The 57,671-nt window shown below is 33.6% G+C and carries 62 protein-coding genes, 1 pseudogene and 1 other annotated feature; of the genes and pseudogenes, 41 read left to right on the top strand and 22 right to left on the bottom strand.

Going from position 1 to position 57,671, the window contains the following annotated elements:
• Positions 1–115 precede the first annotated feature (115 nt).
• Both WAX78_RS15125 and WAX78_RS15120 read left to right on the top strand, forming a co-directional pair.
• On the top strand, positions 116–379 hold the full coding sequence (locus tag WAX78_RS15125; protein WP_336481157.1) for a hypothetical protein: 264 nt from the start codon (positions 116–118) through the stop codon (positions 377–379).
• 91 nt (positions 380–470) lie between these two features.
• Positions 471–1,151, top strand: coding sequence for a polysaccharide deacetylase family protein (locus WAX78_RS15120; protein WP_461781921.1), 681 nt, complete (start codon positions 471–473; stop codon positions 1,149–1,151).
• Between the two features lie 186 nt (positions 1,152–1,337).
• On the opposite strand, the gene sspO is transcribed toward WAX78_RS15120, so the two are convergent.
• On the bottom strand, positions 1,338–1,487 hold the full coding sequence (sspO, locus tag WAX78_RS15115) for a small acid-soluble spore protein O (protein ID WP_098307008.1): 150 nt from the start codon (positions 1,485–1,487) through the stop codon (positions 1,338–1,340).
• A gap of 321 nt (positions 1,488–1,808) precedes the next feature.
• On the opposite strand from sspO, the gene acnA reads away from it, so the two are divergent.
• Positions 1,809–4,532, top strand: a complete 2,724-nt coding sequence (gene acnA, locus WAX78_RS15110) for an aconitate hydratase AcnA (protein WP_336481156.1) — start codon at positions 1,809–1,811, stop codon at positions 4,530–4,532.
• Positions 4,533–5,156: 624 nt separating this feature from the next.
• On the opposite strand, the gene WAX78_RS15105 is transcribed toward acnA, so the two are convergent.
• The gene (locus WAX78_RS15105) at positions 5,157–5,513 is read right to left on the bottom strand and encodes a hypothetical protein (protein ID WP_336481155.1); all 357 of its coding nucleotides are present in this window, start codon (positions 5,511–5,513) and stop codon (positions 5,157–5,159) included.
• 459 nt (positions 5,514–5,972) lie between these two features.
• Here WAX78_RS15105 and WAX78_RS15100 point away from each other — a divergent pair, with 459 nt between their 5' ends.
• Positions 5,973–6,449, top strand: coding sequence for an SMI1/KNR4 family protein (locus WAX78_RS15100; protein ID WP_336481154.1), 477 nt, complete (start codon positions 5,973–5,975; stop codon positions 6,447–6,449).
• A gap of 30 nt (positions 6,450–6,479) precedes the next feature.
• Here WAX78_RS15100 and WAX78_RS15095 read toward each other — a convergent pair whose 3' ends face one another.
• Positions 6,480–6,839 (bottom strand): DUF7668 domain-containing protein, encoded by a 360-nt coding sequence (locus WAX78_RS15095; RefSeq protein WP_461781920.1) that lies wholly within the window; start codon positions 6,837–6,839, stop codon positions 6,480–6,482.
• A 279-nt stretch (positions 6,840–7,118) separates the two neighbouring features.
• Here WAX78_RS15095 and WAX78_RS15090 point away from each other — a divergent pair, with 279 nt between their 5' ends.
• The 5 genes from WAX78_RS15090 (at position 7,119) to WAX78_RS15070 (ending at position 10,059) form a co-directional block, all read left to right on the top strand.
• Positions 7,119–7,706, top strand: coding sequence for an SMI1/KNR4 family protein (locus WAX78_RS15090; RefSeq protein ID WP_336481152.1), 588 nt, complete (start codon positions 7,119–7,121; stop codon positions 7,704–7,706).
• Positions 7,707–7,866: 160 nt separating this feature from the next.
• Positions 7,867–8,265 (top strand): hypothetical protein, encoded by a 399-nt coding sequence (locus WAX78_RS15085; protein WP_336481151.1) that lies wholly within the window; start codon positions 7,867–7,869, stop codon positions 8,263–8,265.
• A 226-nt stretch (positions 8,266–8,491) separates the two neighbouring features.
• On the top strand, positions 8,492–9,118 hold the full coding sequence (locus WAX78_RS15080) for an SMI1/KNR4 family protein (protein ID WP_336481150.1): 627 nt from the start codon (positions 8,492–8,494) through the stop codon (positions 9,116–9,118).
• Positions 9,119–9,177: 59 nt separating this feature from the next.
• Positions 9,178–9,498: a hypothetical protein gene (locus WAX78_RS15075; RefSeq protein ID WP_336481149.1), complete on the top strand. Its 321-nt coding sequence runs from the start codon at positions 9,178–9,180 to the stop codon at positions 9,496–9,498.
• A gap of 48 nt (positions 9,499–9,546) precedes the next feature.
• Positions 9,547–10,059, top strand: a complete 513-nt coding sequence (locus WAX78_RS15070; RefSeq protein WP_336481148.1) for a HEAT repeat domain-containing protein — start codon at positions 9,547–9,549, stop codon at positions 10,057–10,059.
• 43 nt (positions 10,060–10,102) lie between these two features.
• Here WAX78_RS15070 and WAX78_RS15065 read toward each other — a convergent pair whose 3' ends face one another.
• Entirely contained in the window at positions 10,103–10,480 is a 378-nt protein-coding gene (locus WAX78_RS15065; protein WP_336481147.1) for a DUF6262 family protein, read from the bottom strand.
• Between the two features lie 226 nt (positions 10,481–10,706).
• Between WAX78_RS15065 and WAX78_RS15060 the strand changes: the two genes are divergently transcribed.
• The 5 genes from WAX78_RS15060 (at position 10,707) to WAX78_RS15040 (ending at position 14,281) form a co-directional block, all read left to right on the top strand.
• Positions 10,707–11,336, top strand: coding sequence for an immunity protein Imm33 domain-containing protein (locus tag WAX78_RS15060; RefSeq protein ID WP_336481146.1), 630 nt, complete (start codon positions 10,707–10,709; stop codon positions 11,334–11,336).
• A gap of 158 nt (positions 11,337–11,494) precedes the next feature.
• Positions 11,495–12,310 (top strand): Imm26 family immunity protein, encoded by an 816-nt coding sequence (locus WAX78_RS15055; RefSeq protein WP_336481145.1) that lies wholly within the window; start codon positions 11,495–11,497, stop codon positions 12,308–12,310.
• A 509-nt stretch (positions 12,311–12,819) separates the two neighbouring features.
• Positions 12,820–13,098 carry a hypothetical protein gene (locus tag WAX78_RS15050; protein ID WP_336481144.1) on the top strand — a complete coding sequence of 93 codons (279 nt, stop codon included), beginning with the start codon at positions 12,820–12,822 and terminating at the stop codon, positions 13,096–13,098.
• 114 nt (positions 13,099–13,212) lie between these two features.
• A complete protein-coding gene (locus tag WAX78_RS15045; RefSeq protein ID WP_336481143.1) occupies positions 13,213–14,049 on the top strand; it encodes a hypothetical protein in 837 nt (278 codons plus the stop codon).
• Between the two features lie 88 nt (positions 14,050–14,137).
• Entirely contained in the window at positions 14,138–14,281 is a 144-nt protein-coding gene (locus tag WAX78_RS15040; protein ID WP_336481142.1) for a hypothetical protein, read from the top strand.
• Here the strand turns inward: WAX78_RS15040 and WAX78_RS15035 are convergent.
• Positions 14,271–14,516: a hypothetical protein gene (locus tag WAX78_RS15035; RefSeq protein ID WP_413789157.1), complete on the bottom strand. Its 246-nt coding sequence runs from the start codon at positions 14,514–14,516 to the stop codon at positions 14,271–14,273. The two genes, WAX78_RS15040 and WAX78_RS15035, sit on opposite strands and share 11 nt — an antisense overlap.
• A gap of 518 nt (positions 14,517–15,034) precedes the next feature.
• Between WAX78_RS15035 and WAX78_RS15030 the strand changes: the two genes are divergently transcribed.
• Both WAX78_RS15030 and WAX78_RS15025 read left to right on the top strand, forming a co-directional pair.
• Complete coding sequence (locus WAX78_RS15030; protein WP_336481141.1) at positions 15,035–15,682, top strand: 2OG-Fe(II) oxygenase; 648 nt, start codon at positions 15,035–15,037, stop codon at positions 15,680–15,682.
• 468 nt (positions 15,683–16,150) lie between these two features.
• Positions 16,151–16,321, top strand: coding sequence for a hypothetical protein (locus tag WAX78_RS15025; RefSeq protein WP_336481140.1), 171 nt, complete (start codon positions 16,151–16,153; stop codon positions 16,319–16,321).
• Positions 16,322–17,261: 940 nt separating this feature from the next.
• Here WAX78_RS15025 and WAX78_RS15020 read toward each other — a convergent pair.
• A complete protein-coding gene (locus tag WAX78_RS15020) occupies positions 17,262–17,540 on the bottom strand; it encodes a hypothetical protein (protein WP_336481139.1) in 279 nt (92 codons plus the stop codon).
• Positions 17,541–18,004: 464 nt separating this feature from the next.
• Positions 18,005–18,258, top strand: a binding site (T-box leader).
• A gap of 87 nt (positions 18,259–18,345) precedes the next feature.
• Here WAX78_RS15020 and WAX78_RS15015 point away from each other — a divergent pair.
• Positions 18,346–18,906: a GNAT family N-acetyltransferase gene (locus WAX78_RS15015; RefSeq protein WP_336481369.1), complete on the top strand. Its 561-nt coding sequence runs from the start codon at positions 18,346–18,348 to the stop codon at positions 18,904–18,906.
• A 184-nt stretch (positions 18,907–19,090) separates the two neighbouring features.
• Positions 19,091–19,585 (top strand): GNAT family N-acetyltransferase, encoded by a 495-nt coding sequence (locus WAX78_RS15010; protein ID WP_336481138.1) that lies wholly within the window; start codon positions 19,091–19,093, stop codon positions 19,583–19,585.
• A gap of 134 nt (positions 19,586–19,719) precedes the next feature.
• On the opposite strand, the gene WAX78_RS15005 is transcribed toward WAX78_RS15010, so the two are convergent.
• On the bottom strand, positions 19,720–21,159 hold the full coding sequence (locus WAX78_RS15005; RefSeq protein ID WP_336481137.1) for an N-acetylmuramoyl-L-alanine amidase family protein: 1,440 nt from the start codon (positions 21,157–21,159) through the stop codon (positions 19,720–19,722).
• 650 nt (positions 21,160–21,809) lie between these two features.
• Here WAX78_RS15005 and pyrE point away from each other — a divergent pair.
• Together pyrE and WAX78_RS14995 are read left to right on the top strand one after the other, a co-directional pair.
• The gene (gene pyrE / locus WAX78_RS15000; RefSeq protein WP_336481136.1) at positions 21,810–22,340 is read left to right on the top strand and encodes an orotate phosphoribosyltransferase; all 531 of its coding nucleotides are present in this window, start codon (positions 21,810–21,812) and stop codon (positions 22,338–22,340) included.
• Between the two features lie 92 nt (positions 22,341–22,432).
• Positions 22,433–23,179, top strand: coding sequence for a class I SAM-dependent methyltransferase (locus WAX78_RS14995; RefSeq protein WP_336481135.1), 747 nt, complete (start codon positions 22,433–22,435; stop codon positions 23,177–23,179).
• 315 nt (positions 23,180–23,494) lie between these two features.
• On the opposite strand, the gene WAX78_RS14990 is transcribed toward WAX78_RS14995, so the two are convergent.
• Positions 23,495–24,829, bottom strand: coding sequence for an MFS transporter (locus tag WAX78_RS14990; RefSeq protein ID WP_336481134.1), 1,335 nt, complete (start codon positions 24,827–24,829; stop codon positions 23,495–23,497).
• Positions 24,830–25,510: 681 nt separating this feature from the next.
• Here WAX78_RS14990 and WAX78_RS14985 point away from each other — a divergent pair.
• Both WAX78_RS14985 and WAX78_RS14980 read left to right on the top strand, forming a co-directional pair.
• Positions 25,511–26,602, top strand: a complete 1,092-nt coding sequence (locus WAX78_RS14985) for a DUF3626 domain-containing protein (protein ID WP_336481133.1) — start codon at positions 25,511–25,513, stop codon at positions 26,600–26,602.
• 1,070 nt (positions 26,603–27,672) lie between these two features.
• Positions 27,673–28,356, top strand: a complete 684-nt coding sequence (locus WAX78_RS14980; protein ID WP_336481368.1) for an HAD family hydrolase — start codon at positions 27,673–27,675, stop codon at positions 28,354–28,356.
• 1,276 nt (positions 28,357–29,632) lie between these two features.
• On the opposite strand, the gene WAX78_RS14975 is transcribed toward WAX78_RS14980, so the two are convergent.
• The 3 genes from WAX78_RS14975 to WAX78_RS14965 all read right to left on the bottom strand — a co-directional run bounded on the left by WAX78_RS14975 (position 29,633) and on the right by WAX78_RS14965 (position 31,466).
• Positions 29,633–30,073 carry a DUF2269 family protein gene (locus tag WAX78_RS14975; protein WP_230577047.1) on the bottom strand — a complete coding sequence of 147 codons (441 nt, stop codon included), beginning with the start codon at positions 30,071–30,073 and terminating at the stop codon, positions 29,633–29,635.
• Between the two features lie 18 nt (positions 30,074–30,091).
• Entirely contained in the window at positions 30,092–30,442 is a 351-nt protein-coding gene (locus WAX78_RS14970) for an ASCH domain-containing protein (RefSeq protein ID WP_336481367.1), read from the bottom strand.
• A 532-nt stretch (positions 30,443–30,974) separates the two neighbouring features.
• Positions 30,975–31,466 (bottom strand): DinB family protein, encoded by a 492-nt coding sequence (locus WAX78_RS14965; protein WP_336481132.1) that lies wholly within the window; start codon positions 31,464–31,466, stop codon positions 30,975–30,977.
• Between the two features lie 612 nt (positions 31,467–32,078).
• On the opposite strand from WAX78_RS14965, the gene WAX78_RS14960 reads away from it, so the two are divergent.
• Entirely contained in the window at positions 32,079–32,852 is a 774-nt protein-coding gene (locus tag WAX78_RS14960; RefSeq protein ID WP_336481131.1) for a Cof-type HAD-IIB family hydrolase, read from the top strand.
• 45 nt (positions 32,853–32,897) lie between these two features.
• Here the strand turns inward: WAX78_RS14960 and WAX78_RS14955 are convergent, their stop codons facing one another.
• The 5 genes from WAX78_RS14955 to WAX78_RS14935 form a co-directional block, all read right to left on the bottom strand.
• Entirely contained in the window at positions 32,898–33,425 is a 528-nt protein-coding gene (locus tag WAX78_RS14955) for an HXXEE domain-containing protein (protein ID WP_336481130.1), read from the bottom strand.
• Between the two features lie 64 nt (positions 33,426–33,489).
• The gene (locus tag WAX78_RS14950) at positions 33,490–33,732 is read right to left on the bottom strand and encodes a hypothetical protein (protein ID WP_336481129.1); all 243 of its coding nucleotides are present in this window, start codon (positions 33,730–33,732) and stop codon (positions 33,490–33,492) included.
• A 190-nt stretch (positions 33,733–33,922) separates the two neighbouring features.
• A complete protein-coding gene (locus tag WAX78_RS14945; protein WP_336481128.1) occupies positions 33,923–34,747 on the bottom strand; it encodes a class I SAM-dependent methyltransferase in 825 nt (274 codons plus the stop codon).
• A 157-nt stretch (positions 34,748–34,904) separates the two neighbouring features.
• Positions 34,905–35,345 (bottom strand): MarR family winged helix-turn-helix transcriptional regulator, encoded by a 441-nt coding sequence (locus tag WAX78_RS14940; RefSeq protein ID WP_336481127.1) that lies wholly within the window; start codon positions 35,343–35,345, stop codon positions 34,905–34,907.
• A 746-nt stretch (positions 35,346–36,091) separates the two neighbouring features.
• The gene (locus WAX78_RS14935; protein ID WP_336481126.1) at positions 36,092–36,319 is read right to left on the bottom strand and encodes a hypothetical protein; all 228 of its coding nucleotides are present in this window, start codon (positions 36,317–36,319) and stop codon (positions 36,092–36,094) included.
• A 367-nt stretch (positions 36,320–36,686) separates the two neighbouring features.
• Here WAX78_RS14935 and WAX78_RS14930 point away from each other — a divergent pair, with 367 nt between their 5' ends.
• The 5 genes from WAX78_RS14930 (at position 36,687) to WAX78_RS14910 (ending at position 41,094) form a co-directional block, all read left to right on the top strand.
• On the top strand, positions 36,687–37,565 hold the full coding sequence (locus WAX78_RS14930) for a methyltransferase domain-containing protein (protein ID WP_336481125.1): 879 nt from the start codon (positions 36,687–36,689) through the stop codon (positions 37,563–37,565).
• Between the two features lie 348 nt (positions 37,566–37,913).
• Positions 37,914–38,120 (top strand): DUF3311 domain-containing protein, encoded by a 207-nt coding sequence (locus WAX78_RS14925; protein ID WP_336481124.1) that lies wholly within the window; start codon positions 37,914–37,916, stop codon positions 38,118–38,120.
• A 16-nt stretch (positions 38,121–38,136) separates the two neighbouring features.
• Positions 38,137–39,591 carry a sodium:solute symporter family protein gene (locus WAX78_RS14920; protein ID WP_336481123.1) on the top strand — a complete coding sequence of 485 codons (1,455 nt, stop codon included), beginning with the start codon at positions 38,137–38,139 and terminating at the stop codon, positions 39,589–39,591.
• Positions 39,592–39,847: 256 nt separating this feature from the next.
• Positions 39,848–40,519: an HAD family hydrolase gene (locus tag WAX78_RS14915; RefSeq protein ID WP_336481122.1), complete on the top strand. Its 672-nt coding sequence runs from the start codon at positions 39,848–39,850 to the stop codon at positions 40,517–40,519.
• Positions 40,520–40,593: 74 nt separating this feature from the next.
• The gene (locus tag WAX78_RS14910) at positions 40,594–41,094 is read left to right on the top strand and encodes a GNAT family N-acetyltransferase (RefSeq protein WP_336481121.1); all 501 of its coding nucleotides are present in this window, start codon (positions 40,594–40,596) and stop codon (positions 41,092–41,094) included.
• A 196-nt stretch (positions 41,095–41,290) separates the two neighbouring features.
• Here WAX78_RS14910 and WAX78_RS14905 read toward each other — a convergent pair whose 3' ends face one another.
• Positions 41,291–41,650, bottom strand: coding sequence for a winged helix-turn-helix transcriptional regulator (locus WAX78_RS14905; RefSeq protein ID WP_336481120.1), 360 nt, complete (start codon positions 41,648–41,650; stop codon positions 41,291–41,293).
• 146 nt (positions 41,651–41,796) lie between these two features.
• Between WAX78_RS14905 and WAX78_RS14900 the strand changes: the two genes are divergently transcribed.
• A complete protein-coding gene (locus WAX78_RS14900) occupies positions 41,797–42,816 on the top strand; it encodes a zinc-binding alcohol dehydrogenase family protein (protein WP_336481119.1) in 1,020 nt (339 codons plus the stop codon).
• 308 nt (positions 42,817–43,124) lie between these two features.
• Positions 43,125–43,691, top strand: a complete 567-nt coding sequence (locus WAX78_RS14895; protein ID WP_336481118.1) for a hypothetical protein — start codon at positions 43,125–43,127, stop codon at positions 43,689–43,691.
• Between the two features lie 315 nt (positions 43,692–44,006).
• On the opposite strand, the gene WAX78_RS14890 is transcribed toward WAX78_RS14895, so the two are convergent.
• Positions 44,007–45,407, bottom strand: coding sequence for a protoporphyrinogen oxidase (locus tag WAX78_RS14890; protein ID WP_336481117.1), 1,401 nt, complete (start codon positions 45,405–45,407; stop codon positions 44,007–44,009).
• Between the two features lie 860 nt (positions 45,408–46,267).
• On the opposite strand from WAX78_RS14890, the pseudogene WAX78_RS14880 reads away from it, so the two are divergent.
• Both WAX78_RS14880 and WAX78_RS14875 read left to right on the top strand, forming a co-directional pair.
• A pseudogene (locus WAX78_RS14880) lies at positions 46,268–46,449 on the top strand (TetR/AcrR family transcriptional regulator); the annotation flags it as partial.
• Between the two features lie 258 nt (positions 46,450–46,707).
• Positions 46,708–47,208, top strand: a complete 501-nt coding sequence (locus WAX78_RS14875) for a GNAT family N-acetyltransferase (protein WP_336481116.1) — start codon at positions 46,708–46,710, stop codon at positions 47,206–47,208.
• Between the two features lie 59 nt (positions 47,209–47,267).
• On the opposite strand, the gene WAX78_RS14870 is transcribed toward WAX78_RS14875, so the two are convergent.
• A complete protein-coding gene (locus tag WAX78_RS14870; protein ID WP_336481115.1) occupies positions 47,268–47,753 on the bottom strand; it encodes a hypothetical protein in 486 nt (161 codons plus the stop codon).
• A 178-nt stretch (positions 47,754–47,931) separates the two neighbouring features.
• Positions 47,932–48,357 carry a hypothetical protein gene (locus WAX78_RS14865; protein ID WP_336481114.1) on the bottom strand — a complete coding sequence of 142 codons (426 nt, stop codon included), beginning with the start codon at positions 48,355–48,357 and terminating at the stop codon, positions 47,932–47,934.
• Positions 48,358–48,548: 191 nt separating this feature from the next.
• Here WAX78_RS14865 and WAX78_RS14860 point away from each other — a divergent pair, with 191 nt between their 5' ends.
• The 8 genes from WAX78_RS14860 to WAX78_RS14825 all read left to right on the top strand — a co-directional run bounded on the left by WAX78_RS14860 (position 48,549) and on the right by WAX78_RS14825 (position 54,323).
• A complete protein-coding gene (locus WAX78_RS14860; protein WP_336481113.1) occupies positions 48,549–49,103 on the top strand; it encodes a GNAT family N-acetyltransferase in 555 nt (184 codons plus the stop codon).
• Between the two features lie 57 nt (positions 49,104–49,160).
• A complete protein-coding gene (locus WAX78_RS14855) occupies positions 49,161–49,589 on the top strand; it encodes a YkvA family protein (RefSeq protein ID WP_336481112.1) in 429 nt (142 codons plus the stop codon).
• A 151-nt stretch (positions 49,590–49,740) separates the two neighbouring features.
• Positions 49,741–50,301, top strand: a complete 561-nt coding sequence (locus tag WAX78_RS14850) for a class I SAM-dependent methyltransferase (RefSeq protein WP_336481111.1) — start codon at positions 49,741–49,743, stop codon at positions 50,299–50,301.
• Positions 50,302–51,027: 726 nt separating this feature from the next.
• Positions 51,028–51,936: an acyl-ACP desaturase gene (locus WAX78_RS14845; protein WP_336481110.1), complete on the top strand. Its 909-nt coding sequence runs from the start codon at positions 51,028–51,030 to the stop codon at positions 51,934–51,936.
• Between the two features lie 215 nt (positions 51,937–52,151).
• Positions 52,152–52,613 (top strand): CarD family transcriptional regulator, encoded by a 462-nt coding sequence (locus WAX78_RS14840; RefSeq protein WP_336481109.1) that lies wholly within the window; start codon positions 52,152–52,154, stop codon positions 52,611–52,613.
• A gap of 559 nt (positions 52,614–53,172) precedes the next feature.
• A complete protein-coding gene (locus WAX78_RS14835) occupies positions 53,173–53,337 on the top strand; it encodes a BC1881 family protein (RefSeq protein WP_253629179.1) in 165 nt (54 codons plus the stop codon).
• Between the two features lie 279 nt (positions 53,338–53,616).
• A complete protein-coding gene (locus WAX78_RS14830) occupies positions 53,617–53,850 on the top strand; it encodes a hypothetical protein (RefSeq protein WP_336481108.1) in 234 nt (77 codons plus the stop codon).
• Positions 53,851–54,089: 239 nt separating this feature from the next.
• Positions 54,090–54,323, top strand: a complete 234-nt coding sequence (locus tag WAX78_RS14825; protein WP_026591141.1) for a YuzF family protein — start codon at positions 54,090–54,092, stop codon at positions 54,321–54,323.
• Positions 54,324–54,390: 67 nt separating this feature from the next.
• Here the strand turns inward: WAX78_RS14825 and WAX78_RS14820 are convergent, their stop codons facing one another.
• Positions 54,391–54,666 carry a hypothetical protein gene (locus WAX78_RS14820; RefSeq protein WP_336481107.1) on the bottom strand — a complete coding sequence of 92 codons (276 nt, stop codon included), beginning with the start codon at positions 54,664–54,666 and terminating at the stop codon, positions 54,391–54,393.
• Positions 54,667–55,216: 550 nt separating this feature from the next.
• Between WAX78_RS14820 and WAX78_RS14815 the strand changes: the two genes are divergently transcribed.
• Entirely contained in the window at positions 55,217–56,851 is a 1,635-nt protein-coding gene (locus WAX78_RS14815; protein WP_413789156.1) for a peptide ABC transporter substrate-binding protein, read from the top strand.
• 442 nt (positions 56,852–57,293) lie between these two features.
• Here WAX78_RS14815 and WAX78_RS14810 read toward each other — a convergent pair.
• Positions 57,294–57,671, bottom strand: a 378-nt coding sequence (locus WAX78_RS14810) for an aminotransferase class III-fold pyridoxal phosphate-dependent enzyme (protein WP_336483036.1), incomplete at its 5' end; no start/stop codon positions are given.

The raw sequence follows: 57,671 nt of genomic DNA, 5'->3' as shown, positions 1-57,671 counted from the left end.
AAGTCTAAAATTCCGCTCTATATTAGGATGAGAAAACTTCATAAATTTATACGAGAATGTTTTTTGAGGTAAAGGTAAAAGATAATGGAGAGTAATAATAGAAAGGGGAATTATTATGCCGTATCATAAAGATAAGCAACAAGCATTTCAAGCTGCACAGCAAGGAACAGTGGATGCAGAAAATGTATATAACAACATTGTAAAAAATGATCCAAATTACGCACAGGATTTAAAACATTTACGTCAAGAAGTGCATGAAGCATATGAACAAATTCAAAATGCATTAGAAGTTGCTTCTGAAACACAGCGAGAGCGATTGCAACAATATGAACAAGATTTGCAACATATTATGCAAAATGTGGAGGAAGTGCGTGATTAATAGGTTGTTGAGTAGTCTCAGCAGCCTTTTCACATAAGACGAGCTAATGATGATGAAAGAAAAATGTATTATAATTATTTGTTTTATTGTTATGTTAAGTATGATAGGAATTGAACATGTTGATGCAAAAATGTTAATGAGAAAAGAGTTAGAACCAACTGGTCACGTAACATGGGAAGTACCAACGAATGAAAAAATAATAGCAATAACATTCGATGATGGCCCGGATTCTACATATACACCTGAAATTTTAAAGATATTACACCAATACAATGCTGAGTCAACTTTTTTTATGATTGGATTCCGAGTTAAGCGTAATCCATATTTAATTGAACAGGTGTTAAAGGAAGGGCATGAAATTGGTAATCATACAATGAATCATTTGTATGCACGCAGTACAGCAGGACAAAGACTCGAAAATGATATTCTAGAGGGAAAACGGTATTTGCAAAAATGGGTAGATAAACCTCTTCTTTTTCGTCCGCCTGGTGGATATATTAATGAATCCGTATTTAAAACGGCAACAGAAGCAGGATATGAAATTGTATTATGGTCTTGGCATCAAGATCCAAGAGATTGGTCTAATCCTGGAAAGGATAAGATTGTAAATCAAGTTCTAAATAATGCGAAGAGTGGTGATATTGTCTTATTGCATGATGGCGGAGGCGATAGAAGCCAAACTGTCGAAGCATTAAAAGAGATTTTACCAGCTTTGCAAAAACAAGGGTATCGATTTGTGAAAGTATCGGAGTTATTGAAGTATAAGCATTGAAAAATCCCAAAAGATAATCTTTTGGGATTTTGTTTTATCCCGCATTAAAGGGCAGTTATCCCTCACCTCAAGATTCAAAGAGAAACGAGGAAGATAGGTGAGAGATAACTGCCAGTAAAAGCCCGATTGGTGAGAGCTTTCCATTAGTGTGGGGGATGAAAAACCCCCACTGATGGAAGTTTCACTTTATTGATTTTTTTTACGTTTTTTATTGTTTTGACGCTGAGCTGCTGTTAATGGCTCATTCGAAAATTCCTCATTATATCCTGTACCTTGTCCTTGTGCAGAGGCTGCGTTCATTCCTGGAATGACATGATTTGCTTTACGTTTTCCCATTATGATTCCCCCTAATATTTTTTGGCTTGGAAATTTGATTGAGAATGAAAATAAAACTAACCATAAGAACCTAGATAGTTCAATTTTTATAAAGAAAAATGCTTTCTAAAAAGCAGTTTCACTTTATAAAAATAGTATCTGTTAACCGGTAATTTAATATGCAGCAACGAAGTTATAAAGAAAACTTATGAAAAACTATAAGTTTCTTCTTATTTACTTATCCATTAAGTTGTAATAATATATTATCGTAAGGTATTGAAAAGTTTGTCTACATTTTATATTCAGACAACTTCAGTCACGTTTAACAGGGGGGTAACCATAATGGTAAAACACAATCCATTTCAAACTCGCGCAACATTTGAAGTAGATGGAAATACGTATCATTATTATCGTTTGAAAGCACTTGAAGATGCAGGGGTAGGTAATGTTTCTAAGTTGCCTTATTCAATTAAAGTGTTACTTGAATCAGTACTTCGTCAAGTTGATGGCCGCGTTATTAAAGAAGAACATGTTGAAAATTTAGCGAAATGGGGAACGAAAGATATTCAAGATATCGATGTACCGTTTAAACCATCTCGTGTTATCTTACAAGACTTTACAGGAGTTCCAGCTGTTGTTGATTTAGCTTCTCTTCGCAAAGCAATGGCAGATATGGGCGGAAATCCTGATAAAATTAATCCGGAAATTACAGTTGATCTTGTTATTGACCACTCTGTACAGGTTGATAGAGCGGGTACGCCAGACGCGCTTCAATTTAACATGGACTTAGAGTTTAAACGTAATGAAGAGCGTTATAAATTTTTAAGCTGGGCACAAAAATCGTTTGATAACTACCGTGCAGTTCCACCGGCAACAGGTATCGTTCACCAAGTAAACCTTGAGTATTTAGCACCAGTTGTTCATGCAGTGAAAAATGCTGAAGGTGAACTTGTTGCATATCCAGACTCATTAGTAGGAACGGATTCTCATACAACAATGATTAACGGAATCGGTGTTCTTGGATGGGGCGTTGGTGGTATTGAAGCAGAAGCTGGTATGCTTGGGCAGCCATCATACTTCCCAGTTCCAGAAGTAATCGGTGTGAAATTAACTGGTACACTTCCAAGTGGTACAACAGCAACAGACGTTGCATTAAAAGTAACACAAGTATTACGTCAAAAAGGTGTAGTTGGAAAATTTGTTGAGTTCTTTGGAAGCGGTTTACAAAGCATGCCATTAGCTGACCGTGCAACAATTTCTAACATGGCACCAGAATACGGTGCAACTTGCGGCTTCTTCCCAATCGATGATATTTCATTAGATTACTTACGTTTAACAGGCAGAAGCGAAGAGCAAATTCGCATCGTTGAAGAATATTGTAAAGCGAACGGCTTATTCTATACAGCTGATAGCCAAGATCCGATCTATACAGATCTTGTTGAAATTGACTTAAATACAATTGAGTCTAACCTTTCTGGTCCAAAACGTCCACAAGACTTAATTCCTCTTTCTAACATGAGAGATGAGTTCCGTAAAGCTGTTGTGGCACCGGTTGGTAACCAAGGATTCGGCTTCTTAGAGCAAGAATTTGATAAAGAAATGAAAGTTGTATTACAAGATCAAGAAGTAACGATGAAAACAGGTGCAATTGCAATCGCAGCAATTACAAGCTGTACAAATACATCTAACCCATATGTGTTAATTGGTGCAGGCTTAGTTGCGAAAAAAGCAATTGAAAAAGGAATGAAAGTACCTGGTTACGTAAAAACATCATTAGCGCCAGGATCTAAAGTTGTTACAGAATACTTAGATAAATCAGGATTAACAGCTTACTTAGATCAATTAGGCTTCCAAACAGTAGGTTACGGTTGTACAACTTGTATCGGTAACTCTGGTCCATTAGCACCAGAATTAGAAGAATCTATTGCTGCAAATGACTTATTAGTAACATCTGTCCTTTCTGGCAACCGTAACTTTGAAGGTCGTATTCATCCACTTGTAAAAGCAAACTATTTAGCATCTCCACCACTAGTTGTGGCGTATGCACTTGCTGGTACAGTTGATATCGACTTGAAAAATGATGCAATCGGTAACGATGCAAACGGTAACCCAATTTACTTTAACGACATCTGGCCAACAGCGGCAGAAATCGAAGAAGTTGTACAAAATGTTGTAACTTCTGAACTATTTAAGAAAGAATATGCACAAGTATTTAACAGCAACGAACGCTGGAATGAAATCCAAACTTCAAACGAAGCTTTATATACTTGGGATAATGATTCAACATATATCCAAAACCCGCCGTTCTTCGAAGGGTTATCAAAAGAGCCAGGTGAAGTGGAAACACTTTCAGGACTGCGCGTAGTTGGTAAATTTGGCGATTCTGTAACAACAGACCACATTTCACCAGCTGGATCTATTGGCAAAAATACACCAGCAGGCCGTTACTTATTAGAAAATGGTGTGCAGCCAGTTGACTTCAACTCTTACGGTTCTCGCCGTGGTAACCATGAAGTAATGATGCGCGGTACATTTGCGAACATTCGTATTAAAAACCAAATCGCTCCTGGCACAGAAGGTGGATTCACAACATACTGGCCAACAGGTGAAGTGACATCTATCTATGATGCTGCAATGAAATACAAACAAGACGGAACAGGTCTTCTTGTTATCGCTGGTAAAGATTACGGTATGGGAAGCTCACGTGACTGGGCTGCAAAAGGTACAAACCTTTTAGGCATTAAAGCAGTTATCGCAGAAAGCTTCGAGCGTATTCACCGCAGTAACCTTGTATTAATGGGCGTATTACCACTTCAATTTAAAGATGGTGAAAGTTCAGAAACATTAGGTCTTACTGGTCAAGAGTCATTTGAAATTCAAATTGATAAAACAGTAAAACCACGCGACCTTGTAAAAGTTGTTGCGACTGACTCAGAAGGAAACGAAAAACAATTTGAAGTAGTAGCACGCTTCGATAGCGAAGTAGAAATCGACTACTACCGTCACGGTGGTATCTTACAAATGGTTCTTCGTGAAAAGTTAGAAGAGTCTAAGGTATCTAACTAAGTTGTAGATTTACTAGTTCTAAATGAACAATAATTAAGTATACCGTTACAAAGTTAGGTATACTGGATTGAATAAAGTGTTTAATATAATCATTCGTTATTCGGTATTAAAATTCAATTTCTATCAAAAAAAGGGAAGACGTCGAAAAATCGTCTTCCTTTTTTGATTGTGAATTATTTTTGAGTAATGGGTTTTTGATTCCATAAATCCGATATCGAAATTTTATTTAAACTAATGGCTCTGTTAAATTTTATTGTTGATTTTTAGTCAAATATAAAAGCCGATGTTTTACATCGACTTTTTTGAGTAATTTCTTCAACTCACGCACCTGTTAGTTTAACAAGCAAATTGTAAAATTCCTCTTAACTTTAGTCATTTTCATAAGGAAGAATTTCTCCTCCCCAATTACAGTAAAAACAATCTATTCCCCACCCACTAACAGGCACAATTACTTCATTTTCTTTTCTTTCATTAAAAATAAGTCTTGTAAATGGGTGAAGATAGAATGATTCATCAACAAGTTCCTTACCACAATTAGCACAAAACTTTTAGATTTCTTGTTAAACTAATCTGCTCCATTAGTTTAACAAAAAATCAGCAACATTCTTTAACGAAGCCAAATATTTAAATAAATTTAACCAGTTCTGGATTTAATGCGACAAAATGAGGCATCCAACAATCCGAATTCTCAGTACCAATTTCGTGGTTATTCAAGCAAACCCGATTTATACCATCTAAACCATCATAACCACAACATCCGTTTAATCTACTATCATCTGAATGGTAGTTTGAATTGGTTAAATCCTTAATATTGATAATGATTAAGCCTTTCAGTTTTATACCTGCTTTTCCGTCACCAACTATAAAAAAACCTTCAGGAATATAATCTTGACCATCATTTTCATTAAGAAAGTTTAAATCTTCTAGCTCAGTCACTTCCTTAGAAATCTCTATTTTACAAGTTTGACAAATCAACTTCATACTAGGGTCCCCTTTTTAAACCTAATAGTTTCTTCGATTATACCATAGCTTTAATTTTTCTTTTATTGAGCTAATCTGATCCGTTAATTTAATGAAAAATCAACAGCAGTGTTTAACAGAGCCAAACTAATAAATCTCTCTGACCCCAGTCAAATTCCTTTAAACCATGCTTATAAGCCATTTTCACAAAGAGGGCAACTTTGGGCACCACGTCAGTTACCGCTTGTGGTACAGGAAGAGATTCGAAAGCAAATGTATCAATAAAAGGGGATTCTCGCGGGATTGTATTTGATACGAAAATAGAAACTTAATGACTATCGGCAAGAATTTGTAAAAAATGTTGATCTTCTTCTGCTAACGAAGCAGAATAGTGCAAGAAAGTAAAAAATATGATTTGTAGCGAGATCATAATGTGTATATACTCAATACATCTTCTATCTGAAATGTGGAGGCAAAAAAATGAGTTGGGACAATTATAAGAAAGCGATTACTTTAATGGAGGAATATGAAGACGAATGTGATTTTGTGGGAGAGCACTCTGAGGATGTAGTAAAGAAAGCCGAGCAGGCTTTAGGACTTCGATTTTCAAATACGTATCGTGATTTTGTAAAAAGGTATGGTGCAGGTAACTTTGGTGGTGAAGAAATATATGGCGTTATCGGAGAAGACTTTGAAAACTCATCTGTTCCAGATGCCATTTGGGTTACCCTCACGGAACGTAAAGAATGGAATCTTCCTCAAAATGTAGTAGTCATCGCTGATACAGGGATGGGTGAATGGTACTGCTTGGATTTTAACCAATGTAATGCCGAAGGAGAGCCGCCTGTAATTACCTATGACTCTGGACTTGAAACAGATGAGCGAACGTATGATAGGATTGCAAATGACTTTGGTGATTTCCTGTTGTCATTAGTAAAAGAAGAAGTGGATTGCTAAACTTAAAACAGAGGAGGCTGACCTCCTCTGCTACATAACATCTAAATCGCGCAATTTGACTGTAAGGGTGTCATTTTCTTTTTTTATAACATCAAATTTTAACCATAAATCGCTTTGTTCATTGTCGTAATACAAAACCATCTCACCTTGGTAATTTGGTGGCGGTTCGTATGCGACCTCGTAAATGTCAATTTCATCTTCCCAGTTTTCATAGGTACTATCAGGGGGATATGTCATTGTACCTGGGTACGCATCCAATTCCTCCAAAATTTCTTCAACTGTCATAAGAGAACGACCTGTAGATATAATCTCTGAGATATTTCCTCTTACTAAGTCATTTATTAATTCTTTTAATTGAACTACTACCTGTTCCTTTATATTCTTTGTCACCAAGTATATCGCTCCTATTTTATAATAACTTCTATACTTAAAGAAAAGATCGTCCTACATTAGCATTTTATCACAATACATGAATTGGATAAGCCAGAAATCTTTGTTTGTATCGTTATTACGAGGCTTAATAACATATAAAAATTGAAATTAACTGGAATATTGGTCGAGGTATTTGATTTTTATATTATTAATATGCAATTCTATAGTTTCTAGATTGTAGGTATTTGCTATGCTAAAATTGTGACAGTGTAAGTTAGAGGAGATGAACATGTTGATATGGTGATAGAAAAACTCTTAGATAAAGTCAATGAATTTCAAGGACCCATTGAAAATTTTAAACTCACTGGATTAACACTTATATATGTATCGCAAGAACTAAAAAATAATAAGGATATTGTTTTTCCAGACAATGTTGTATATGCCTTTTTTAAAGGAGTAAATGATGATTTTATCAGTGAGATAGAGAGAAAAAATAATATGAAATTACCTCTTGTCTATAAAAATTTAGTGAAAATATGTAATGGTTTTTCATTAGGATTAGGATATGGCGTATTCTATGGTTTACCAACTAGATTGTGGAAAGGTGTATCTTGGAAAGAAAAGCCGTTTTTAGCAGATGACGTGATAGAAGAAAACAAGAATGCACCAAAAAAGATTACAAAACGTTTTTTTGTAATTGGGAGAAATTTTTCAACAGGCGATTGGTTAGGTATAAAAGACAATAAAATGTATCTTATTAATAAATTCGGCAAGCAATTACAAGAAATTGATTTTTACAATGTTTTTATTCAAATTATAGAAGATTGTAATAATCAACCAGAAAAATTAGGTGAGTATATAAAAGAACTTTATAAAAATGTATAATGATAAGCTTATCACAAGATGTATAGAATCAAGGATAATCAAGTTACCTCCGATAATAAGATGGCATGTAAACTTCGTATGAATAGGATATGCAATCATTTATGGACAAAGAATCAGTTAAAGTTAATATAATAAGTCTTTCTATAAGGGAGTATTAACAATGGATGCCAAACAGGCCTTTTTATTGGAATTACATAACATTATTAAAGAATACTCGATGGTTGGAAACCAATTAACAAATCCATCAAAAGAATTAATGTGGGAAGAGTTTAATCTAACAAAAGAAGAATTTGAAGCTTTACAATCTCAATCTTTTACACCTGAAAGCATTACTGCAATTGAAAAAATAGTGCGTTATAACATTATGGGTGCGTTCCATGATGCTTTAAGTTTACTTGATGGAGTAAGTGATCCGACCATAGCAAATATGGAAGAGGTATGGGTTGGTTTAAAACTAGAGGAAAAACAAGAAGATGAGGAAGAAGAGGAACTGTTTTTACACGATAAGTTGTATGAATCATATTGGGAATGGTTAGATGTACAAAAAAAGAGTAAATAGTTACTTCTAATAACGTTATTTATTGTGAACAAAAGGTGTTTTTGCGTCTAGAAAACACCTTTTCGGTCTACGATTTTTTAAAGCAGTCTAATATTTTTTCCTATGTAGTGTTGAATCACACTTTCATAACTTCACATATATAGAGTATTCATTAAAAACTTTAATACAAGGAAGCTTTACCATGATAATCTAATCTTATAAATACATAATAAAGAAAGGACCAGCTATGTTGAACAGTCAAAAATGGATTAATAACTGGAACGAAACGTTTCATCAAATAGAAAAAATTAAAGGGGAGATTGAATCTTTCGTTGTTGAAAAATCAGCAACAGAAGAAGAAATTAAATTAATAGAGCAACAATTAGGTTATTCTCTTCCTGTTAGCTTCAAAGAGGTTTTGGTGAATTTTTCAAAGCAAGTAGAGCTTCGATGGTCCTTTCCAGATAAACTTTCTATACCAGTTGAATTCGATGCTATCTTTGCAGGTGAACTATGTTGGAATTTAGATTCGATTGAGGATTTAACAGAAGTTGCAGATAGCTTAAAGGATGTAGGGGATAATTATGGTGAGAATTTACGACAAAAATTAGCGTTCTATACCGTTACTAACGGTGATTATCTTGCTTTAGACTTGAATTCTAATAGCGAAGATGCAGCTGTTATCTACTGGGATCACGAAGAAGATTCAGTCACTTATGTAGCAGATAATTTTATCAAATTTATTGAAAAGTTTACTGATTTGCATTTAATTGGGGCTGAGATCTGGCAATGGGAAATCTTTATAGATCCAAAGGGCATAAATACAGATAGTGAAATAGCACAAAAATGGAAAAGACTCTTCATGGAACTTTAAAACATAGGCCCTGTTAACTCTCGATAAAATATCATAAATCATTAAGTGAGGCATAAACCGTGTCAGTAACATTTTACATAGCTAATACTAGAGAAGAAGTTGATCATGCTAAATATGGGGTTTATCTGGAAGATGAAGTGCATGATTATCTTTGGAAAAACGCAAAAGACGTTCGTCATAATTTAAACTTGCTAATTCATTTGGATCCTTATGACAATAAACAGTTTAATGTACATGAAGTAAAGCGGCTGAAAAGAATATGTGAAATTCTTATAAAAAATTATAATGAACTTGATATTGCACAGTTTTCTAAAGAGTTATTTGCTTTATGTGTAGAAGCATTAAAAAATGATTGTTTGGTATATGCATTAGGAGATTAATTTAAACTTCCGATAACGGGAAATATGGACACAATAGGGGGGAATTTAATGAATCGAGAACAAGCACTTCAGGTACTTAAGAAATACTCTCCTATGCCTGATGACGAGGATTTAACTGAAGAAATGATAGATGAGTATGCAAGCGCAATTACATACTTCGAGGACAATCCCCATCCGAGCTGTATAGAACCTATCATGATGACCTTTAGTTTAGATGATTGTTATGGTGTATACGAACATGCAACATGTGTACTACGTGAATTTAGTAATGATGAGGTAGTTCCACACTTAATTAGAGCCATGCAGGATAAACATGAAGGGAGAAAATATTGGGGAACAGAATTAGCTAAATACTTTCCAGATGTAAGATTAGTTAGTTCTTTATTGACCTGTATTGACGATTCAAACGATGAAATTCGAGGATATGCAGTTTACGCATTAAGCAAGATTGGTGATAAATCAGTTTTGCCTATATTACATAATAGGTTATTAAAGGAGTATGACGAAGAGGTTTGTGAGGAATTAAAACAAACTATCTCGAAACTAGAAAAAATCAAATGATTTTCGATAACGCTAATTATGATTTATCAAAAAACACGGCACATTATTTGTCGGGCGTGTTTTCGTATGTTTGATACAAGGGCGTCATCAAATGTGCATTTTGTTCTTCGAGAACTTTTATTTTTTGAAGAAATTTTCGAATTTGCGTGCGATATTGTTCTTCGATAAGACTGTATTCATCGAGGGGTGAATCGTAATCGTACTGTTGTTTTCGCAGGCTATCGATTTGCTGAAACAACTCTTCGTTGCGGTACAGATAGGACTTGGAAACACCAGAGCGTACGGAGACCGCATGAAAGTTAACGGCACGATTTTCTCGAAACAATCCTTGAATGGCGTGATGGACACGAGCGGCTGCTTCTAAACTTTTCTTTCGGTTATACGCTTGTACACCCGCTGTGTTTCGATGTTGCTGGGACATGGTACTCCTCCTATGAAATGAGATGAAAGAACGTATGTTCTCATTTAATTGTAAGGAAGAGTTGGAGAAGATGCAACGGGGTGTTACAGTAGTCGCTGTGAAAAATGTAATAATAAAGGATGGTGGTATGATCCAAGTACTGTTTACCATGGCGTAAAAGTTTTATACAATAAACAAACAAATAAATAAAATTTAATTTTTGCAATTTCGAGGGGAGACAAAAAGGATGTCCTGGTATTTAGATAATGTTTACGAGCTAAACAAAGAATCGCCATATACATTTTACGTTCCTAGTTCAGAGGTATTGGACAAATTAAAAGTTGGGGATTTGGTAAAGTTAATCTTCGTAACTAAGACAGAAGAAGATGATGGATTTAGTGCTGAAAGAATGTGGGTTGAAATCACCCAAATAAACGAGAAGAAATTTGTAGGGAACCTGGACAATGAACCCTATCGTTTATCGTTAAAAAGAGGCGATGAAATTTCATTTGGAGTTGAAAACATATGCGATACGGAATATGAGGACTCAACTTCATGTGATTGGGATTTTTATTTTGACACTCAGGTAACTGTTAGTGATGATGTTCTTGAAAAAAGAGAATTTAACTTTATGCTTAGAGATAGTTCAAGAGAAGAAGGCGACTCTGGTTGGTCAATATTAAGTGGCTATGAAGATGATGACTATCTATGTGATCCTGAAAACTTTCATATTATTTCTATTGGAGTAATCCTGAATATGGACGATTCCATTTTAGAATTTATTCAAGAACCGCCTTTATGTGCATACGAAAGAAATGATAAAGGAGAATTTTATAAAATTAATGATTATAATTGGGATGCTTATTTAAATGGATAATGTAAAAACGGATAGACAAAGGAGTGAAAATCATTCCTTGGTTAGAACAAGTTTTCTCCCAAAAAATATCATTGCTTTTTTTGTGTCTAAAAGGTACTACATGTTAACTTTTAAAGAAAATAAGTATATATATTATTTTTTGGGGAGGTGAATTAGATATGACTGTCCGATTAGGTAAAATAGATATTTTTCTTCCAGATGCAACATCCTCATACTTTTTTATTGTCGAAGACTTAGCAGGGATATTAAAAGGTGAAACAAACTACGATGCATTAAAACAGTTTCGTAAAATGCTTAGAAACGAGATAGAAAAAGATTTATACAAGCGTATCGATTTTGGTCAAGATTCAAGTGAGGTAGTAATTCGTACTACTAATGCTCTTACTATACTTAAGATCGCTGTAATTATTAATGGATTTATTAATGTTACGATTTCAGAAGAAGAAATGACAGAAACCGAACAGAAGCTCCTTTCTCACAAACGCCCTAAAAAACAAAAGTGGAAAGTGGGAGACATATTTTTGCTTAATCTTAGTAATGGTACATATGGGTTTGGACAAGTATTATGGAAACCTTTTGGTAGTCCCGTTTGTGGGCTATTTGATTTAAATACAGAGACTATTCCAACTGTAGAAAAGGTTTCAAATCATTCTTTTATCTCCGTATTAACATTACTCTCTAGTTCATTAGACAAGGGTGATTGGAAGGTGATTGGCAATGCAGATGTAAGGATTGATGTAGAGAAGGTTCCTTGGCAACATCGTGGATTGGATGTTACTGGTTCAATGAGTTATAGTGACGGTATTCTTCTTGAGTTAGCAAATGCTTATTACGGACTTTTTCCGTGGAACGTTTTCTATGAGGAAGATTATTTTGACAAAATTTTATTATCGCCATTTAAACGTCCTAACATTGCAAAAGTTTTATCACCAATAGAAAGGGAAGAATATAGAAAAGAGAAGAAGTGGAATTAAGAATAACACGGTAGCCCAAACTATCGTATTAATTTTTATCTTAAATAAATAATAGCATCAATGGTGAGCTTTTTATATTTTTGTAATACGTATGTTTATGCAAATGTAATTGAATGTGGAATGATTAGGTTGTGTTAGTAACACTTATTTTTGTCACATATATTAAAAATTGAAAAAATTCCAGTAACACTATTTTTTGTAACAAATAAAAAAACCGCCATCTAATGATGCGGGTTTGTGGATTTCGTAGTAACGGTTATTTTTGTAACTGCCCATAGTTCTCAATGAACAATATTTTGTATAAGAATTGATTTTTACCCAAAAAGGAAGATGACACAAGTCATCTTCCTTTTTATAATTGCGAATCATTTTTGGATCGTTTTGCTTGTTGTAGTCGGATATCCTTAGATGGCTTGCGATTTCATATATCAATATCGGAATCTTGTCTCTGGATTATCGCCTGAAACTGAAGATCAAAATAAAAATGAATGAAACTATCTAAAGATAGATTGCCTTATATCGTAAATGAATTACACAGCAATAAAATGTTCTTTTGTTATAAAACCATTGACTATACAAACCAAACGAACGAAGATACAGGCGAATTCACAGCTGATTACAAACGCAATAAAATGTGTGCTGGAGCAATGATATTCCTAGAAAAACAAAACACACCTAACAGACTAATGGAACTTGGTAAGAGAGCTGGCTACTTATCTAAAGATGAGCTTCTTAAACATAAAGACTGCGTTATCGATTCACTCGATGAACGAGAAATTTGCGAATAAAAGACCAAAAACTCTAACTCATTCGTGGTTTAAAATACCGATGAGCTGGAGTTTTTCTCATTGCTATATATATCTAAATAAAATAAAATATAGATTGTGAAAGGGGTTATACATGTGAAAAAAGTTATGGCGATGGTTTTAGGCTTGTTAATTGTAGCAAGTGGTTGTAGCTCGAAAGTATATGATGAGCAAATTGATTTAGGTGGAAAGGCAATAGAAAAAGGTGAATATGCAGATGCTGTGAATTCTTTCGAAAAAGCAGCAAAAGAAAAATCAACAGACGAAATCCAGAAATACATTCGATTAGCAAATGATATGCAAGATAGCGCTTCTGCATTAAAAGATGAAAAATACGAAGTGGCAATTGCAAACGCTGAAAAAGTTACTAAAGAAAAAACGGATGATAAAATATACAAATCTGCAAAAGAACAAGCAGATAAAATCATCAAAACTGCTAAGGATTCACAAGAACAAATGGAATCAGCAAAGAAAGAAATTCAATCAGGAAAAGATTTGTTAGGTCAACAAAAATATGATGAAGCCTATCAAACTTTCAAAACAGTAGCCGAAAGAAAAGAACCACAACAACTTGTAAAAGAAGCAACAACTTTAATGAATGAAGCAGTTACAGCGAAAAAACAGCATGAAGATGAACAAGAAAAGGCAAGAAAAGAGAAAGCAGAAAAAGAACAGGCTGAACAGAAAGCAAAAGAAGAAAATAAGAAACAGCAAGATACAAGCGGAAATACAGGTATTTTAACAAAAGAAGAAGCTGTAAATCTTGTACGTATTCAATATAATGTACCAGCAAGTGTGGCAGTAGAATATGATCATGACGACGAAAATGGTAATTATGTCATCCATGTGTATGAATCTCACCCAGACCATACAGCTACATTGGGATGGTATGCTGTAAATCCGAAGACGAAAAAAATACATTCGACATTATAAGATACTAGCAAATTATAAAATTGAACAAAGAGAAAAATACCAACAAAAGACTTCTATTAAATTTTACAGTTTAATAGAAGTCTTTTTTATGTCGAAAAGTATAATTTATGATAATGAAAAAAATGGAGAAATCTTTACCGCAATAATTACAGCACAAACAAAAAAAGCCGCATTTGCGACTCATGAACTTATAGAACTAACGCATGCGTTAGTTGAATTATTTACCGTTTAATCGCATCAACAATTAGCGATGGAAAACCAAGTTTATCTCCTTGATTTCTAGAATCATACCTTTTTGAACGGAAAATAACACCATCGTTCGCATCCATTCGTTGTAATAAATCTTCCCAGGTAGTTTCAACTAATAAGTTAAGTTCATCTTCTTGAGTTTGAATCCAACCTGGATTATTGTTAAATGCTCCAGCTCTAACTACTACTTTAATTTCGTTTTGTTTTATTACCATCACTTTCGCCTCATAAGAACTTTAATTCATTTCCAATCACAAGAATTGAGGAAGGGGTATCAACATGAATAGACAAAACAAGAGCAAAATGGGGGTATGTAAGTGCAAAGCAAAACAGAAAAAGGAGACAAAATAGACGCCTCCTAAGAAGAACCAAATTTATCCCACAACAACAGCGGCGTTTTGGCTAACGATTGTGCAAGTTGTGTACTGGATTATTCAGATTTGTAAGCTTTTACTTTATTAATCATCTAGAGGTATGCCCATTTTGACTCCAAATTCCCCCGAGAATGCGGTTTTTGCTAGTGTAGGTCTTCTGATTTAGAAACCCAATTTTCCTAACACAATAAGCGATAGAGAGAAAAATTATGAACCTCGATTCCAAAGTGAATCGAGGTTTTTTATGACAATAGTTAAAATACAACGGAATAGTCATTGTATTAATTTTCCTAAAAGAGTGAATAGAAAGAAAAATATGATATATTCATAATATCCAATCATTTTTAAGGGAGATGGGGAACATGACAGCGGAAAATCAAACAGTTGAAAATAAGGAACTAACGATTTTTAACCACATTGGAAACACAATTGTAACAGAAGATAGAGAAATCCAAATTATTTCAAGATTAGAAGAGCCTCTTATTGTCGTGTTAGCGAATGTATTAAGCGATGAAGAGTGTGAAATGTTAATTGAAATGTCTAAAAATAAAATGAAACGTTCTAAAATTGGTGTTTCGCGCAAAACAAATGATATTCGGACGAGTAGTGGTACATTTTTAGAAGAAAGTGAGGCCGTTACTAGAATCGAAAGACGAATCGCTTCGATCATGAATGTTCCTGTTGAACATGGAGAAGGGTTACATATTCTAAAGTATACAGTTGGCCAAGAATATAAAGCGCATTATGATTTTTTTGCAGAAAACAGTGCGGCAGCAAATAACAATCGTATTAGTACCCTTGTTATGTATTTAAATCATGTAGAAGAAGGCGGAGAGACTTTCTTTCCAAAACTCAACCTTTCTGTATCTCCGAAAAAAGGAATGGCGGTATATTTCGAATATTTTTATCAGGATGCATCATTAAACAAGCTCACTTTACATGGCGGTGCACCTGTTAGCAAAGGTGAAAAATGGGTTGCGACGCAATGGATAAGAAGAAGACCTTTGTAGTAGGATACCACTCAATTACGAGTTTTTTTTTTGAAGTAACAAACAAAGAAGAGATAGTAACCCCTATGAAATAGATATTTAGTTGTTTATAAGACTCTCTCAATTTTAAAATGAAGGAGTTTTATATTGGATTCCAGATATGTTGACTGCTGATAAAAAAAGTTATGACTTTATAAAAAACACAGCCGATTTTTACTTGTCAGCCGTGTTTTCAAAATAGAGTTTTCGGAATATATTCCAGGAGAAATAATATTTAATATTCGATGTTAATTTGTTTGGATTTTTTTCGGATAAAGCGGGGTATATTGGGTTCTAGTTTTTGAAATTGAATGACTTCCTTTCCAATCTACTTGTGGTACGGGAGGAGAGGCAGCATCAGTTTCATACGTTACATGAATAAAAACAAATTATTCCACATTTCATCTTCCTATATATGGTAAAATAGAACAAAAAAGGAGATAAGTAAACATGGGCAAAGCAATCATGTTTTGCAGTTTAGTTGTATTCATGTTTCTAACTGCCAGAACATTGAGTTTTCTTGGTAGAAGAAAGTGGAGTTTGTTTGCAAAGAGTACATGGAAACAAGATTTGTATGTATGTATTGGCATAGCGTTAACGACCATATTACTTTTCTTTTAAAAATTACAGTAAATAAAGTTTGTAGGACAAAATTGGATAGTAGCTCTTTGCGGGGAGATTACTGTTTCCTTTTGGAGGTGGAGATACATAGATATCCTATTCATTTTAAGTATTTATGCGGTATTCTTGTTCATGTTTGCAATACCAGTCGGTTTTTTTCTGCAATACTTCTTGTATAAGATTCCGTTTCTCAAATTTACAATCTGTATCTATGTGCTAGTGGGGATTTATTTTTTGATAAGGAAGTGGGTTGTCGAATTCTCCCTGCTTTCAGTGGCTATGGGTTCCTTCTGTCTTGGTTTATTGTTAGCGATATTTGTACAAAGAATCAACAGGAAAATTGAAAGTGAATTTCAAGAGGGAATAAACAAGCGTAGATGAAAGACAGATCTTCACTGACATAAACTTTTACTGTTGTTCATAATCAATGCACGGACTCCCTGGGGTTTTCATTCACATATGCTTTATTTTTAGCGTCAAATGGCATCTTATCCTTCGTGATGGTCCAATATCACTAAAATTGTGTAAGATACGTTATAACTTTACAAAAAAACACGACCGATATTTCTTGTCGGCCGCGCTTTCTTATCATACAAATTAATCATTTAAGAAATAGAGCTCACATTGTAACGAAAATATAGGTGAAGCAAATTTAATATAAAAAACATTTTATTTTACGATCATCTTTAGCAACTTATTTAATTCAACAAAAGCGAAATGGAGGACAACAAAATGTAGTAATAAGCCTAACACTTCAAAACTGAATTGTTTTCCCTATAATATCCTAATCGTTGAGATGGAAAGCCAAAATAACGATAAGAACATTCAATCCGAATACCAATACCAAGTAGGAAAAAAACGCAACAGTTGTAATGGTACTTAGAAAGAATAATGATTTTTGGCCATTTAATAATTTCATATTATCTCATTTTCCATTTAATCATACTCCAAAGAGAGCGGTCCCCCCGATCATCCAGATAAAAGGCGTAAAAAAGAGTACAGTATTTAATATTAATCCAATTTTTGACCATCCATTTTTGTCCGCTTTAAAGGAGATACATGCTAAGAGAATTCCGATTGGACAAAAAAACAAAGGCAAGAAAATAGGGAGTCCTTGAAAGGGAGTTGGAATCATTTCATATACAAAATTGATAATAAGTAAAGTTAATAATATGGGTATGAAAATAGATATAACTGCTCCTAACTTATTTACTTTCACCACAACACCACCTCTTATAAAGAAGTTTTAATATATATATTATTATATATTATTTGTAAAATTGTAAAAACCTCTATAAAGAACAATAAACATTACGAAAACAGTCTTTGAAAATAATGATTATAACTTTACAAAAAACACGGTCGATTTTACTTGTCGGTCGTGTTTTCATATGTTTGATATTAGAAAAAACATGACTTTTCACTAAAAAAAGTTTAGTGACAGAAAGGACGAAAGCAAACAAAAACATCAATTCGAGATAAGGGGCATCTCTGGACACAGTGTTAGTTGCCACTTGTGGTACAAGAGAAGATTCAAAAGCGAATGTATCAATGAGCATTTGTTTTGCGGAGAATTTAAATTACTATGTAAATTAGACTTTCAATTCGAAATGATATAAAACGAATAGTTGGAATTGTTTACAAATTCACAAAATGGTGATAATATATTACAAAATTGAAAAAATACAAGCGCTGAAGAGAAGAGTAGTTAAGGTTTGATTGTTTACAGAGAGCTCCTTCTAAGCTGAAAGGGAGTAATAATCTACTTAATGAAGAAAGCCTCGGAGCTTCTTGCCAAGCTAATTAAAAAATTAGGGATTGCAAGACGGATTCTTCCGATATAAGGATAGGGTATAATCTGTACCCGAAGAGGTTGATGTAGTGATACATCAACGAACTGAGGTGGTACCACGAAAGCTACAGCTCTCGTCCTCAAGATAGTTATCTTGGGGGTGGGAGCTTTTTTTATTGTTTAGATGATAATCAAAATTAGAAAAATAGTTTATCAATGGGGGCGTATTGTAATGAATCCAATATTATTAAATGTTCCACCTCAAATAGAAACAGAAAGACTCATACTACGAGCACCCTTACAATCTGGGGACGGAAGTATTGTAAATGCAGCGATAAAAGACTCCTTTAATGAGTTAAAAGCATGGTTACCCTTTGCACAAAACATTCCTGCTGTTGAAGAAACAGAAATGAACCTGAGAGAAGCACATATAAAGTTTTTAAAAAGAGAGAGTTTTCGTTTTCTTATTTTTCATAAAAATACCAATGATTTCATTGGAACAGCAAGTCTTCAGGGAATAAACTGGGACATTCCTAAATGTGAAATTGGTTACTGGATCCATACAAAATTTGGCGGGAATGGATATATGATAGAAGCCGTAAAAGAATTAACTAATTTTGGATTAAACCAAATTCAATTTAAAAGAATTGAAATTAGGTGTGAATCCGCAAACATAAAAAGTCGCTCCATCCCTGAGAAGTTAGGATTTGAGTTAGAGGGGATACTAAAAAATGAAGATTTATCCGCAGATGGAAGGAAACTAACTAACACTTGTATTTATGCCATCACTTAATCAGTTACAAAATGGAATGAATTGTATTGAGCACTTGAACTAAATAAGTGAAACGAGTATATGTACAAAAACACTAGCTTTCTATGCATTTGAGGGAACGTAATAATATCAAGAAAAGGTGTTAGTGTCAGAACATATATTAATTTCCGAGAACGAAGGTTATCTTAAAGAAGGAGAAATGAATATGCCAGAACTACATACAAGTCGTCTCATTATGACTACATTTACAATTGAAATGATGGAAAAGGTACTAATCGACAAAGATGCTTTTTCGAAGGAGTTTTCGTTCAATATTCATTCCGAGTGGCCTTTACCAGAATATCAACAATTCTTTCCTTATAAGATTAATAAGTTTAAAGAAACACCGATAGAAAATAAGTGGGAAGGACTAATCATACATAAAGAAACGAACACAATTATAGGTGACATGGGGTTCAAGGGTAGTCCTAATGAGGAAGGAGCTATAAACATAGGGTATAGCATAGTACCCGATCAAAGGGGAAAAGGTTATGCTAGTGAAATGGGAAAGGCACTTGTTCAATGGGGACTTGCTCAAACAGGTGTTAAGAAAATTGTAGCTACATGTTCCCCAGATAATCATCCGTCTATTAAGGTTTTACAGAAAATTGGATTACGATTTACCGAAGGTAAAAAAGGGAAACTATACTGGACTACGTAATCAGTATGGTTTCCGATAACATGGATTATGACTTTTCAAAAAACGAGGCCGATATCACTTGTCGGCCATGTTATTTCTCAATAAAAAAAGTACAAACCTTCTGAGTGAGGTTTGTACTTTTTTATATTATATAATTATCTTGTTGGTATCCAAGCACCATTTCCATCTACCCAGTAACCATTTAACCAAGTATTCCTAACCATTCCTCCAGTAGATGTATCCAAGTAGTACCATGTACCATTTATTTCTTTCCACCCTTTTACCATTGAGCCATCTTCATTAAAATAATACCAAGTATCTTTCAACTCAAGCCAGCCCGTTGCCATTGAACCATCTCTTTTTAAATAATACTTCTTATCTTGAAGAGATAACCAGCTTGCTACTGCACCATTATCATTTAAGTAATACCATTTTCCACTATCTTGTACCCAGCCTGTTACTTTTACACCATTACGATCTAAATAATATCGTTTACCGTCTTCTATTTTCCAACCTGTTTTCACACGATTCCAGTTTGTCACGCTTGTTCCATCTTCGTTAAACTTATACCAATTTTTTCCTAACAATGCCCAACCTGTCGTCATTTCGCCACTCTGTTCGAGGTGGTAAAAATACCCATTTATATATATCCAACTTGTTTGCATATTTCCACCATCTATGTAATACCACTTTCCATTTTCATATAACCAGCCTGTTTTTGCTTCTCCGTTATTCTCTAGATAAATCCAACCTATTCCATTATTTACCCAACCTATTGCCATTTCACCGTTGTCTTTAAAGTAATAACTTTTTCCATTTACCCCTGTCCGGCCTATTGCCATCTCTCCATTGTCTTTTAAGTAATACCATTTTCCATTTATCAGTTTCCAACCGGTCAACATCTCACCGTTATCTTGAAGGTAGTACCACTTTTCATTCACTAGTGTCCAGCCCGTTTTCATTTGTCCTGTATATTCATCTAAGTAATACCATTTTCTGCCTTCGTACAACCAGCCAGTAGCAAGTTCTAATGTTTTAGCATCAACATAATACCAATGGCTTGCCCCATTCAACGCTATATAATTCCAACCAACTGGAGGAGCTTGTAATGTAATGTCACCATCACTTAAATCTTCCAAACTCTCATAATCTGCAAGCTTGATTTCTTCATATACATTAGAATTATATGCCGCTAATGATTTATACCAAGGAGAAATCCTATGAATTTCCCACGTACCGATTTGTCCGTAATTGAATTCACTTCTATAAATAGTCTCATACCTTTTGGTTTGTTCATTATAGTGTAAGTATATAATTTGATATTGTTCTTTGTCCTCTTCATTTAAAGATGGAAGAATATATTCTACCTGAAGTACTTCACCTTCTTTGGGTTTTACGATTTCTTCATTTACCTCCACACTAATTTGAACGTTGATTTCTTTACCAAAAGGCACCTCGTTTGGCGTTACATGAACGCTTTTAATCCAATTAATATGTTCTGTTTCCGCACCTACTTCTTTACTAAACACCACGCTCATCATAACCATGACTACAAGCATCATCGCTTGCATCGAAATTTTTCGCATCGTACCCATATGTATGTAGCCTCCTGCAGCTATAAAATTGCGACTTGTCATTCCCCCCTGAAAGTTTTTATTGTTACGAATATAACGATAAAAACTTTCAGGGGGGAAAACAGACAAATCTAGAATAGTATAGCAAACCCAAAAATTATCTTACATTTCTTTTTTATTATCTATTAAAATTGGAATATTATATTTTGAAAACATAAAAAAGTCCCTGCAAAGCATAATCGCTCCGCAATGGCTCTTTGTCGTTTAATTATTTTACTTTTACTCAAATGTTACGTTATGTAAATCTAACAAAGCTTCTTTTTATCAATCTTTTTTTTATGTATTATTCAATCGCAGTGATGAATGATTTAATAATAAAGAAGAAGTCTCCATGTCAAAGGGATAAGGATTAGATGAAGAGTAAATATGATTCTAGAATATTTTGTATTTCTTTTTAGATTTGCGGTTCCATTTGTTAAAATTAGAAGTTTGTCTTCAGATTATCGCGATAATCTGAAGACAAAAATAAGATAAGTAACATGATAAATCTAATAATGAGAATTAACAGAAAAATTGAAATATGATAAATTAGATAATAGACGATATAGAAAATACCTAAAGTTCTTTCATGTTATATTAATTTATTCATCATATGTAAAGGGGAGTATATTATGGAAAAGGAATTATTAGCGAAAAAAATTTATGATATTTCACATATTGAAGGAGAGTTCAAGTTAAGATCTGGAACAGTTTCAAATGAATACTTTGATAAATACTTATTTGAATCAAATCCAGAGCTTCTTCGAAATATTGCTGAATATTTGTCGGAGCTAATCCCAAGTGATACAGAAGTTTTAGCAGGTTTAGAAATGGGTGGTATTCCAATAGCTACAGCATTATCTTTAAAAACAGGTATACCTGCCGTATATGTAAGAAAAAAGGCAAAAGAATACGGAACATGTAAATTAGCAGAAGGAATTTCTATAGAAAATAAAAATGTATGTATCGTTGAAGATGTTGTAACAACAGGGGGACAAATAAAACTAAGTGCTGAGGATCTTAAACAATATGGGGCCAAAGTACAGAATGTCCTATGTGTTATCGAAAGAACTCCAACCTCAAAAGAAAATCTAAAAAGTGCGGACTTAGAATTACTATCTTTATTTACAATGGAAGAATTAAAAGCGAGTAAAATATTATAATTATTGGAACTAGCTAGCATCACATTTATAGTAATGCTATCTTTCTTATTGTTTGTGCTTAAATTAAATATGGGGAAATTAGGAGATTTATTATGAGGACTGAATTTAATAATAAAACGAAAGAATATGCGATTGGTAGGCCGACTTATCCAGAAGAAGTTATAAATAAAATGAAAGAACTTGGAATTGGAAAACAGTCTATAATCGCTGATATTGGTGCAGGAACAGGGCTACTTACTCATATGTTATGCGGGTTAGGTTGCAAAGTTTTGGCGGTTGAGCCAAATGAAGAGATGCTTAATGAGTGCAAGCGATATTGTTCAACTAATAGAAATATTGAATATATCAATGCACCTGCTGAAAAAACTCAATTAAAAGAACATAGTATAGATGTAATTACGATTGCACAGGCATTCCACTGGTTCGATAAACAATTGTGCAAAGCAGAATTCCAACGGATTTTGAAAGAAGATGGCTATGTTATTATTTTATGGAACGACATGCAGAAAGACAGTGGATTTGCAAAAGAATATATAAATACTGTCTACAAGTATAAAATTAAAACAACAGCTGGAATTTCCAATTTTGACCCTGATAAAGAGAAGTTTGATTTTTTCGGACAAGATTATATAAAAATATATTATGATAATTGGCAATCAGTAACGGAGGAAGGTTTAATTGGGAATGCACTGTCGTTATCCTACACACCATCTAAATTAGATAGTAATTATGATGAATTTCTTCAAGAGATTCATCATCTGTTCTTGAAATATCAACAAGATGGAAAAGTCACTTTTCATTACAAAACAGAGATTTGTATTTGTAGATTTGCAAAGTAATGATTTAGTGAAAATCGGCATTTTTTAAGTAAAGATCGGTCGGAAAATAAAAAATAACCCCGATAAAAAACACTTGGAGATTACCAAGTGTTTTTTTTATGTGATAAATTTACTTCTAATTTTAATGCAATTTTTATTGTTTTTTAGATTGTAAAATAAAATGTTGATTTTAATTTTCGCCAGGTTATCTGAACTACTTAGATCAAAATGGGTGCCTTTTGTTTCATTAAATCATATTTCAAGCGATGTATTCGTGATCAACAAATACTTTTAGATGGATCGCGATTCCATATGTCGATATCAAAACAATTGACATTATGCTTTTTGACTATGAACAACTTTAGAATCTCTTAATGAAGAGTTTTGTTTCCCTGGTTTCACAAAAACCATGGCTATCATGCCTATTATGACTGCAATTGCAGCAGCAATAAACATTGCTTGATATCCATGTTTGACAACAAGGCTGCCTGTTAAAGTTGGAGCAATGATCGTAGCGAGATTTGCAATGAAATGAGTTACGCCGCCAAATGTGCCCGCTTTATTTGGCTCAGTATCTAATACAACCGTCCAGTAAATCGAGTTCGGTAAGTAATTGAATGCATTCCCTATGCACATTAAGGTGAGTACCATTGCAGGACTCTTGACAGTCGGAATGAGCATAAAACAGATAGCTGTACAAAATAAAGAAGCGACTGTAAACCAAGATCTTGCAAGACGTAGATTCCCCGTTTTTTCACGTATTTTATCTGAAATTTTCCCGCCTAATAATCCTGTAAAAATAGCACCAACCCATGGAATCATTCCTAAATAACCAAGCGAGGCTAATGAAAATCCAAATTCATCTTGCAAATATTTAGGAGTCCAGGTCAATAGTAAAATATTCACATATAAAAACGCAAAATACCCAATGGCATTCATGACTAAGGTAGGGTTTTTGAAAAAATGGTACCAAGGTGTATGTATTTGATGATTGTTTTCGAATTGACTTTCACCAACAAGTAAGCTATCCGTATTTCGAATTTCTTGCAGTTCTATTTCTGAAACCTTTGGATGATTTTCAGGCAAATCCGTAAAGACTTTAGACCATACGATTGTCCATAGCAATCCTACTATACCTAAAATAATGAACGTGATCTTCCAGTTGGTAACAGAGAGAAGACCAACAACAATTGGTGCAGTAACGAGAGCACCTACTGGTGTTCCGATTAATCCAAGTGCTACAGCGAAGCCTTTTTCCTTTGGCGAAACCCAGTTAGCCATTGTTCGATTCATCGTTGAGAATGTAGGACCTTCCGCAAAACCAAATAATACTCTAAACACAGCGAAACCAGCTAATGCTGAACCACCAAATAGCGCAGCGCCTACTTGCCCAGCAAATATTGTTCCTAATTCAAAGATTGACCAGCTAGCACCAGCAAGAATCCACATAAATTTCGGTCCCTTTTTATCCGCAAGTGCTCCGCCAAATAAGGCACCAAAGATGTATCCATATCCAAAGTAGCCGAGAATTGCCCCCCAACTTACAGGATTTAAGTGGAATTCTTTTATAATCGCAGATTGTGCATATGAAAGTGCACCTCTATCTATATAATTAATAACAGTCATGAGAACAATCATTAAAATGATAAAATATCTATATTTATTCTTCATCATGTGCCCCCTTATTTTCATGGATATGTTAGCGCAGCTGTAGTAGATTTATTCACATTGAAACGAAACAAGTAAGTAAAACAACAATTGATAAAACGAAACATTCTTTATGTAATTCAAAAATAATAACTTCTTTTAAATTTTGTATGCTTCATCCAAAAAGTGAAGTAACGTGGTTATGATTAGTGATATTCCGCAAAGTGTTGAACCTATAAGAAATTCAATCTTTTCTCCCCGCTTTCTAAGTAAGCTAGAAAATTGAAAATGTAACATAATATTTAGATGTTCGTTACATTATTTCCTAATTATTTCACCTCCTTAACTGTAAAATATAGAATTTTTAGAAAATACTGTCTGTTTGATATTTAATCATAGTTAAGTTATGCATAAAAGTCAATATACAGATGTTTGTTGAAGATATTACCAGCACTGTGAATATCACACGATGTTGGTGTATCCACATGAATAATAATTCATATTTTTCCATTCATAAACACTTGAAATGTTCAGTAAAGAATAAGTCGAAATACTTTTCAGAAGGATTCGTTCAATCTCATATTGAAATTTAGCTAAGTACTTTTAAATCTATGGCTTGGGGAACAGATTGTGAATCAAACTTCATTTGAAATACAAGGATAACAAATTATACTAAGGGAATTTATTGAAAGGGGAGATCTATGCATGGAATTATCAAGGTCTCAACTATTGGCTTTGGAGCATATTACAAAGTATGCAAGGAACTATAAACATGAGGCTAAAGCAACAATTAATCACATACTTAAAATGTCTAATATCTCGGATGAAATTTTTGAGAATGCTGTTGCTAATTTAAAGTCTCACGCAAAGATTGGTCTACATTTTCATCCAGATAGACCAGATTCGACTATGAAAAGCGTTGCTGAAGCACTGCTTGAGCAGGGAATATATAAGAGCCAGTTTGAAACATTATTATCTAACGGCAGCGTCTCCGCTTACCCTGGTGGTGAACGCGACCTCTGGGAGAAAAGAATTTTTGGAGGAGCATATCAACTGGAGTGCACAACTAATAACCAACGGCCTAAATATGGGGCACTAAATTTGATGTTACATTCAGATGGGCCTGCTCCACGTTTTGGGTCATGCTATTTTCTATTATCCCCTGAGGTTTCTCATCGTTCCACATACACGTATTTGGATTCGCATCAAGACCCAAAAGAAAAGGGGACTTATGAAGAGTTTGACATCATTTTGGCTGCTCTCTTGGAAGAGGCGTTCTTAAGAGATTTTGCAATCGGTGAAAGAAATTTGACGCCAGCAAGATTAATCAATCATTTGCTGGTTAATTTGGAAAGGCCGTTTACGGACCTAGCAAACAAAGAGCCAAACCGCAATCTTAACCACTATATTGAAGCACAGGTTCATGGGGATATTTCTCTTAAAGAAGACGTGGAAGCGCTTGTTGCAGATCCTTCATTCAAGGACACTCAAGTAGGGAGAACCTTAGAACAAATATGCCTTAAGTATTCTATTAATCTTAATTGGCACATGGGCTTTGTACTTATGGTAGACGAGGTTCCTGCGGATTTTAGAGGTCCAACAATGCCTTCCTTGGCAAGACGTATTGCACGAAATGATTTTATTGATGCGAACATAATTGGATCTGCTGTAATGGACTTGAAACGAAATCCAGTATCTTGGAGTGATCGCGGAACTTATAAGGAGGTGCTTCAGGAATTAAAACTATTGTGGCACGTTTTAGTGAGATATGGAAAGCCGAATCGAAAATTGAACTAAATGTCGCTTTTAAATAAAGTCATGGTGTTTATCTAAAGGGGTGTTTTTATAGTGAAAAGTGAAAAGAAGATCTGAACTGAAAGGCGGATTAAGGAATTGTTGAGTAGCAATAAAGTTACTCCACTAAAGGCCCAGATAATTGAATAAGCAGCTGCACAAATCTCTACTTTTTTATGCAGTTGCTAGGTTTCTTCGTTTTGTTAGCGGTACATGCCCATCAACCTAACAAAAATAAACTACCTCAAAATGATAAAACTGAGCAACTCAGGCAAAAACCTTGCTTTGGGGTAATAGGCCCAGATCGTAAAAGGCTATTCCATCACCTCTTCAAAGCGTAACTACAATAAGGACAAGCCAGTTTTTTTTATTTAGATTCAATAAATCACAAACAAGATTAGAATTATCAAAGACAAAGATATAATGTGGCACATTATATCGAAAAAAAGAAGAATAAATACAGGTATAGAAATTCGGCATGTTCTATCTTTTTTTGTACTACAAATGACCTCATTTACTACAACAACATTTTCATAATTGTTGTAGTAAGAAATCCTATTGATTACTGTTGTTTTATAAAAAAGATAGATCATTTAAAACAAAGTTCGATTATTTATAATAAAGATTGATCATTTATAATAAAGTTTGATTAAAAATCCTGTGTGAATATGCAGGGTTTTTTCTTGTTCAACAATCGGGCCATATTGTGGAATACCATATTTAATTGATCGTGAAGAATATGAAAAAATGTATTAAGTTAACGTGGCAAAAGAACAGGAAGGAGTTTTTGGTAGTCATAGGGAATTTAGAATATTAAGTAGATAAGTTATATAGGGGCACTGCCGACAAAACGCGATTATACACTAAGACGTTTTTGGGAAGTTAAACCCCTGATTTTTCTACGCCAAGCAGAAGTATCATGTTTTTTTATAACCGTGGGGGACGCAGTGTGACACCTTATGGTGATGTCCAATACCACCTACGTACAACATTCAGTAACTGGGCAAGAATGACTAGGGATTATTTATATAATGTGAGAAAGGCTGTGAAGTTGTTTGAGTGGTTATAAAGCAATGATATTTGATTTAGATGATACCTTACTTGATAGGGATAAGGCAGTAGATAAATTGTTTTCAATTATTTTAGATAAGTGTTATGGGGATGTTAAACAACATTCAGTAAAAAACGAAATGTTGCAGAAATTCAAGGAATATGATAAAAGAAGCTATGGCTACAGTGACAAAGTAAAAGTTTTGGAATCATTTTTTGATGAATTTCCACCAAAATATAGATTGCCAAGCAATGACATTCAGGATTTTTGGAATAATAATTTTCCACATTGTTTTTCTATAGACCAAAATACTATTAATATCATAAACACTATAAAGAAGCATGTTAAAGTTGCAATTATTACAAACGGTTCAACTCAGAGACAAAAAGCTAAAATAATGAACACTAATTTAAATAGTTTTTTTGATATAATAATTATTTCTGAAGAAGTGGGATTTAGTAAACCTGACAAACGCATATTTGAATTAGCATTAAATAAGCTTAATGTGCAACCGGAAACGGTATTATTCGTTGGAGACGATCTAGAAAGGGATATTGGTGGTTGTCAAAATGCAAATATAAAGGGCATATGGTTCAATCCTTATATGATCAAGAATGATACTGAAATAAAACCATATGCCGAGATCAATTCTTTTGATAAATTACTAAGTTATTTTACATATTCAGCATTTTCGTTATTCCGTTAACGGGCGCTTTAATTGAGCAAGGATAACAAAAAATTATCAAACTTTTTTATAAAAGGATGAGTCAATTGAATATAGAAAAAGCGTGTTTTGATCAATCTTTTTTTCAAAACACACTTTTTCTATTTGCCTCTTTTATCAAGGTTTATTAGGTTAATTTAATCAAACTTTATTTCAAGGATACAATTACACTCAAATCACGTACGTTAGGAAACGAAAAGTGGTTCCTTGAGTTATCAAGACCTAAATTATAAAAATTCATAAAATAAAAAGACTATCACATATTAGTCATGATTAACATGTGATAGCCTTTTTATTTGTTAGTTATGCTACATATTTGTCGAGTGACAATGATTAGGTATACTGCAATGAAGCATGAGTTTAGTATGAAAAAAAATTTATAGCATAAAAAAGGAAGGTGACGAAAGTTATCTTTCTTTTTTTATGCTTGCGAATCATTTTTCGATTTTTGTGCTTGTGAGCATCAGCTATCCTTAGATGGCTTGCGATTCCATATGCTGACATCGCAATGTTGTCTTTTGATTGTAGCGATATCGGAACAATCAAAAAATCTAGAGTGAGATGTTATGTTAACAAAAAGGTTGTTTATTTAATTATTTTTCCTTGTTCTATAAAGCAAGTACACACCAACTAAAAATAGAAGCATTCCTATCTGCCAATATATTCTGTTCACGTCTTGAAACAAGATAAATTCCCAATATTCAGAAGTATAATTCCAATGCTTGTATGGATATATAAGTATTACTGGTATCAATCCAAAGATAGAAGAAACTGTTCCGATTACAGTTAAAAATATCCCTAACAGCTTGATAACTATCTCCCCTTTATGATAATAAATTTAGTGTAATTTTACACCTAAAGGAAATAATTGTAAATAATAATATCTGAGTTTTATAGAATTTATTACCTGGTTATTTAGTCAGTTATTGGTTTGGAATAAAGTTTGATGTAGATTTGAAATAAAGTCGTACCGTTTATAACTAAAGTAATTGTTGCTGTAAATGTGCTTTTCATGAGGATGTGTTGTTGTTGTAAATGAGGTCATGCAGAGGTCTATAAAATTAAAAAAGTACACCACTTTCATTAAGCGGTGTACCAATATTTATATAATATGTAACATTATATAGAACCTCTTGTTTTTGTAAGAGAGGATAGCTATTGCAATTTCTTTATTTTACATAGTAGGCTTGTCCTTATTCCATGCCGCCCGGCGAATTCAAACGGCAATCACACAAAGCCGCTATCCGCCCTAGATCTATCACCCCTGCCACAACGCAGGCTTTGTCACCATGAACCATAACATCGCCATTAAAAGAACAATGTAAATCCAAACAGAACGCCGCAACAATTGAATCAAGGCGTCCTTGTCTTGGCCGGTTTCACTGAATTTCCGAATGGTCGGCGAAAAGGCGCGGGCCAGGAAAAATAATGAACTCGCCATGAGAATAAGGGTCATCACTATCCAAGGGGTCTTCCAAGTCCAAGGGCCCGCCAGTACAAGCAGAACCCCGGATGCAACCAGCACATGCCCGGCATGCTTGGCCAGCCTGACCGAAAATCGGAATACATCCAGATAAGCCTGCTGTGTTCGGGCCTCTGAAGCCCGCAGTTTTTTGATGAGCGGAAGCAATACAAAAAACGGGCCGATGGATAAGATTACACTGAAAATATGTACATACAGAAGAAGTCGATACAACATGTCCATCCTTATATCACATTAACCTTCGATGGGACGGAACTCATGAACCCAAACTCTCATCTTTGGCAGCCACGGCATGCCAGGGTGAAGAGACAGGATAGATTGCTTATATTCCTCCACATTCGCATAGCCTTCTTGATGGGCATGCTCATCAGTCAATTCGCCAAGTGACTGCGAATAGACCTTCTCCACAACATATCGGTGACCTTGAAGCTCCATCACTTCCCCGACATCCGCATATCTCCCGTTGCGGCGAGTAGCCGTTTTCTGTCCTGCAAGCACTTTTTCAATGTCCTCCTGAATCGTGATGAGACGTTCAATCGTACATGTTTTTGGCGGTAAAGCGTTCGTTTCATTTTGGTTTGTCATCCGAGTCACTCTCCTTTTTTTATTTAAACATAAGTCTACTTTATCATATAAAAAAATTATTCTATATAGCAAGTTTCTACTTAATAGGGATAACAAACTTTCATACAATGTTTATACGATAAACACCAATAATGGGAAAAAGCAGCGCTTGGTTTTGGTGCAAAAACCTCAAGATAATTGCAATTAATCTCTGAATCTTGGACATATTGATACTAGTACTCTAAAAAAGGGATGTAATCGGTATGGAAAATCAAAATTTGTTCAAATGGAAGTTTCACTTTATCTCTCTATAGTTGTCTACGAAAATTCAGTTCATTTTTTCATTTTGGGGAACAAGAGATTTCTTAAGTTGATGGCGATGTGGCGGTACCCCATAGAAATATAGTAAAAGCTTATTCCATAATTGGGAGCATAAGTGGAGTAACGAAAAAAACCCCAATTTAACTGAGAAATTGGGGTTTTATTTGATGTAACAGTTAGCCACTTTCAATTGTTTTTTTAGGTGTGAAACTCAAGCAATTTTAATCATCGTTTATAAATATGAACGCTGAGCTGGCCATGAACCTTGGAGTTTGCGAAGTTGTACAATTTGTCCTGTATGATAAGCATCGTGCAAAAGGATATTAAGATATTGTTGCCAAACTGGTAGAGAAGGACTTGGTTCATCCAGTTCTGCTTCTTGAAGGGATGTTAATGAAGATTGTAAGGCATCATGTACTTGAAGTGTTCGCTTCACTGTTTGTTGCCAAGCATCATCATCATTAGGTCCACCTTGGACAAACGTGTCATCATTATTTTGTGGAGCAACAAATGTGTCATCTTGATGTAAGCGGGAAAGTAAGCGTTCTTTAAAGGTTAGTAAATGGTTTACATTTTCCCAAATCGTATTACTGGCCTTTCCTTCTGGTTGCCAACATGCTTGTGCAGCGGTAAGATTCTTTAACGCTTCTGATATCGGTGGGTACCATTCTTCTTCGTAAAAAACTTGCTTGACTCCATTTTGCAACATTTCTTTTTTACTCATTAGTATAGCCTCCTTTTTTATAATTTTCCAAGAAAATACAGAATAGTTAAAATATACATGGTCTTTATATCTGTGGAGCCCAATCGTTGAAGATTTCACTCAGACAAATCTGAAAACAATGCTCGGTAAGATCGCTTCTAAATGGGAAGTATATCTGATGACTTATTGGCATCAAAAACAATGGATATATGATAGTAGTGTATTTTTAAATGAAATAAAAAATTCTTATTAAACTAAAGCATGCGTTAGTTACATTAGGACTAAAATAGCCTGTATCAATGATTACTTGGTAATCATTGATACAGGCTTTATTTTTCAGTAACTAAATGTCCTTATATATATTTAAAACATGTTGGTCCTTTTCTATTTTTTGAAATATCAACAATTATCTTTAATAGAGAGAAATAATAAAAATTTAGAATGAGATGTGTGTCTGTTAGAAAATCAGACGTTAATTTTATTTCACAATGATTCATGTTTTTCTTACCTTTAGAAATGTTGCTAATTAAGATATCTAAGCTTATATTATTAGAGTGTATAACTTTTAGATTATTTTTTATTTTTAGTTACTTATCGTTTGATTTACTTATTAATTTTTAAGGGAGTTATCTTATGGATTATAGAATTGTATTTTTTGATGTTGATGGAACTCTTACACACCATGAAAATGGTAGTATTTCAGATAGTACGAAAGAAGCTATAAAAGCACTGAAAAATAAAGGGTTAAGGGTGGTTGCAGCAACAGGAAGGCCGTTATCCATGTGCGATGAAATAAGAAAATTAGGAGTAGACACGTTCATCACAGCAAACGGAGCTTATGTGAAGTACAATCAAGAAGTTCTTTATAAAGTACCAATGGATAAAAACATTATTCGAGAAGTGGTTGAATTTGCATATATCGAGAATAACGGACTGTCATTCTTTACAGAAGATTTTAGTATGAACGGTGTAGAAGATAAAGCAATACTAACAGCATTAAATGAAACGTTGTCATTGAATGCTTATCCAACTATAGATAAACATATTCATAATCAAGAGGTCTATTTGATGTGTTTGTATGCTACTGATGAAACGGTAGAGAAATACATTCACAAGTTCCCACATTTAACGTTTAGCAGATGGCATCCTTTTGTTTTAAATGTATTACAAGAAGAAGTATCTAAATCTCTAGCTATCAAAAGTGTCTTACAGTATTTTGACATTGATCAATCAGAGGCTATTGCGTTTGGGGATGGAGGAAATGATATAGACATGTTGGAGTTAGTAGGACTTGGGATTGCTATGGGAAATGGCAATGAACAATTAAAAGCAGTTGCAGATTTTGTCACGAAAAAGTCAAGTGAAGATGGAATCGACTTTGCTCTAAGAAAGTATGGAATTATTTAAGGATTCATAAAGAACTGATATTTCATTTATGTTTGGAGTGATGTTTTACTGTTCATATTGAGCTAACCATTTGTTGAATATATCCATAACTTTGTGAATGATAGCTAAATTGACCACCATGATTATAAAGCCTAAAATTGAATACAAGACAATAGTATCTAATGGGAATAACTGTACTATATGCTTAATGATATAAATACAGATAGGTAAACAAATAATGCTTGTAATAATAGCAGGGACATATCTTCGTATGATCAATGTTTGAAAGCAATGTATTACTAAGTGTAAAGTAAATGCAATAAACAAACCTAGCCATAAGCTATACCAATTCATTGCATAGGAAAAAATTGTAATTATACTAATTAAAATAAATTCTTCTGCCACTCCAAGGGCGAAAGATGATGTTGTAATATTATCAAAATGAGGTAATAACCTTTTTGATAACGTAGGAAATCTTTCACATAAATAGCCTCTATTTTTCCTTATCCATGGTTGTATGAAAATTATTTCTTCAAAATCGTGAAAAATAAAAAGTATTGGAAAAAGCCATACCATCACTTGTATATCATTCATTGTCATCCCCCTAAAATTCTAACTTAATAAAAATGAAGCCTTTACTAAAGGCTTCATTTTTGTATCATAAGAAGTATATTTTTCCTAATACAAGGAGTATAAATATAGCCACCCAAAAGGTAAGCATAAATGTAGCTTTTTGTTTTATTTGATAAGCTCTCACTGCTTGAAGTACGGTCATTACAAATAGTAGAATCATTAAAATATTGGAGCTGATTGATTCAGTGATAAAACCATAAACAGAGACAACAAGAACAGCTACAGCACTTAATAATGACAAGGTTTGAATCAGTTTTGATAACGTCATCATATATCCCCTTTTTGATGAATGATTCCATAATATATATTCAATTAGACAAATCGATATCCCTAAAAGATATTTATGACAAAAAACATGGCAAAGAGCCATGTTTTTCATTGTTTCCATTATCAATATTCCGTCAATTATACTGGCATTTTTCATACTTTGTAATCTTATTAGGTCTCCGGGGTTACTTTCATCTGTCCTCAAAGCGTAGATGGACGAATTTCAGCATCTTTATCAAATCAACAATTCGTACCATTACGCGTGTGCTGCTTTCCCATTGTTTTTTTGTAGGTATTCCTTTAAAGAACGATTCACAGCTTAATACCTTTATTTTTGGCGACCATTTTTCCATAGATTTTGGATTATTGACGTAAAAGTACATTATGGCACCTTTGTTGCCAGACTTTTTAACTGTGCGGTTTGAAAGTCCAAGCGCAAATTTTGATTCCGCGTCGAAATACAATTCGCCACCAGGAAAGCGCTGTGCCATGGCGGAAAACATTTCTTTAAGTTGACTTTCCTGAAAGTAATAAAAAACTCCTGCTGAGACGAAGAGTATTCCATCATCCTTATTAAATTTAATGTCGTCAAACCATGAAATATCAAAAAAAGATTTGGCAATGCTGACATTTCTCGGTGAATCTGCTATTAAAGTTTTACGAAAAGTTATTGCATCGGGCAAATCGAGATTATACCAATTGATCGTACCGTTGTCGATTCTTGAAAAAGTGGTATCTAACCCAGAGCCGATGTTCACAATGGTGGCTCGAGGATGCTTAGTGATAAAATTTCGGATTGTGTCATCAATTTTGCGAGCACGAACGATGTAGGTTATCCCGCCGTATTCACCAAAAGTTTTGGCTATATCGGCAAAATCAAAATCACATCCTTTGATAATGTTAATAGCTTCCTTGTCATCCAAAATTTCTGGATTCTTCTCGCTGCCACTAGCACGTCCCCAAAGGGGGATGAGCATAGTACCTTGAACAGATTGTAAATCTATCATTTTCACCATAAAAATCCTCCGTTTCAAACTGCTGTATCAGAAATCCTGTTGTACTAGAAGATAAATCAATAATAGTGCTATTTGTGAAAATAAATTCAGCCTATTCTTACGTAAGGGATTTTGTGTCCAATTCCAATAATCGAAACACATTCTCTTTACTTCATGATTAATTATCCTCAGCCATCTTTGATAGCATTCTATTTGTTTTATGTAATCCGTACAACAAGTCACGTCGATCTTCATCTGATAGTTTTTTAAGATTATCTGTGAAATTGTTATATATCTGTTTCCATCGTTCATGTTGCACATCTTCTGCTTTTTTTGTTAGCGAAATTAAAATTGCTCGTTTATCTGAATCATCTTGTTTCTTAGTTATATAGCCATCTTTCTCCAAGTTACGTACTGTTACACTGAGTTGTTGCTTCGGTATATTTAAATCATGAGCTATCGTTTTCAAATTTACAGGCTTACCTTGCTGGGAAACATATTCAACTACGTGCTGTTCTATATGCGTAAATTCCGATGATTTTTCGGATAATAACTTGAAAGTTCCAAACATATTTATTAAGAGATTCAAGTATTCGTTTAATAAATCTTTATCAGCCATTATTTTCTTCCTTCATCAATTTAGTAAATATTATATTACTATTTTTCAATAAAATAAACGTTTTTCTCTGTTTATTGTAAATGATTGTTTACAAAATAGGGAAGTAATTTAATGAGCTGTTACGTTAACTTCACATGAATACAATATATTTTTTCTGTGTATTACATGATAAAATGGAATATAAAGGAATTGGATGGGGTGAGTAAGTAATGGAAGCACTGGTAGAAGTGTTGAAATACATTACATATATATTAGTCATATTTAGTGTTGTATTTGTTATCATACATAGGAATTATCTATATCCGTCTAACTCTTTGCTTCTCTTTTTTGGATTGGGAGGTGCCATAGCATCAACAAGAGGGAACTCGATGTTTAATATGTTTTTAATGCTTCTTTGTGATACTGTTGTTTTCATATCTGTCCTTTTTATTATGAAAGATATACGAAAGTTTCGTAACAAGACAGCTGAATAGAACTTGCTTTCAGATGTGAGGGTTGTTATACATACTCTCATTTTTTTGTTTAGTCTTATATTAGAGGTACATTCAACTAAATATCACATTTTCTACGTTAAGACATTTACTGGAAGTGGCATTCTTGATTTTCTTACGATTAAGATTTTTTTCACCATAATCTCCCGTTTTTAGTGAAATTAAAGATACGTTTTTTCTTACTAAATAAGAGCATGTTTTAGTTAATCTTTTTATATTAAAAGAGAAGGGGAGATAAAACAGGGTAAATCTATATTATTTTTTCTTAAAGTCTTCTAAAGGGCTCTTATTGCTTAGTTCAACGAAGAAAGGAAAAAGTAATAAAAAGAGGCAACGTAAAATTTCACTTGAAAAACGAAAGGTTTCGGCTGAAATATATTGTCTTTGATTACAATACGGACAATCCTTACCATCGTTTTGAAAAAAAAGAGACCATACATCTTTTGCTTTCCATTTCGCCTTACAATTTGTACAACGAGTCATAATACTCCTCCTATTCTTTTGACCCATTTTTTAGATTACAATCCGTGTGGTTTCCGAAATATACCATTTAATTATACATAAAATGGTAGGTTATGTTAATTGAATATATATAGTGTACAACTAAAATCTCCTCTATTTAGTCTTACTTTTTGATAAGGGCGTGGATGATTGAGATCTCTCATCTTTTATAGGTTCTTTCTGTCTTGGTATATTGTTTGCGGTATTCAACAGAAGAAAGGAAAGGGAATTTAAAGAGAACATAACCATTCGTAGATGAAGGATAAAACTTTACTGAAATGAATTTCTGCTTTTGTGACTTAAGTTAACTCAAAATACTAACTAAAAATGGAGAAAGGAGCTTGTTATATTGGAAGATTATTATTGGGATCATAAGTTGGATTATTTAAAGAATACAAGAGATTTGTATTATAACGATGACTATTTAGGATTTTTAGTGAATTCAGTTTGGAAAATTTCTAAACCCGTACATATTATTGACTTTGGATGCGGATATGGATATTTAGGACTAAAACTGTTACCTCTGTTGCCGTTAGGTTCAAGGTATACAGGCATTGATAAAGGACAGCAATTGATTCATACAGCAAAGAGTCTATTTCAGGACCTTCCATATGAAGCTGAATTTATTGAAGCTGATAGTACTGAAATTGAATTAGAGAGTAAGTATGACATAGCGGTGTGTCATGCATTTTTATTACATATGGCTGATCCGATAAAAATGCTGCAGAAAATGATTCATTCAGTCATTGATGAAGGTAATATCATATGTTTTGAACCGCACTGGATTTCCAATATGTCTTCGTACAACCTTAACAAACACGACCAATCAGAAATTATTCAGCTTGGGTTTCTTCAAAAACTGTTTGAAGAAGATACAAAACGAAATGGAAAAGATGGAAACATCGGGATTAAGTTACCGACCTATATGAGCGAATTAGGGGTAAAAAATATTGATTGCCGAGTTAGTGATAAGGTTAATTTTCTTGACTCTAATATAAACGAAACAGATAAACAGAGATTATATGATTCACTCAAAGAAGAAGGATTAGGTGCAGTTTCTACTGAAAGGAACGAGTTTATTGAGAACTTAATAAATCGAGGGGCTACATTTACTGAAGCACAGGATCAGTATGAAGCAGAACTACGATTTTCTAAAGCATTTAATATTAATTCCTCTTTAATCTACGCTCCAAGTATGAAAATTACTTTTGGAGTGGTAAAAAAATAAGAAACATAGATTTTAGAATTCAAAATGAAGAAAACTGCTTATTTATTTAATCTATCAAGAAGATGGACGAGGTCCCTATAATCTTAATTCGCACTAATGTGCTATTTTCCCTATTTTTAGCATCACTTGGCTTCTTATGTTTCGTGATGTTTCGATATCACCAAAATCGTGTAAGGTAAGTTATGACTTTATAAAAAGCACGGCCGATTTTTCTTTTCGGCCGTGCTTTTGTATGTTTTGATCTATATTCATTGTTATTAATTTTTAATCAAAAAAGGAAATTACCATTTTATGTAGAAAATGATAATTCTATAAATTGTTATATTATTTTGAAAGGAGGTGTACACTATGAAGTTCAGCAGTATTCTTATTGGAATGATCATTCCGTTTGCAGCTATTGTTGGTGTCTTACCATTTATTGCATCATCTGATATAAGCATCATGGGGTTCCCAATCATTTATTTTTGGATTTTTCTATGGCTGCCGCTTACCTCGCTTTGTCTTTGGTTATCTTGGATGTTGTATGATCGTCATAATCTGAAGGGGGATTTATAGAAAAGGGGGATATCGTATGTCACTAATTATTTTTTCTGTTATCATACTTTCTACTATTCTGTATGCTGTATATTCAAGAGAGAAGAGTGAGCAACTCAGCGTAGAGCAATATTTAGTAGGAGGCCGAAAATTTAACGCTATATTGTTATTTTTCTTAGCTGTGGGTGAAATCTACGGTGTAGGTACTATTTTAGGATTTCCAGGTGGTGTATATGCAAAAGGGCCAAGTTATGGAATATGGTTTTTAGGGTATATCTTATTGGCTTATGCTGTCGGCTATTTCTTTGCACCTTTAATTTGGAGGGCCGGTAAGCAGTACGGTGCTATGACCATAGCGGATATTTTTAAAGGTCATTACTCGCATCGAGGTTTGGAATTGACTGTTACGATAACAGCACTCATTTTTTTAATTCCATGGGCTCAATTACAATTCGAAGGGCTGGTTGTTTCTTTAAATGCACTGGGGTTTCACTTATCAGCTCCTATAGCGACTATTATCGCTGGAGTTATGGCTTATATATACATATCGGTATCAGGCGTCAAAGCACCGGCTATTATTTCTATCGTAAAAGATATCCTGATGTTTCTTGCTATTGTGATTGTAGGCGGAGCAGTTTTACACAAGGTTGGCAGTGTGTCCCACCTATTTGAAATGGCGAAACAACAGGGGGCTTTAGTCAAAGTTGACAAACCAATGGATATGAACTTTGCAATTTCAACTATCATTTTTCAAGCATTTGCATTTTATGCAGTTCCTCATGTTACAGGTGTGTTTTTTACTGGCCGTTCTGAACGAGCGATAAAAAAAGCACAGATTGTTATGCCGCTCTATATGTTTATGTTTCCGTTTTTAATCATCATCTCGTATTTTGCTCTGGCCACAATACCAAATCTAGACAAACCTAACAGTGCATTTATGGCTACGGCAATTTCTCTGCTGCCTCCATGGTTAATTGGCGTTATTGCAGCAGGAGCAGTGTTATCAGGCATTGTAGTGCTATCTATGATTAGCCTTGTTATTGGTGCTTTAGTTTCTCGTAATCTTATAAAGAATATATCGGAACAAGCGCAGCTAAAATCAATTAAAGCTGTAGTCATCTTATACTTACTGCTATCTATGGCTATAACGATTTTTGCCCCTAGCTTAATGATATCTCTTGTTAATACAGCTTATTATGGATTTGGACAGATTCTTCCAGGGTTTATCGGTGTTTTCTTTATCCGTAAACTTACTCCAATTGGAATTGCCGCAGGTATTCTTGTCGGAGATGTGGCGGTACTTGGAATGAGTATAGGAAAAATTAGTATTTACAATATAAATATCGGTCTTATTGCTCTTATATTAAATGTAATCGTTGCATATACAGTCAGTGTGTTATTTAAAAGAAATCCAATTTTCGTAACTCCCATCACAAAACAAGAAAATTCTAGTCAGCCTTCAATTTCGTCACAAAAACATGTGGGGAGCTAATATTAAATATATTTTTTAAAATTATAGGAAGCTGATATAATGCAGCTTCCTATTTCAATTTAATTTTGTATTGGTGTATGCTTGATTTTCTAAAATATATTCCAATCAGAGAAATAATGATTAAGGCAACCATAAAAGGCCAAAAGATCCTCTAATTTGGGAGATTCTTAGAGAAGTGGATAAATGGAGCCAGAATACGGGATGGATTCTTCAAAAATCAGATGTGTAACAATCGCTTAAGTAAGGGGGAGAAAGAATGGTTAAAGCTGTTATTTTCGATTTAGATGGAACTCTATTAGATAGAGATAGTTCTCTTAAACTCTTCATTAAAGATCAATATAAGAGGTACATCAATGAACTAAAACATGTGCCTGAAGAGTTATATGTAAATCGATTTATTGAATTAGATAATAAAGGCTATGTTTGGAAAGATAAAGTATATAAGCAATTACTCCAAGAATATGTTATCTCTAGTTTAACTTGGGAGCAGCTGTTAGAGGATTACATAAGCAACTTTCAACATCACTGTATTCCTTTTTCTAACATGGAGCACGTATTACAAGAGCTTAAAAATAGAGGGATATTATTAGGTATGATTACAAATGGATTCACTGAATTCCAGTTACTGAATATTCGTGCTCTAGGGATTGATAAGTACATGGATATCATATTAGTTTCAGAGCAAGAAGGCCTTAAAAAACCTGAAGCTGAAATCTTCCTAAGAGCTTTAGAAAGATTAGGTGTCAGTCCTGAAGAAAGTGTATATGTAGGTGATCATCCAGAGAATGATGTAGTAGGAGCTCGGAATGTAGGAATGCATGCAATATGGAAGAAGGATGCATTTTGGGGAAATTTGTATACAGATGAACATGTAATCGATAATTTACAAGAGTTGTTATCCATAGTTAATACACTTCAAGGAGTTTAGATAGTGGAGATTTACATTTATGTCATTTAATTACGAAACGATTATCAAATTCCTTAAAGTAAGGGGAGAAAAATTTGAGTTATATTATTCGGAAAATGAATAGTAGCGATACAGAGGAAGTAAAGAAAATAGCAAAAATAACTTGGCAGGATGCATATGGACATATCCTACCTTTAGATATTCAAGAAAAGACATTGGAAGAAGCTTATTCTCTTGAGACGATGCAATATAGATTTGATAATTCGATAATGCTAGTCGCGCAGGAAGAGAAAAAAATAATTGGTTATGCTTTTTTCTCTAAGAAACAAGAAAACGGGGGAGCATTGTTAGAATCGATCTACATACATCCTAATCATCAAAATAAAGGGATTGGGTCAAAGTTAATGCAGGAAGGGACGCGAATACTAGAACCATTAAATAAACTATCACTACATGTCTTAAAAAGAAATGAAAGCAGTTTATTGTTTTACAGGTCAAAGGGATTTCAAGTCGAAAAGGAATTTAATCACAAGTTTCAGGAATTCCCAGTTACCTTTATTAGAATGTCCTTAGAATTGAAGCAATTAGACAAGTAGCTATACTTAATTATTATTACTAGATAACTGGGACAAAGTGATTTGATAAATATTTATTTCACGCTAAAAATAGGAAGCTGATATAATTCAGCTTCCTATTTCAATTTAATTTTCTATTGTCACTGATTGATTCCCAGTGTATATGTGCTAAAAAAATATCATACTGTTACAAGAAAACATGTGGGTTAAACAGTTATTATGATAGTGTTTCTGATTTTTCCACTAACCGAGATCTGTACATTTTTCCCCAGTTCCTCATTTGGACAATAATCGGTTCTAGTGTCCTTCCGAATTCAGTTAAAGAATACTCTACTTTAGGGGGAACCTCTGGGTAAACTTTTCTATGTACAATTCCGTCATTTTCTAGTTCGCTTAATTGTAAAGATAACATTCGTTGTGTAATGCCGGGGATTAATCTCCGCAACTCATTGAAACGCTTTTTTTCATCTAATAGATGATACAAAATAACACCTTTCCATTTTCCGCCGATAACATCAAGTGTTATTTCAACAGGACAACCCTCCTGGCAACCATAACCGCTTTTTCTATTCCTCATAAAGACAGCACTCCATAGTAATATTTATTGATGGTAACAGTAACACTAATGATACTATACTACATGAATGTGCCTTCTTACATAATTTAATTTTGCAATTTATAATGCAAGGAGAAGACAAATTGTATTAAATGGAGGAAATGAACATGAAAGCAATTGGCTTATTAGAATATTTACCGATTGAAAATGAGAATAGTTTGATTGATATTGAATTACCAAGACCTATACCGAAAGGGAGAGACTTACTCGTTAAAATTCATGCGATTTCTGTTAATCCCGTTGATACAAAAGTTCGAGCGCCAAAAGATAAAAAAGAAGAAGAGCCGAAAATACTTGGATGGGATGCTAGTGGCGTTGTTGTAGAAGTTGGAGAAGATTGTACATTATTTCAACCGGGTGATGAAGTTTTTTATGCAGGGAGTATCACAAGACCTGGTACATATAGTGAATATCATCTAGTAGATGAAAAAATTGTTGGAACAAAACCGAAAAATTTAACCCACGCACAATCAGCTGCTGTACCTTTAACAGCTATTACAGCGTGGGAAGGAATGTTTGAACGTTTAGCAATTGATTTTAATAATAAGGAAAAGAACAGATCAAAAAATATTTTAATCATTGGCGGTGCAGGTGGTGTTGGTTCTATTGCGATACAATTAGCGAAATGGGCAGGTCTTAACGTCATTACAACAGCTTCTCGAAATGAAACGAAAGATTGGGTTAAAAGCTTAGGTGCTGATTATGTAATCAATCACCATAAAGCATTTAAAGAACAATTGTCACAGATTGAAATAGCAGAAGTTGATTATATTCTTTGCCTAAATAATACGGATCAACATTGGAACGGTATGGCAGAAGTAATCAAACCACAAGGGGGAATTTGTTCGATTGTAGAAAATGAGAAACCATTAGCATTAGGTTTATTAAAAAGTAAAAGTGCTACATTTGTTTGGGAATTCATGTTCACACGACCTATGTACTATACAGAAGATATGATTAACCAACACCTTTTATTAAATCAAGTGAGTGAATTGCTTGAGCAAAATACGATTAAAACAACATTAAACGAGACATTATCACCAATTCACGCTGCTAATATTAGAAAAGCGCATGCGATGATTGAAACAGGAAGTACGATTGGGAAAATCGTATTAGAAACATTTTAAAACTATAAATGAATAGTATATATGAAAAATGGAGCTGTATGTATTATGGCTCCATTTTTTAATGGATTAAAAATTATTATGTTTATCCTCTTCAAACATAAACGGCCTGCTCTTTTCTAATTTCATAAGATTCCTCATATATATATTATTTCACAGAAAACATCTTGTAAGTAATATTGAATCGCTGTAGAAGAGTGAGTTGCTTCACTTTCAAAATTTTTATAGTAGTAAGGAAGGAAAACGAGGGGGCGGTGTGAAAGAGCGTTATAAGGGGTGCAATTTACATATATCAAGCGGGAGGGAATTGTATGTATATTTTTATTGGGATTGGCATTTTAATTGTGATTCTTGTTTTTTTATTAGCAGAAAAATTCGCTCCAAATTCAGTTATGATGGTAAGTTTTCAAGGGAAACAACTGAAAAAATTTCTTCTAGGACTTACGATTATTTCTATCTTTTGTATAGCTTACGGAATATATCATAAAATGACATACAAACTCCCGTTTATTGATATTACAGTAAACAATGAGAAATATACTGTTTTTGGAAACGTTGGAGAGTTAGGGTATTATTCGGATACATTGATTAAAAAAGGGCAAGAAACGCAAATGTATATAATACTTTGGAAAGATATTCACCCAGCAGATGTTCGAATGTTCATCACGTATCCATCTGGAAAAGAAGAAGTTTGGGAACCTAAAATGTCTTTGCTTACGGCTAGATCTATACAAGACTTGAATCAGAAATTTAAAATAAAAGAAATTTATGAACTGTCTCCTTATACGTTTAAAGAAGCAGGGGATGTAAAACTAACTTTAAAAAATGGCGTGAATGTGATGGGAAGTATGCATGTGAAAGTGAAAGAATCAAAATAATGATTCTTGAATTAACTATGTATACAATTTGACTCTTTTTATGCGGCGTCTTCTTTTTAACAGGAGTCAGTGAACTTACTGTCGAATTTACAGGAAATGGGAAGCGCGAACCTACGGTGTTGCTTAAAATTAAGGGGGATAGAAATAAGAAAGAGTGGATGAATATTGGATTATTTAGTCATACATAGGCATAAAACGAATTATTCTAACCTATTACCTTAGTGGAGGGCAGTTTATCTCCCGCCTAACTTCTTTGCTTTCGCCGAATTTTGAGGTGGGAGTATTACTGCCCGTTAATGCGGGATAAAGGTGGCATTACTCCGAACAATTATGTAATGCTTTCATAATCTTATCTGCCGTATTCTTTCCATTCCCTATGCAAGCTCCAATGCCTACACCATAATATGAAGCACCAGCTAAGTAAACATTTGGAAAAGCAGCTGACAATTTCTCATTCAAAGATTGAACTGCCTGATTATGTTCTAAATGATAATTTGGCATTAAGTCTTTCCAGTTTGTAACTTCAACAATCTGCGGCTCACCCTGAATTCCAAGACTTTTTTTAATATCAGATAAAGCAACTTGAATGAATTCTTCTTTACTATTATTTTTAATCTTTTCATATGCTGGATTTGAACTTTTATAAAACATTCTTACTAATAAGTTTTGTTTATTTGATGTATGCTTCCATTTCCTACTTGTCCATGTACAAGCATCACAATATAAATTACCATTTCCTGAAACAATAAAGCCTGTCCCATCTGCCGGTAATTGATTATCAGGTATTTCAAATCCTAAATAAATACTAATAAGAGATGAATTTTTGAATTTATTGAAATCACTGTTTAATTCGGCAGAACTTAATACTGCTTGTGCAATATCGTGAGGAGTAGCTAAAATAATATAATCCGCTTTTAGTTTCTCTTGATTCGAAAAAGAAACTTCATACCCATTACCGACTCTACTTACATTCGTCGTTGTTACTCCTTTTCGTATTTCTGTCTCAGTCAACACCTCTTCTAACCGATTAACAATCGTAGAGAGTCCTCCTTTGAACGATAAAAACTTTTTATTTCCAGCTGCCTGGAATTGTTTTTTGTTCACTTCAAACCCTTTAATAATACTGCCGTAGTTATTTTTATAGTCAAGTAAATATGGTAATGTAGATGCCATTGTAAGTTCATTTAATTTACCAGAATATACCCCTGAAAGGACAGGAGAAATTTGCTTCTCAACTAATTCTTTTCCTAAAAAGCTTTCTAAAAATAAAGCAAGCGATGTATCTTTCGTAAAGCCTTTGTTTTTAGTAATAAAATCTTTCAGTGCAATAATTTTCCCTTTCGCTGAGACTAACGTACTGTTAAACAACGACTCTACACTTGTAGGGATTCCAAATACTGTATCGGCGGGAATAGGATGTAACGTATTCTCTGAATAAATGTAAGAAATACCAGTTTCGTTATATACCATATCATCTTCTAGATTCAGTTCTTTTACAAGGGGCATCACATTTTCATTTCGAGCAACAATTGAATCTGCTCCTATTTCCATAATAAAATCATTTTCTTTTACACTGTGAATTTTCCCGCCTAAATATTCCTCTTTTTCTACAAGGATCAATTTTAAATCTATATTGTAATCCTTTTTTAATCTTTCTAAGTAAAACATAGTAGAGAGTCCCGTAATACCTCCACCTACGACAACAACTGTTTTCATATCTACTGAGCTCCTAACCGATACTATAAATTGATAAATTTCTTTATTATTATACCCAAAAGTTAGCTTTCTCGACTAGCAGCTTACACAGTCTGTAAAAAATTAGACAATATATACGAACACATTTCAGGCTGATTATGATGTACTGGGTGATTAGGGAACAGGAATAACTGCAATATGACAACTCTTAACTTATAAAACTTCTAAAGCATCTCTTATATTACTCACACTTAATAACTAACAATAGGACTAAGTATCTTATCATATAACAAGACACCTAATCCTCTAAATTTACTTTAGATAATTTAGCAATTTATCAAATTCTGTTTTCATAAGTTTAGGCTTAATTTTGTATAAAGGAACCCCTTTTAAAGAAGCTTCTGGTTGTGAATCAAAATAAGGTAGTGCTATTGCTGGTCAAAATCCAAAATCCAAATTCTTGTTCCACTTATTTCCGATAGTAACAATTATATCTTCTGTTCTAAGTTTTATCCCTTGTAATTCTTTATGTTGATGCTTAGCTGCTTTAAATGACTGCTTGTTCTGTTCAGTAATAACTCAAACTTGGTCGCAAATAGCAAGGGTTTCTTTCGCTAAAGTATTATCCCACGAATGTAGTTGTTGCTAATCTACTATGGTATATCAACTCTTTAGCTTGCAATGGGGTTAATTCTATATCTTTTCCGGTTTCCTAACAAGAGTAAAAGGGTAATAGATAATATATATGTATTGTATCTACTACCCTTTATTTTTCCCTAATCTGCTCCGTCAGACGCACGGTTAGTGACCAAAACAAAAGGGCCAAAGCACTGACAGAGCCGCCTAATAGACATACTCCGTTCCATCCAAAGTTTTCATAAATATTAGTAGAAACAATTGTCCGAGGTATTCGTTCAGGCGAACTTGAAACAGCCTAAATGCTAAAACTTTAGCACAGACACTCGTCGCTTCATTAATCGGACTTACTGTGTTGATGAAATCTCGTCCTGAACGCTCATTTATAGATAATTCCGTAGCAATGACATTATCATTTTTAAAATAATTTCAGTTTTATCTATTATATCAGTTTCCTCATTTGCAAAATGAATAGACCATCATCTAGAGAATGATGTAATAGGGAATCGGAATGCGGGAATGCATGGAATATGGAGGAAGGATATATAGATGAACATGTAATTGGTGATTCATAGGAGTTGTTGTCCAAAAAGAATACATTCCAAAGAATTTAATATAAAAAGGTACAGAGGAATGTAAAAAAGCCAAATTGAATATGTAGATAAATAATATTGGGGGGATTGGATTGTTCATAAGAGAGGCAACAGAAAAAGACGCAGAAGGCATTTTATATATTCGAAAAAGCATTATCTCTCAAAATGAATTTTTTCTAGTTACAAGTGAAGAATTTCATGTAGATATTGAAATGCAGAGAAAGAAAATCATTACAAATAGTCAACAGGGAGGTGTAACATTTGTTGCAGAAGACGGTGAACGTATTGTTGGTTTTTTAGTGTTTACTAGAAACTCAATGAAGCGCTTAAATCACACCGGTTCATTTGGAATAGGGATTTTAGATAATTATCGTAATCAAGGTATAGGAACAAAAATGCTTTTACAATTAATAGATTGGTCAAAAACACAAGATGGCATAGAGAAAATTTGTTTAGGGGTTTTATCAACAAATGAAAGAGCGATAAACGTTTATGAAAAAATAGGCTTTAAAGAAGAAGGGAGAGAGAAGCGGCAAATTAAATTTAAGAATGGACAATATGCAGATAATGTTATGATGGCATTGTATTTGTAATAACTCCAAAACGTAATAAAATTGCAGCGGATTTCTCCAATGCAATTTTTATTTTATATTTAACTTGCTTTGACTTTAAAACTTAAGGAAGATTCCCCGCGTAGTTCATTACCGTTACCTATATACCATTGAAATAATACATCGTATTGGTAAGGGTTTGCTTGTTTTGGTACAACTATTTCAATATCTGTATCCTTCAGATGATAAATAATGGTTTCTCCTGTCATAATATTGTACAGGATAACCTTATTGGGATTCTTTTTAAATTTTCCCCATGAAATTTCTATATGATCACCACTTTTTACATCAGTTGTTGGGATACTAGGAGGGTTATGCTTTATTTGACTACAATCTTCATTCCAACAAAAATTCTCATATATGTGATCTATACTACTACCGTTTAATTTAATAGTAGGTACTGGTGCTGATTTTCCATCTAATTTTGCATGATTCAGGGAACCGATTAGCGAATTGCCAAGAATAATTAAGAACATGATTAATCCTATACTTATAAAGATACCTATATATAATTTCTTTCTTTTCATTTTTGTCCTCCATATGCAATAGAGTTAATTTATATTAAAACATACTTCATTCATACGGATAAAAAACAGAACTTCGAGCAATATTACTATTAGTGAATGGTTCGCAACAATAGCTGATTAATATGTATAGATGTTCTAGAGCTCAAGTTCTGAATTGTGAAGGCAGTAGCAATGATTTTTACTTATCAGCTTTTACTAAAAAGATAGAAATAAGGTAGATGATTAGAAGAATAATATATAAATTCCAAATACTTGGAATTGCAGCGATGCCTAAATAGGTAGTAGCTGGTAACAACCATGTGAAAAAAATACTCATTAAAATTAGTCTTCTCATGATTAGTGCAACTAATGCTAAACAAGAAGGAAGTAATAGCATAATGAAAACACTAAAAATAGTTTGTTGATTGGGTGGTTCCGCAGTATAAGGGTTAAGATAAAGGAAAATTATCGAAAGTGAAAAAATACCTACAGACGAAATTCCTCCAGTATAATTACTGATACGATTTTTCACAACTATAATCACCTCTGCATAGCCAATAGATTCCTTTTTAACTGTAGCCGTATTATTTATAAAAGGTCTTTGAGGCCATGTTTTTAGAGTCATTGTATTACATTCTCTGTGGTTATATTAACGCCCGTTCTTTTTTAATAATACATTCCACTATGTAAATACATATTCCTTCATTTTCTTTTTAATTGTTTTTAGAGGATACGCTTTATTGTTATTTGAATTATCTTAGAAATAAAAAATAGTTTTGATATAATCAATGAAAAGCAGAATAAAGGAGGATTTCAATGGAATTCCCAACTCTAGAAACCGACCGTCTAAGTTTAATTGAGATAAATCAAACGTATAGCCAAAATATATATGATATCTTTTCACTTGAAGAGGTAACGCGTTACTATGGCATGAATTGCTTTAAAGAGATAGAACAGGCAGCTAGAATGATTGATTCTTTTGCGAAAAATTTTCAAGAAAAGCGTGCGATTCGCTGGGGAATCGTTGTGAAGGAGATAAATGATTTTATCGGTACAGTAGGTTTTAATAATCTACAACTTTGGAGTAAACGAGCTGAAATTGGTTACGATATTCATCCTTCTTTTTGGAGGAAAGGATATGCATCTGAAGCTGTTAAAGCGGTTTTAAAATATGGTTTTCAAGAATTAGATTTATTTCGTATCGGAGCTATTACCTATCCTGAAAATGAGGCATCATCTCATTTATTATTGAAAATAGGTTTTCAGAAAGAAGGATTATTGAGAGGTTATATTTATCAAGAGCATCATTCAAATGATGCTTTAGTTTATTCCATTTTGAAAACAGATTGGGAGAAAGAGAGGAATCTCTAATATTAAGCTTTCTCTGAGAATAGAAAACTACAAAAAATGAAAAGAAGAGGAGATATTTTGAGTCAAAATAAACAAATTCAAACAGAAAAAGGGCTATCAACTATACAGAAAATGAAAAAATGGGCTAAAAATTTAAAGACACAACTTCTTGTGCTGTATTTGGCATATCGAGATGAAAGAGTCCCTTGGTATGCTAAGTTATTTACAATGCTTGTTGTTGCTTATGCTTTCAGCCCTATTGACTTAATTCCGGATTTCATTCCAATCTTAGGGTATCTTGACGATCTCATTCTTGTTCCTTTAGGCGTATACTTGGCGTTAAAGCTTATCCCTGAAGAAGTATTAGAGGATTGTAAAAGGAAGATAGAAGGACAATCATCTATGAATAAACCTAAGAATTGGATAACAGGATTTCTTATTATTAGTATTTGGCTAATTGTTTTCGTGTGGATTGTAAACCTCGTTTTATCCTATATGAATTATTAATGAGTGGGAGTAGTAGGCCAGGCCATGCTCACTATAGAAAATGATGGGAATTAAAAATACCATTCTATAAGGATCATATATGTAAAAGGAATTTGGATAATTTTGTCGAATTTATTTATCAATGAATTAAGGTTCTTATGAGGTGAAAGTGATGGTAATAAAACAAAACGAAATTAAAGTAGTAGTTGGAGCTGGAGCATTTAACAATAATCCAGGTTGGATTCAAACTCAAGAAGATGAACTTAACTTATTAGTTGAAACTACCTGGAAAGAAAGATTTGAATATAACTCCATTTCAGCTATTTTAGCTGAGCATGTATGGGAACATCTTACTTTTGAAGAAGGTGTAAAAGCAGCTAAAATTTGTTATGAATTTTTAAAACCATCAGGTCATATTCGTTGTGGCGTCCCTGATGCATTTTTTCCAGATGAAACCTACCAAAATATAGTTAAAGTAGGCGGACCTGGACCTAAAGACCATCCAGCTGCAAGCCATAAAATAGTTCATAATTATAAAACATTAACGAAAATGTTTGAAACTGCTGGATTTGAAGTAGTTTTACTTGAATATTGTGATGAAAATGGGCAATTTTATTACAACGAATGGGATGCGAACGATGGTGTTATTTTCCGTTCAAAAAGGTATGATTCTAGAAATCAAGGAGATAAACTTGGTTTTCCATCGCTAATTGTTGATGCGATTAAACGGTAAGTAATTCAACTAACGCATGCGTTAGTTCTATAAGTCCATGAGTCGCAAATGCGGCTTTTTTTGTTTGTGCTGTAATTATTGCGGTAAAGATTCCTCCGTTCAATAAGGGGGAGGACGCACATTGTAACATTTTTATACGCTAAGGGATTCTCAAAACTCTATAACACGAGTTGAATTGAGAATTTGATTTAAAGATGAGTTTTGAGACACTAATTAAGCTCTTTTCAGCACCTTTTACATTGAAGTGCATTTGACTCAAATACCTACTGGCGATATCGTTTAGAGTAGTAAAATCAACGTTTTCTCATGTCGGATTTTGCTTAGCGTATACTTTCGTTAAAATGTTGGCGGTACACCATGTCCATCAACCTAATATTTTGAAGTATCCCTAAAACGAAAATTTTTTGTCTTTTATAGCAAAGAAATTCATTTTTCTCGTTTTGGGGCACCAAGAATTTCTTAAGTTGATGGGCATGGGGTGCTGACGCATCGCTATCAAGCTAATATTTTGAAGTACCCCCAAAATAAAAATTTCCTTTTTCTACAGTTAGTTATTTGAGAAGTTAGCTTTTTTTCGTTTTTGGGGTGTTTACTTTTCTTAAGTTGATAGGCATGCGGCTGAACCCCAAAAAAGGAAAGTAATATCTATTTAAAGAAATTTTAAAAGATAAAAACGAATGTAATTATAGAATGACTATCTATGATAAGAAAAGGAGGCACTTACATATGCTAACAAATGATTTAGATTTCCGATTAGAACCACGCTTAAAAGAACTGTATGAACAACATAAAATAAGAGCACAGAAGATAGATTGGGGTTATCATGAGTTTTTACCATGGGATAAGGGTATGGACTTTAAAAGAGTTCCTTGGGATGAAAGTCAGGTTGCACTTCCTTCTGGTGTAATTACGGCCATTGAAACAGCTTTATTAACAGAAGTGAATTTACCATGGTTTACAATGTATTTATCTGCAACTTTTAAAGGGTCCCTTTCTGTTATTACGGACTTTATTCATACTTGGACTTCAGAAGAGGATCAACATTCGAATTTGTTGGAGACATATTTACTACTTACTCGAAGCGTGAATCCTAAACGATTACATGAATTAAGAAAGTCAGTCGTTGAAGGTGGATTTGAGCCTGATTTTCACACGCCAATCGAAGCCATGACGTATACGACGCTACAAGAACTTGCAACGATGGTGTTTTACAATAATGTAGCTAAGGTTGCAAGTAAGCATGATCCAGATCTTGCTACATTATTACGCCGTCTTGCAAAAGATGAAACCCTTCATTATGCGTTTTATCGAGACGTGATTCGAACACATTTGGAATTGGAACCTAATTATTGTTATCATATTGCCAATGTGATTATGAATTTTAAAATGCCAGGTGCAGTCATGCCTGATTTTGAAAATAGAATGGCTGTGATTGCAAAAGAAGCTAACTATGGGCCACTACAATATTTTGATCAAGTACTTGATGTAGTAGTTGATTATTGGGGGTTAAAAGATTTACGACCAATTGCACCCCTAGCTGAAAAAGCAAGAATTGAGATTTTGGAGTACCACACAAGATTGAAAAAAATACGGGATCGATTTGGTCGTTTTCAAGGGAAAACTGATCTACGTTAATGAGTAGAGATTTCAGAATATAAGCGGGGAAATTCCCCTTCCCTTTATGGGAAATCTGACACACTCCCTATTGTTTTGGGGGCGTTTTTTACTTAATTTAATTTTTGTCAAAAGTAGTTGACGGTAAAAATGATTTTATGATATTATAAAATATTTGATAAAAAATAACGTATATGTTAAAGTTAAGAAGGTTACCATATATGGAGGTGGATTATATGTTTCAAATTGGCGATAACATTGTTTATCCAATGCACGGAGCAGGTATAATTGAAGCCATAGAAGAAAAAGAATTCTCAGGGGAAAAACAACAGTATTATGTCATAAAAATGTCGATCAGTAATATGCAAGTCATGATTCCTACGGATAAAATATTGAATTCGAATATACGCCCAGTTACTGATATACTTGCATTAAAGCACATTATACACATTTTTCAGCATGAAGAATCCTGTAAATTACTGCCGTGGAAACAAAGACATAAAGTGAACACAGACAAAATAAAAACGGGTGAAATACAAGAAGGTGCTGAAGTTGTACGCGATTTAATGCGTATGAAGAAAGAAAAAGAACTGAATACAAGCGAAAAAAAATTGTTGGATGATGCATATAAATTTTTGGTCAGTGAACTAGAATTAATTAAAGGAATTACTGAAAATCAAATAAAAAGTTTCTGTTAAGGTTCATTATAGATAATGTATTATATCACCCGAAAACATCCTGAATTTTTCGGGAATGTGATGAGTATTAAAAGCAAATCATTTCAAAGACATTCAATTTCTTCAATTCACTTTTAGAGTAGGAACCTCTTTTGTTATTACTTCAATCTAATCCATTTTTATTATAAAATTTCTTTTACGATCGTTCGAAGTTTCATCAAATAACTCGATTAAATAGTCACTTGATTTTTGTACTCCTGATTCACACTGGCACGGACAAGGAGCCGTAAGGATGAAAGAGAGGTAGGGCTTTCATTGTTTTAGGTAATATACTATCTAAGTCATTATTTCTAGAAGAAAAAACAATCAATCGCATTTCTATCTTTAAGAATTTTTTTACAATTACTGAGACAATGAATAGTAATTATTTATCTTCTTTTCATAAGAGAGATGCGCGAGTTGGTAACATCTAAATATATGGTCAACGATAAAAAATGATGGGATTTCTAGAACTAGAACCCATTTTTACAATTTATTTAACATAATAAGATTAAATGGAACAATAAGAAGGAGTGAAGATATGAAACGCATGCCAACGCAAGAATTAAGTAACGAGTTAAAGAAGCGGAAAGGAATTACTTCTATTAAGATTGAATCTTATGAAAAAATTGAAGTTGGTGGAATTCTTGTAAATGGACCGGCTGTTATTTTAATTAATCAAGAATACCTAAAAATTGTTGAATGAACGAAGAAAAGGATGATCCTTTACAAAAAGGGATGATCCTTTTTGTTTGTTGCAGCTAATATGGGATATACATAACTTTTATCTGATGTGTTGGGGTTAAGAGGAAGGAGAGGGTCAGGATTATCATGGTGGAAAGCTTAATATTGGTAGGATTTCTTTTTACGTTATATAAATTAGTTGATAAAAAAACAAACTAATTATTTAAAACGATAGATTGTTTCCTTTTTAAGGGCGAGATTTATTTGAGAGTGAAATGGATCATTTAAAGGAGGAATTTAGATGGATGCAAGGAAAGAACGCATAAAATACGAGAAGATGTCAAAGAATTATGATCGTATTTATTTAGTTTCGTTTATCCTATTAATTGTACTTGTTTATAGTAGTGTGATTATCATAGGAGCTACAGGGGGAAAATATGGAGTGTTTTTATTGTTAGCAATTTTACTTAACGCACGTATTACGAAAGAATCTCAAAAAAAGTATGAGCGCTATTCTAATAAAGGGCGTATTTAAAATGATACATATCCTAAAAGGAACAACCTAGGTGTACATTCAAAATATCCCTATATCATCTCCTATTAACTAGTAAAAGTAACTTTATATAAATCATTTTTTTAGCAATGTAGAAATAGAAACCGTACCTTATTAAAATGTTATTTCCGTTCCTATAATGAATTATCCTTCTAGCATATTGATAAGATTTATATCATATATTAGGAGAAAGAATGCAAGTTAGAAAGGAGTCTTATAGAATGAGTTATTCGGAAGGAAATAACTTGAGTGAACAACATATGGTAAGTGCACCCAATCCCTACGTATATCAGACATTACAATCAGTAATTGGTAAACATGTGGTTATTGAAACTGTAAGAGGTAATGTAAGAGGAAAGTTAAAAGATGTGAAACCAGATCATTTGCTCATTGAAGATACGATGCCATATATTGTACGCATTCAACAAATTGTATGGATTATGCCAAAACAATAATCAAATTATATCTAATCAGATTTATAAAAAATTAGTGTCATAGTCCACCAAGTAAAAACACAGGGTTTTATCTCTGTGTTTCTTCAAATTTCCGTTTTTGAATATATGCTTGAGCATGAATAAGTTCTTCCTGAAGTTCTTCTAATTCTTTTGTAGATTCTGATTCAATAGCCATGTAAGTAGTAACTAAACTGATCATCATATCCATCTTCTCTACTATATTTTGAATGACTTGTTCAGATTGCTCTTTTTGAGGGTGTTGTATTGCTATTAATACATCTTCCATATAATTGTTCTTTCTTTGCTGGATATCATAAATAAACTGTTTTGTGTTTGAGTTCATTTGTTGTTCCTCCATTTTGGATATATTTCCATTCTATCATATTTGAATAGAAAATATTGGATCCCCCCTAAATTCACACCAGTCTCGCACATCTCCTCAAATATACAAACTAATTCCTTAACGTACAGGGAACTAATCGAAATGTGTCAATTTTGTGTCTAAACGTACAATTTTCTTTTTTTGATATGGTGACCCCATCGCCATCAACTTAACGCAAATAAACTACCCCAAAACGAAAAAAACGAGCTGAACTTACAGAAATAACTGTCAAGAGATAAAAATTTCGTTTTGGGGGCTACCTGTTCTGTTAGGTTGATGGGCATGGAGTGACCTGTTTTTTTGGCTTGATAGGTATGCGGTCGAACCTCAAGAAGCAGGTAAAGAGTGTTGTCCATTCGCTAACTTAGATTTATATATTAATCCTTGCTTTTATATCGGAATACAATGATAATTAAGTTGTTATACTATTTTCATAATTTCCTTTGTTTTATTCAAAGGTAAAACAAAGAAAAGTTTTCATCTAGCCAATATATTATGTATGAAGGGGAGTATGGAGATGAATCAAAAAGTAGGATATACAGCCTTATCTGTACTACTAACTACAAGCTTATTTGCTACAGCCTGCAGTAACAAATCAGAAGAAACGAAAACAGTTGCTGTATCAAAACCAACGAAACAGGTTGTAAATGTAACGCAAACAGCGGAAATTTCCACTTTAGACTCTACTTTGGCAACAGATTCTGTATCGATTTCTGCCATGAATAACGTATTCGAGGGATTGTATCGCGTGGACAAAAATAATCGGCCGGAACCAGCCCTAGCTAAGTCCTATACACTTGGCCCAGATAAAAAGACGTATACTTTTAAACTTCAGGATGCAAAGTGGTCCAATGGCGATCCTATTACGGCCGCAGACTTTGTTTACGCTTGGAAGCGTGCTGTAAATCCAGAAACAGGTGCAGAATACGCATATTTACTATATGATGTGAAAAATGCGAAAAAAATTAACGAAAAGCAGCTGTCAGTAGATGAACTAGGTGTTAAAGCAATTGATGATCATACATTGCAAGTTGAGTTGGAGAATCCGGTTCCATACTTTATTGATTTAGTTTCTTCTACAACTTTCTATCCATTAAATCAAAAGTTCGTGGAAGGACAAGGGAAAAAATATGGTTTAGAAGCAAATGCTACACTATATAATGGTCCATTCATCATAAAAAAATGGAATCATGAGCAGAACCTTCAGCTTGTAAAAAATCCAAATTATTGGGATAAAGATAAAGTGAAACTGCAGGAAGTCAATATTAATGTCGTAAAAGATACTTCTACCGCAGTAAACTTATACACCGCAAAGCAAATTGACCGTGTAGACTTGACCGGTGAATTAGTGAGTACATACAAAAATGATGCAACCCTGAAAACTTATTTGAATGGCAGAACAAACTTCTTACGTTTGAATGAAAAAAATAAAGTGTTAGCAAATCCTAATGCCAGAAAAGCAATTAGCTTAAGCATCGACAAAAAAGGAATTGCAGATGTAATTCTAAACAATGGCTCTGTACCTGCTGATTATTTAGTGCCTAAGGAATTAGCCTTTGGTCCAGATGGGAAAGATTTCCGGAAAACAACTTCTACCTATGGCCATCTTGATATAAAAAAAGCAAAAGATTATTGGGAAAAAGCGAAAAAGGAACTTGGTGTCACAAATGTAACATTAGAGATGTTAAATTACGATGATGACAGTTCTAAACGGGTTGCAGAAAATTTAAAAGAGCAGCTCGAGAAAAACTTAAGCGGATTAACGATTAATATTAAACAACAACCTAATGCCCAAAAATTGAAGCTAGAATCGGCTATGGATTATGATATCTCTCTTTCCAGTTGGGGAGCTGATTACCCAGATCCAATGACTTACTTGGATATGTTCGTTACAAACGGTGCATTTAATCAAACCGGATACTCCAATCCAAAATATGATGATTTAATTAATCACGCTAAAACAGATTTGCTTTATAATTTGCCAAAACGTTGGGAAGTGTTGAAAGAAGCTGAGAAGACCTTGTTGAATGATGCTGTAGTTGTGCCTCTATATCAAAAAGGGACTTCTTACCTTCAACGTCCATATTTGAAAGGCTTCTATGTATACGGTCCTAACACTTATAAATATGCCTATATTGAAAAATAAACAATTTATATAGACAAAATAGGGGGGGTTTGATCAAACTTTATTTTAAAGTAATATATGTGGATACTTAGCAACATTTGTTAATGTACAACATTCCAATCAATATGGAACTCGATATTCTTTGCAATTTCTCGATCCTATATTACAAGAAGTATATGTAAGGAAAGAAAGTCACATATTTTATCAAAAAGAAATTATCTCGGTAGAAGAATCAGTTATTCAGGGGTCACGTCACATCGCTATCAAGCTAACAAAACAAAAATGGGGTCCCACCACATCGCTATCAAGTTAAGAAATACATTCTTCCCCAAAACAAAAAAATGAACTAAATTTCTATGGACAACTATGAAAGGATGAAATTTTCGTTTTGGGGATACTTCAAAATCTTAGGTTGATGGGCATGTGGCGGTACCCCTTGTGGTAGAAATATTATACATTGAAATCAAATACTTGCTACAGCTGTTAAACTATGAATACAAGAAATAAACTCATTAACAAATGTATCAATCTCTTCTTTCGTAATAATATACGGCGGAAGTAAGCGGATGATATTCCCTTGGGTGACATCGACTAACATCCCTCTATTCAATAACTCTAACTGCAATTTCTTTACGTTTTCACTCGTATCATTCAAACTAATTCCAAACATCATCCCAGAGTGACGTACCTCTTTAATAAAATAAGAATTCTCCTTCTGAATTTCTTGAAGTTTATCATTTAAATATAGTGACGTTTCATAAGCTTCCTGCATTAAACCATCATCAATTAATGTTTTTAATACCGTTAATCCTAAAGCCGTTCCCATTGATGAATGAGCAAA

The organism is Bacillus yunxiaonensis (assembly GCF_037104695.1).
Taxonomy (GTDB): Bacteria; Bacillota; Bacilli; order Bacillales; family Bacillaceae_G; genus Bacillus_A; species Bacillus_A yunxiaonensis.
The sequence above is the reverse complement of the archived record's forward strand: the minus strand, read 5'-3'. Positions and strand labels throughout refer to the sequence as shown.

What these genes read in the sequence shown, in the direction of transcription:
- WAX78_RS15085 (WP_336481151.1), top strand. Translation starts at nt 7,867, where the DNA reads ATGGATGCCAAACAGGCCTTTTTATTGGAATTACATAACATTATTAAA.
- WAX78_RS14830 (WP_336481108.1), top strand. Translation starts at nt 53,617, where the DNA reads ATGGATGCAAGGAAAGAACGCATAAAATACGAGAAGATGTCAAAGAAT.
- WAX78_RS14860 (WP_336481113.1), top strand. Translation starts at nt 48,549, where the DNA reads ATGGAATTCCCAACTCTAGAAACCGACCGTCTAAGTTTAATTGAGATA.
- WAX78_RS14950 (WP_336481129.1), bottom strand. Translation starts at nt 33,732, where the DNA reads ATGACGTTATCAAAACTGATTCAAACCTTGTCATTATTAAGTGCTGTA.
- WAX78_RS14895 (WP_336481118.1), top strand. Translation starts at nt 43,125, where the DNA reads ATGTATATTTTTATTGGGATTGGCATTTTAATTGTGATTCTTGTTTTT.
- WAX78_RS14900 (WP_336481119.1), top strand. Translation starts at nt 41,797, where the DNA reads ATGAAAGCAATTGGCTTATTAGAATATTTACCGATTGAAAATGAGAAT.
- WAX78_RS15070 (WP_336481148.1), top strand. Translation starts at nt 9,547, where the DNA reads ATGAATCGAGAACAAGCACTTCAGGTACTTAAGAAATACTCTCCTATG.
- WAX78_RS14940 (WP_336481127.1), bottom strand. Translation starts at nt 35,345, where the DNA reads ATGGCTGATAAAGATTTATTAAACGAATACTTGAATCTCTTAATAAAT.
- acnA (WP_336481156.1), top strand. Translation starts at nt 1,809, where the DNA reads ATGGTAAAACACAATCCATTTCAAACTCGCGCAACATTTGAAGTAGAT.
- WAX78_RS14835 (WP_253629179.1), top strand. Translation starts at nt 53,173, where the DNA reads ATGAAACGCATGCCAACGCAAGAATTAAGTAACGAGTTAAAGAAGCGG.
- WAX78_RS15040 (WP_336481142.1), top strand. Translation starts at nt 14,138, where the DNA reads ATGTCGAAAAGTATAATTTATGATAATGAAAAAAATGGAGAAATCTTT.
- WAX78_RS14955 (WP_336481130.1), bottom strand. Translation starts at nt 33,425, where the DNA reads ATGAATGATATACAAGTGATGGTATGGCTTTTTCCAATACTTTTTATT.
- WAX78_RS14905 (WP_336481120.1), bottom strand. Translation starts at nt 41,650, where the DNA reads ATGAGGAATAGAAAAAGCGGTTATGGTTGCCAGGAGGGTTGTCCTGTT.
- WAX78_RS14840 (WP_336481109.1), top strand. Translation starts at nt 52,152, where the DNA reads ATGTTTCAAATTGGCGATAACATTGTTTATCCAATGCACGGAGCAGGT.
- pyrE (WP_336481136.1), top strand. Translation starts at nt 21,810, where the DNA reads ATGGAAAAGGAATTATTAGCGAAAAAAATTTATGATATTTCACATATT.
- WAX78_RS14970 (WP_336481367.1), bottom strand. Translation starts at nt 30,442, where the DNA reads ATGACAAACCAAAATGAAACGAACGCTTTACCGCCAAAAACATGTACG.
- WAX78_RS14850 (WP_336481111.1), top strand. Translation starts at nt 49,741, where the DNA reads ATGGTAATAAAACAAAACGAAATTAAAGTAGTAGTTGGAGCTGGAGCA.
- WAX78_RS14920 (WP_336481123.1), top strand. Translation starts at nt 38,137, where the DNA reads ATGTCACTAATTATTTTTTCTGTTATCATACTTTCTACTATTCTGTAT.
- WAX78_RS14975 (WP_230577047.1), bottom strand. Translation starts at nt 30,073, where the DNA reads ATGTTGTATCGACTTCTTCTGTATGTACATATTTTCAGTGTAATCTTA.
- WAX78_RS14890 (WP_336481117.1), bottom strand. Translation starts at nt 45,407, where the DNA reads ATGAAAACAGTTGTTGTCGTAGGTGGAGGTATTACGGGACTCTCTACT.
- WAX78_RS14980 (WP_336481368.1), top strand. Translation starts at nt 27,673, where the DNA reads ATGATATTTGATTTAGATGATACCTTACTTGATAGGGATAAGGCAGTA.
- WAX78_RS15010 (WP_336481138.1), top strand. Translation starts at nt 19,091, where the DNA reads ATGCCAGAACTACATACAAGTCGTCTCATTATGACTACATTTACAATT.
- WAX78_RS15120 (WP_461781921.1), top strand. Translation starts at nt 471, where the DNA reads ATGTTAAGTATGATAGGAATTGAACATGTTGATGCAAAAATGTTAATG.
- WAX78_RS15125 (WP_336481157.1), top strand. Translation starts at nt 116, where the DNA reads ATGCCGTATCATAAAGATAAGCAACAAGCATTTCAAGCTGCACAGCAA.
- WAX78_RS15105 (WP_336481155.1), bottom strand. Translation starts at nt 5,513, where the DNA reads ATGAAGTTGATTTGTCAAACTTGTAAAATAGAGATTTCTAAGGAAGTG.
- WAX78_RS14825 (WP_026591141.1), top strand. Translation starts at nt 54,090, where the DNA reads ATGAGTTATTCGGAAGGAAATAACTTGAGTGAACAACATATGGTAAGT.
- WAX78_RS14990 (WP_336481134.1), bottom strand. Translation starts at nt 24,829, where the DNA reads ATGAAGAATAAATATAGATATTTTATCATTTTAATGATTGTTCTCATG.
- WAX78_RS14915 (WP_336481122.1), top strand. Translation starts at nt 39,848, where the DNA reads ATGGTTAAAGCTGTTATTTTCGATTTAGATGGAACTCTATTAGATAGA.
- WAX78_RS14965 (WP_336481132.1), bottom strand. Translation starts at nt 31,466, where the DNA reads ATGAGTAAAAAAGAAATGTTGCAAAATGGAGTCAAGCAAGTTTTTTAC.
- WAX78_RS15055 (WP_336481145.1), top strand. Translation starts at nt 11,495, where the DNA reads ATGACTGTCCGATTAGGTAAAATAGATATTTTTCTTCCAGATGCAACA.
- WAX78_RS14935 (WP_336481126.1), bottom strand. Translation starts at nt 36,319, where the DNA reads ATGACTCGTTGTACAAATTGTAAGGCGAAATGGAAAGCAAAAGATGTA.
- WAX78_RS14870 (WP_336481115.1), bottom strand. Translation starts at nt 47,753, where the DNA reads ATGAAAAGAAAGAAATTATATATAGGTATCTTTATAAGTATAGGATTA.
- WAX78_RS14985 (WP_336481133.1), top strand. Translation starts at nt 25,511, where the DNA reads ATGGAATTATCAAGGTCTCAACTATTGGCTTTGGAGCATATTACAAAG.
- WAX78_RS14815 (WP_413789156.1), top strand. Translation starts at nt 55,217, where the DNA reads ATGGAGATGAATCAAAAAGTAGGATATACAGCCTTATCTGTACTACTA.
- WAX78_RS14960 (WP_336481131.1), top strand. Translation starts at nt 32,079, where the DNA reads ATGGATTATAGAATTGTATTTTTTGATGTTGATGGAACTCTTACACAC.
- WAX78_RS14945 (WP_336481128.1), bottom strand. Translation starts at nt 34,747, where the DNA reads ATGGTGAAAATGATAGATTTACAATCTGTTCAAGGTACTATGCTCATC.
- WAX78_RS15015 (WP_336481369.1), top strand. Translation starts at nt 18,346, where the DNA reads ATGAATCCAATATTATTAAATGTTCCACCTCAAATAGAAACAGAAAGA.
- WAX78_RS14820 (WP_336481107.1), bottom strand. Translation starts at nt 54,666, where the DNA reads ATGAACTCAAACACAAAACAGTTTATTTATGATATCCAGCAAAGAAAG.
- WAX78_RS15100 (WP_336481154.1), top strand. Translation starts at nt 5,973, where the DNA reads ATGAGTTGGGACAATTATAAGAAAGCGATTACTTTAATGGAGGAATAT.
- WAX78_RS14995 (WP_336481135.1), top strand. Translation starts at nt 22,433, where the DNA reads ATGAGGACTGAATTTAATAATAAAACGAAAGAATATGCGATTGGTAGG.
- WAX78_RS15090 (WP_336481152.1), top strand. Translation starts at nt 7,119, where the DNA reads ATGGTGATAGAAAAACTCTTAGATAAAGTCAATGAATTTCAAGGACCC.
- WAX78_RS14845 (WP_336481110.1), top strand. Translation starts at nt 51,028, where the DNA reads ATGCTAACAAATGATTTAGATTTCCGATTAGAACCACGCTTAAAAGAA.
- WAX78_RS15025 (WP_336481140.1), top strand. Translation starts at nt 16,151, where the DNA reads ATGGGCAAAGCAATCATGTTTTGCAGTTTAGTTGTATTCATGTTTCTA.
- WAX78_RS15030 (WP_336481141.1), top strand. Translation starts at nt 15,035, where the DNA reads ATGACAGCGGAAAATCAAACAGTTGAAAATAAGGAACTAACGATTTTT.
- WAX78_RS15080 (WP_336481150.1), top strand. Translation starts at nt 8,492, where the DNA reads ATGTTGAACAGTCAAAAATGGATTAATAACTGGAACGAAACGTTTCAT.
- sspO (WP_098307008.1), bottom strand. Translation starts at nt 1,487, where the DNA reads ATGGGAAAACGTAAAGCAAATCATGTCATTCCAGGAATGAACGCAGCC.
- WAX78_RS15060 (WP_336481146.1), top strand. Translation starts at nt 10,707, where the DNA reads ATGTCCTGGTATTTAGATAATGTTTACGAGCTAAACAAAGAATCGCCA.
- WAX78_RS15005 (WP_336481137.1), bottom strand. Translation starts at nt 21,159, where the DNA reads ATGGGTACGATGCGAAAAATTTCGATGCAAGCGATGATGCTTGTAGTC.
- WAX78_RS14925 (WP_336481124.1), top strand. Translation starts at nt 37,914, where the DNA reads ATGAAGTTCAGCAGTATTCTTATTGGAATGATCATTCCGTTTGCAGCT.
- WAX78_RS14865 (WP_336481114.1), bottom strand. Translation starts at nt 48,357, where the DNA reads ATGACTCTAAAAACATGGCCTCAAAGACCTTTTATAAATAATACGGCT.
- WAX78_RS15065 (WP_336481147.1), bottom strand. Translation starts at nt 10,480, where the DNA reads ATGTCCCAGCAACATCGAAACACAGCGGGTGTACAAGCGTATAACCGA.